This window comes from Streptomyces sp. NPDC001848 (assembly GCF_042891915.1).
In the GTDB taxonomy this organism is placed as follows: Bacteria; Actinomycetota; Actinomycetes; order Streptomycetales; family Streptomycetaceae; genus Streptomyces.
In genome coordinates, this window is record NZ_JBIATP010000002.1 from 341558 (window position 1) to 398132 (window position 56575).

The 56575-nt window shown below is 71.5% G+C and carries 54 protein-coding genes (2 of these 54 cut by a window edge); 33 read left to right on the forward strand and 21 right to left on the reverse strand.

Annotated elements, in window-relative coordinates:
• The 4 genes from ACFYZJ_RS04615 to ACFYZJ_RS04630 all read right to left on the reverse strand — a co-directional run.
• Positions 1-63: the start of an alkaline phosphatase D family protein gene (locus ACFYZJ_RS04615; protein WP_388562791.1), read on the reverse strand. It extends 1599 nt beyond the left edge of the window; 63 of the gene's 1662 nt are visible here — the first part of the coding sequence; its start codon is at positions 61-63; its stop codon lies off the left edge, out of view.
• A 103-nt stretch (positions 64-166) separates the two neighbouring features.
• A complete protein-coding gene (locus tag ACFYZJ_RS04620; protein WP_388562793.1) occupies positions 167-979 on the reverse strand; it encodes a DsbA family protein in 813 nt (270 codons plus the stop codon).
• Positions 980-1095: 116 nt separating this feature from the next.
• Entirely contained in the window at positions 1096-1782 is a 687-nt protein-coding gene (locus ACFYZJ_RS04625; RefSeq protein WP_388562795.1) for a hypothetical protein, read from the reverse strand.
• Between the two features lie 104 nt (positions 1783-1886).
• A complete protein-coding gene (locus ACFYZJ_RS04630; protein ID WP_388562797.1) occupies positions 1887-3212 on the reverse strand; it encodes a DUF2252 domain-containing protein in 1326 nt (441 codons plus the stop codon).
• A gap of 223 nt (positions 3213-3435) precedes the next feature.
• On the opposite strand from ACFYZJ_RS04630, the gene dnaE reads away from it, so the two are divergent.
• Positions 3436-6972 (forward strand): DNA polymerase III subunit alpha, encoded by a 3537-nt coding sequence (gene dnaE, locus ACFYZJ_RS04635; RefSeq protein WP_388562799.1) that lies wholly within the window; start codon positions 3436-3438, stop codon positions 6970-6972.
• Between the two features lie 145 nt (positions 6973-7117).
• Here the strand turns inward: dnaE and ACFYZJ_RS04640 are convergent, their stop codons facing one another.
• Positions 7118-7297 carry a hypothetical protein gene (locus ACFYZJ_RS04640; protein WP_388562801.1) on the reverse strand — a complete coding sequence of 60 codons (180 nt, stop codon included), beginning with the start codon at positions 7295-7297 and terminating at the stop codon, positions 7118-7120.
• A gap of 220 nt (positions 7298-7517) precedes the next feature.
• On the opposite strand from ACFYZJ_RS04640, the gene ACFYZJ_RS04645 reads away from it, so the two are divergent.
• The 4 genes from ACFYZJ_RS04645 (at position 7518) to ACFYZJ_RS04660 (ending at position 11445) form a co-directional block, all read left to right on the forward strand.
• Complete coding sequence (locus ACFYZJ_RS04645; protein ID WP_388562803.1) at positions 7518-8723, forward strand: NYN domain-containing protein; 1206 nt, start codon at positions 7518-7520, stop codon at positions 8721-8723.
• 122 nt (positions 8724-8845) lie between these two features.
• Positions 8846-9817 (forward strand): ABC transporter ATP-binding protein, encoded by a 972-nt coding sequence (locus ACFYZJ_RS04650; RefSeq protein ID WP_388563374.1) that lies wholly within the window; start codon positions 8846-8848, stop codon positions 9815-9817.
• An 82-nt stretch (positions 9818-9899) separates the two neighbouring features.
• Positions 9900-10721 (forward strand): ABC transporter permease, encoded by an 822-nt coding sequence (locus tag ACFYZJ_RS04655; protein WP_388562805.1) that lies wholly within the window; start codon positions 9900-9902, stop codon positions 10719-10721.
• Positions 10722-10755: 34 nt separating this feature from the next.
• Complete coding sequence (locus ACFYZJ_RS04660) at positions 10756-11445, forward strand: AAA family ATPase (protein WP_388562807.1); 690 nt, start codon at positions 10756-10758, stop codon at positions 11443-11445.
• A 626-nt stretch (positions 11446-12071) separates the two neighbouring features.
• Here the strand turns inward: ACFYZJ_RS04660 and ybaK are convergent.
• From ybaK to ACFYZJ_RS04680, 4 genes are all read right to left on the reverse strand, one after another.
• The gene (ybaK, locus tag ACFYZJ_RS04665) at positions 12072-12572 is read right to left on the reverse strand and encodes a Cys-tRNA(Pro) deacylase (RefSeq protein WP_388562809.1); all 501 of its coding nucleotides are present in this window, start codon (positions 12570-12572) and stop codon (positions 12072-12074) included.
• A gap of 49 nt (positions 12573-12621) precedes the next feature.
• Positions 12622-13362: an LON peptidase substrate-binding domain-containing protein gene (locus ACFYZJ_RS04670; protein ID WP_388562811.1), complete on the reverse strand. Its 741-nt coding sequence runs from the start codon at positions 13360-13362 to the stop codon at positions 12622-12624.
• Positions 13363-13373: 11 nt separating this feature from the next.
• Positions 13374-14480 (reverse strand): hypothetical protein, encoded by a 1107-nt coding sequence (locus ACFYZJ_RS04675; protein ID WP_388562813.1) that lies wholly within the window; start codon positions 14478-14480, stop codon positions 13374-13376.
• A 188-nt stretch (positions 14481-14668) separates the two neighbouring features.
• Entirely contained in the window at positions 14669-16249 is a 1581-nt protein-coding gene (locus ACFYZJ_RS04680) for an oxidoreductase (protein ID WP_388562815.1), read from the reverse strand.
• Positions 16250-16576: 327 nt separating this feature from the next.
• Between ACFYZJ_RS04680 and hisD the strand changes: the two genes are divergently transcribed.
• The 10 genes from hisD (at position 16577) to ACFYZJ_RS04730 (ending at position 24320) form a co-directional block, all read left to right on the forward strand.
• Complete coding sequence (hisD, locus tag ACFYZJ_RS04685) at positions 16577-17902, forward strand: histidinol dehydrogenase (protein ID WP_388562817.1); 1326 nt, start codon at positions 16577-16579, stop codon at positions 17900-17902.
• The gene (locus ACFYZJ_RS04690; protein ID WP_388562819.1) at positions 17899-19038 is read left to right on the forward strand and encodes a histidinol-phosphate transaminase; all 1140 of its coding nucleotides are present in this window, start codon (positions 17899-17901) and stop codon (positions 19036-19038) included. Before hisD ends, ACFYZJ_RS04690 begins: the two co-directional genes overlap by 4 nt.
• Entirely contained in the window at positions 19035-19628 is a 594-nt protein-coding gene (hisB, locus tag ACFYZJ_RS04695; protein ID WP_316740381.1) for an imidazoleglycerol-phosphate dehydratase HisB, read from the forward strand. The genes ACFYZJ_RS04690 and hisB overlap by 4 nt, the downstream gene beginning before the upstream one ends.
• Positions 19629-19631: 3 nt before the next feature.
• Positions 19632-19796, forward strand: a complete 165-nt coding sequence (locus ACFYZJ_RS04700; protein ID WP_388562821.1) for a hypothetical protein — start codon at positions 19632-19634, stop codon at positions 19794-19796.
• Positions 19787-20434 carry an imidazole glycerol phosphate synthase subunit HisH gene (hisH, locus tag ACFYZJ_RS04705; protein ID WP_388562823.1) on the forward strand — a complete coding sequence of 216 codons (648 nt, stop codon included), beginning with the start codon at positions 19787-19789 and terminating at the stop codon, positions 20432-20434. Before ACFYZJ_RS04700 ends, hisH begins: the two co-directional genes overlap by 10 nt.
• Before the next feature lie 3 nt (positions 20435-20437).
• Positions 20438-21160 carry a bifunctional 1-(5-phosphoribosyl)-5-((5-phosphoribosylamino)methylideneamino)imidazole-4-carboxamide isomerase/phosphoribosylanthranilate isomerase PriA gene (gene priA, locus ACFYZJ_RS04710; RefSeq protein ID WP_388562825.1) on the forward strand — a complete coding sequence of 241 codons (723 nt, stop codon included), beginning with the start codon at positions 20438-20440 and terminating at the stop codon, positions 21158-21160.
• A 16-nt stretch (positions 21161-21176) separates the two neighbouring features.
• Positions 21177-21566 carry a RidA family protein gene (locus ACFYZJ_RS04715; RefSeq protein ID WP_388562827.1) on the forward strand — a complete coding sequence of 130 codons (390 nt, stop codon included), beginning with the start codon at positions 21177-21179 and terminating at the stop codon, positions 21564-21566.
• 28 nt (positions 21567-21594) lie between these two features.
• Positions 21595-22350 carry an imidazole glycerol phosphate synthase subunit HisF gene (gene hisF / locus ACFYZJ_RS04720; RefSeq protein WP_388562829.1) on the forward strand — a complete coding sequence of 252 codons (756 nt, stop codon included), beginning with the start codon at positions 21595-21597 and terminating at the stop codon, positions 22348-22350.
• A gap of 111 nt (positions 22351-22461) precedes the next feature.
• Positions 22462-23052, forward strand: coding sequence for an ArsR/SmtB family transcription factor (locus ACFYZJ_RS04725; protein ID WP_388562831.1), 591 nt, complete (start codon positions 22462-22464; stop codon positions 23050-23052).
• 14 nt (positions 23053-23066) lie between these two features.
• Entirely contained in the window at positions 23067-24320 is a 1254-nt protein-coding gene (locus ACFYZJ_RS04730; RefSeq protein WP_388562833.1) for an MFS transporter, read from the forward strand.
• A gap of 9 nt (positions 24321-24329) precedes the next feature.
• Here the strand turns inward: ACFYZJ_RS04730 and ACFYZJ_RS04735 are convergent, their stop codons facing one another.
• Positions 24330-24965, reverse strand: coding sequence for a TIGR03085 family metal-binding protein (locus ACFYZJ_RS04735; RefSeq protein ID WP_388562835.1), 636 nt, complete (start codon positions 24963-24965; stop codon positions 24330-24332).
• An 82-nt stretch (positions 24966-25047) separates the two neighbouring features.
• On the opposite strand from ACFYZJ_RS04735, the gene hisI reads away from it, so the two are divergent.
• Together hisI and ACFYZJ_RS04745 are read left to right on the forward strand one after the other, a co-directional pair.
• On the forward strand, positions 25048-25467 hold the full coding sequence (hisI, locus tag ACFYZJ_RS04740; protein ID WP_388562837.1) for a phosphoribosyl-AMP cyclohydrolase: 420 nt from the start codon (positions 25048-25050) through the stop codon (positions 25465-25467).
• Positions 25468-25478: 11 nt separating this feature from the next.
• Positions 25479-26996, forward strand: coding sequence for an anthranilate synthase component I (locus tag ACFYZJ_RS04745; RefSeq protein ID WP_388562839.1), 1518 nt, complete (start codon positions 25479-25481; stop codon positions 26994-26996).
• Positions 26997-26999: 3 nt separating this feature from the next.
• Here ACFYZJ_RS04745 and ACFYZJ_RS04750 read toward each other — a convergent pair whose 3' ends face one another.
• Positions 27000-28250, reverse strand: a complete 1251-nt coding sequence (locus tag ACFYZJ_RS04750) for a peptidase S8 (RefSeq protein ID WP_388562840.1) — start codon at positions 28248-28250, stop codon at positions 27000-27002.
• A 224-nt stretch (positions 28251-28474) separates the two neighbouring features.
• On the opposite strand from ACFYZJ_RS04750, the gene ACFYZJ_RS04755 reads away from it, so the two are divergent.
• From ACFYZJ_RS04755 to lgt, 9 genes are all read left to right on the forward strand, one after another.
• Entirely contained in the window at positions 28475-29113 is a 639-nt protein-coding gene (locus ACFYZJ_RS04755; protein ID WP_388562842.1) for a TIGR02234 family membrane protein, read from the forward strand.
• A gap of 159 nt (positions 29114-29272) precedes the next feature.
• On the forward strand, positions 29273-29512 hold the full coding sequence (locus ACFYZJ_RS04760; protein ID WP_388562844.1) for an HGxxPAAW family protein: 240 nt from the start codon (positions 29273-29275) through the stop codon (positions 29510-29512).
• A 92-nt stretch (positions 29513-29604) separates the two neighbouring features.
• Positions 29605-30063 carry a DUF2752 domain-containing protein gene (locus ACFYZJ_RS04765; RefSeq protein ID WP_388562846.1) on the forward strand — a complete coding sequence of 153 codons (459 nt, stop codon included), beginning with the start codon at positions 29605-29607 and terminating at the stop codon, positions 30061-30063.
• 179 nt (positions 30064-30242) lie between these two features.
• Complete coding sequence (trpC, locus tag ACFYZJ_RS04770; protein WP_388562848.1) at positions 30243-31052, forward strand: indole-3-glycerol phosphate synthase TrpC; 810 nt, start codon at positions 30243-30245, stop codon at positions 31050-31052.
• A 22-nt stretch (positions 31053-31074) separates the two neighbouring features.
• Positions 31075-31323 (forward strand): tryptophan biosynthesis modulator TrpM, encoded by a 249-nt coding sequence (trpM, locus tag ACFYZJ_RS04775; protein ID WP_388562850.1) that lies wholly within the window; start codon positions 31075-31077, stop codon positions 31321-31323.
• Positions 31324-31378: 55 nt separating this feature from the next.
• Positions 31379-32665, forward strand: a complete 1287-nt coding sequence (trpB, locus tag ACFYZJ_RS04780; protein WP_388562852.1) for a tryptophan synthase subunit beta — start codon at positions 31379-31381, stop codon at positions 32663-32665.
• Positions 32662-33477: a tryptophan synthase subunit alpha gene (trpA, locus tag ACFYZJ_RS04785; protein ID WP_388562854.1), complete on the forward strand. Its 816-nt coding sequence runs from the start codon at positions 32662-32664 to the stop codon at positions 33475-33477. Before trpB ends, trpA begins: the two co-directional genes overlap by 4 nt.
• Before the next feature lie 95 nt (positions 33478-33572).
• Positions 33573-34349, forward strand: a complete 777-nt coding sequence (locus ACFYZJ_RS04790; RefSeq protein WP_388562856.1) for a DsbA family protein — start codon at positions 33573-33575, stop codon at positions 34347-34349.
• Between the two features lie 118 nt (positions 34350-34467).
• The gene (lgt, locus tag ACFYZJ_RS04795; protein ID WP_388562858.1) at positions 34468-35484 is read left to right on the forward strand and encodes a prolipoprotein diacylglyceryl transferase; all 1017 of its coding nucleotides are present in this window, start codon (positions 34468-34470) and stop codon (positions 35482-35484) included.
• A gap of 67 nt (positions 35485-35551) precedes the next feature.
• On the opposite strand, the gene ACFYZJ_RS04800 is transcribed toward lgt, so the two are convergent.
• Genes ACFYZJ_RS04800 through ACFYZJ_RS04825 form a run of 6 tightly spaced genes read right to left on the reverse strand, consistent with a single transcriptional unit; the run spans position 35552 to position 42283 of the window.
• Positions 35552-36379 (reverse strand): HpcH/HpaI aldolase/citrate lyase family protein, encoded by an 828-nt coding sequence (locus ACFYZJ_RS04800; RefSeq protein WP_388562860.1) that lies wholly within the window; start codon positions 36377-36379, stop codon positions 35552-35554.
• Entirely contained in the window at positions 36376-37566 is a 1191-nt protein-coding gene (locus tag ACFYZJ_RS04805) for a CaiB/BaiF CoA transferase family protein (RefSeq protein ID WP_388562862.1), read from the reverse strand. The genes ACFYZJ_RS04800 and ACFYZJ_RS04805 overlap by 4 nt, the downstream gene beginning before the upstream one ends.
• Positions 37563-38951 (reverse strand): ADP-ribosylglycohydrolase family protein, encoded by a 1389-nt coding sequence (locus ACFYZJ_RS04810; RefSeq protein ID WP_388562864.1) that lies wholly within the window; start codon positions 38949-38951, stop codon positions 37563-37565. Before ACFYZJ_RS04810 ends, ACFYZJ_RS04805 begins: the two co-directional genes overlap by 4 nt.
• The gene (locus ACFYZJ_RS04815) at positions 38939-40108 is read right to left on the reverse strand and encodes an ADP-ribosylglycohydrolase family protein (RefSeq protein ID WP_388562866.1); all 1170 of its coding nucleotides are present in this window, start codon (positions 40106-40108) and stop codon (positions 38939-38941) included. Before ACFYZJ_RS04815 ends, ACFYZJ_RS04810 begins: the two co-directional genes overlap by 13 nt.
• Positions 40109-40115: 7 nt before the next feature.
• Positions 40116-41234: an ADP-ribosylglycohydrolase family protein gene (locus tag ACFYZJ_RS04820; protein ID WP_388562868.1), complete on the reverse strand. Its 1119-nt coding sequence runs from the start codon at positions 41232-41234 to the stop codon at positions 40116-40118.
• Positions 41231-42283, reverse strand: a complete 1053-nt coding sequence (locus ACFYZJ_RS04825) for an ADP-ribosylglycohydrolase family protein (protein WP_388562870.1) — start codon at positions 42281-42283, stop codon at positions 41231-41233. Before ACFYZJ_RS04825 ends, ACFYZJ_RS04820 begins: the two co-directional genes overlap by 4 nt.
• Positions 42284-42540: 257 nt before the next feature.
• On the opposite strand from ACFYZJ_RS04825, the gene ACFYZJ_RS04830 reads away from it, so the two are divergent.
• From ACFYZJ_RS04830 to ACFYZJ_RS04840, 3 genes are all read left to right on the forward strand, one after another.
• On the forward strand, positions 42541-43272 hold the full coding sequence (locus ACFYZJ_RS04830; protein WP_388562872.1) for a VIT1/CCC1 transporter family protein: 732 nt from the start codon (positions 42541-42543) through the stop codon (positions 43270-43272).
• Between the two features lie 367 nt (positions 43273-43639).
• Complete coding sequence (gene gltB, locus ACFYZJ_RS04835; protein WP_388563376.1) at positions 43640-48235, forward strand: glutamate synthase large subunit; 4596 nt, start codon at positions 43640-43642, stop codon at positions 48233-48235.
• Positions 48228-49691, forward strand: a complete 1464-nt coding sequence (locus ACFYZJ_RS04840) for a glutamate synthase subunit beta (RefSeq protein ID WP_388562874.1) — start codon at positions 48228-48230, stop codon at positions 49689-49691. Before gltB ends, ACFYZJ_RS04840 begins: the two co-directional genes overlap by 8 nt.
• 145 nt (positions 49692-49836) lie before the next feature.
• Here the strand turns inward: ACFYZJ_RS04840 and ACFYZJ_RS04845 are convergent, their stop codons facing one another.
• Positions 49837-50748 carry a rhomboid family intramembrane serine protease gene (locus tag ACFYZJ_RS04845; RefSeq protein ID WP_388562876.1) on the reverse strand — a complete coding sequence of 304 codons (912 nt, stop codon included), beginning with the start codon at positions 50746-50748 and terminating at the stop codon, positions 49837-49839.
• Between the two features lie 141 nt (positions 50749-50889).
• Between ACFYZJ_RS04845 and ACFYZJ_RS04850 the strand changes: the two genes are divergently transcribed.
• Positions 50890-51609 (forward strand): vWA domain-containing protein, encoded by a 720-nt coding sequence (locus ACFYZJ_RS04850; RefSeq protein WP_388562878.1) that lies wholly within the window; start codon positions 50890-50892, stop codon positions 51607-51609.
• A 6-nt stretch (positions 51610-51615) separates the two neighbouring features.
• Here ACFYZJ_RS04850 and ACFYZJ_RS04855 read toward each other — a convergent pair whose 3' ends face one another.
• Both ACFYZJ_RS04855 and ACFYZJ_RS04860 read right to left on the reverse strand, forming a co-directional pair.
• Positions 51616-52569, reverse strand: coding sequence for an acyl-CoA dehydrogenase family protein (locus ACFYZJ_RS04855; protein ID WP_388562880.1), 954 nt, complete (start codon positions 52567-52569; stop codon positions 51616-51618).
• A 28-nt stretch (positions 52570-52597) separates the two neighbouring features.
• Complete coding sequence (locus ACFYZJ_RS04860) at positions 52598-53737, reverse strand: acyl-CoA dehydrogenase family protein (RefSeq protein ID WP_388562882.1); 1140 nt, start codon at positions 53735-53737, stop codon at positions 52598-52600.
• Between the two features lie 65 nt (positions 53738-53802).
• Here ACFYZJ_RS04860 and ACFYZJ_RS04865 point away from each other — a divergent pair, with 65 nt between their 5' ends.
• From ACFYZJ_RS04865 to ACFYZJ_RS04875, 3 genes are read left to right on the forward strand one after another with little or no spacing between them, the layout of a single operon-like run.
• Positions 53803-54585, forward strand: a complete 783-nt coding sequence (locus ACFYZJ_RS04865) for an SDR family oxidoreductase (RefSeq protein ID WP_388562884.1) — start codon at positions 53803-53805, stop codon at positions 54583-54585.
• A gap of 41 nt (positions 54586-54626) precedes the next feature.
• A complete protein-coding gene (locus ACFYZJ_RS04870) occupies positions 54627-55271 on the forward strand; it encodes a TetR/AcrR family transcriptional regulator (RefSeq protein ID WP_388562886.1) in 645 nt (214 codons plus the stop codon).
• A gap of 42 nt (positions 55272-55313) precedes the next feature.
• Complete coding sequence (locus ACFYZJ_RS04875; protein WP_388562888.1) at positions 55314-56471, forward strand: acetyl-CoA C-acetyltransferase; 1158 nt, start codon at positions 55314-55316, stop codon at positions 56469-56471.
• On the opposite strand, the gene ACFYZJ_RS04880 is transcribed toward ACFYZJ_RS04875, so the two are convergent.
• A protein-coding gene (locus tag ACFYZJ_RS04880) for an NAD(P)H-dependent flavin oxidoreductase (RefSeq protein WP_388562890.1) crosses the window boundary here: on the reverse strand, positions 56455-56575 show its final stretch. 938 nt of this gene lie beyond the right edge of the window; 121 of the gene's 1059 nt are visible here — the last part of the coding sequence; its start codon lies beyond the right edge, outside the window; it ends in the stop codon at positions 56455-56457. The two genes, ACFYZJ_RS04875 and ACFYZJ_RS04880, sit on opposite strands and share 17 nt — an antisense overlap.

The following is a 56575-nucleotide window of genomic DNA, read 5'->3' on the forward strand; positions in this document are numbered from 1 at the left end:
GACCGTACGGCGGCGCGGGGACACGGAGTTGACGCTCTGGGATGATCTGTGTCGACTGGTCACGGGCGAGCAGACTACTGACCGGTACGCACAAAGTGCGGGCGAACACGGAAAGTTCGCCCGCACGTTGTCCGCCTGATCGCTCAGGCCCGCCCGAATGAGCCGGTCAGGACTTCAGCGCGTTGTCGATCGCCGTGTTGAAATCGGCCACGGTCATCGGCGCGTTCTGCCCGTCCGGGCCGGTCAGCTTCTTGCCGTCCATCTTCAGGGTGGGCGTGCCCTGTACCCCGCTCTTGTTGAAGACGTCGGACATGTCCAGCGCCCACTTGTCGTAGGTGCCGTCCTTCACCGCCTTCTGGAACGCCGCGTTGTCCTTCAGGGCGGGGACGGTGTTCGCGACCTTGATCAGGTAGCTGTCGTCCTTGAACTTGTCCTGGGTCTCCTCCGGGTGCCACTTCGCCGAGTACAGCGCGGTCTTGTACTCGAGGAACGCCTCGGGGCTGACGTTCAGCGCGGCACCCATGGCGCTCAGGGCGTTCTTGGAGCCCTCGCCCTGGGTGTTGGTGTCGATGAACGTGGCACCGACGTACTGGATCTTGAACTTGCCCTCGTCGAGGTCCTTCTTGACGGTCGAGCCGACCGTCTGCTCGAACTGGGCGCAGATCGGGCAGCGCGGGTCCTCGTACATGACCAGGGTCTTCTTGGCGCTGCTGTTGCCGATGACGACGGTGGTGCCGTTCGGACCGGAGGTGTGGGCCGGCGCGACGAGCTGGTCGCTCTTCGCGGCCTCCCAGTGGCTGGGCTTGTTGTTCTGTACGACGGCGTAGCCGACGCCGCCGGCGACGGCGAGTACGGCGACGACCGACCCGGCGACGATCAGCTGCCGCTTGACCTTGTCGCGCTTGGCCTGCCGCTCGCGCTCGATGCGCAGCCGCTCACGGGCCGCCGTCTTCGCCGACTGGCTGTTCCGCTTGCTCATGGGTGATCTCCTGAAGGACGCGCATCGTCATTGCGCGGAACTCGAAAGTGGGGACTGGTCGTGCTCGGGGGCGTCGCCCGGATCAGGGCGAGTCGCTCAGATCCAGGGCGGTTCGCTCAGATGAGGGCGAGAGAGCACGGCGGTCCACGCCGTCCCAGGGAGTGCACGAAGAGGCGGGTGCGCAGGGCGGTGATCCGGGGCGCCGGGCGCGGCACCCGGCCGACCGGCGCGAGCCGTACGGTCACCGCGGCGACCGCGAGCAGCAGCGGCCGGAACGTGGTCGCGGCCACCGCGCCGAGCAGCTGGGCCAGCGCCCGCTCGCCGCGGCGCAGCCAGGCGGCGGCCAGCAGTCCCACGCTCACATGGGCGGCGAGCAGCAGCCATGCGGTCGCCGGGTCGGCGTGCGCCAGCAGCGCGGCGACCCGGTCGCCGCCGGTGCCGGTGACCCGGCTGAGCGGGGTGCCCACGTTGCCGCCGCTGCACAACACGTCCAGCCCCACCGAGCGCAGCGGGCCGGTGACCGGGCCGCCCGCCCTGCCGTAGCAGGCGTGCTGGCCCGTGGTGAACACCGTGTCCGCGGTCAGCTCCAGCGGGATCAGCAGGGCGGCGATCTTCCCGAAGCCGCGCTCACGGCCCGCCAGCGCGTACGCGACGACGAAGACGGCGGCGGCTATGGCGGCCACCGTCCCCATCGGCAGGGGGACCTCGGACAGCAGCACGTGCGACGCGGTGCTGAGGGTCACGACCAGTGTCGTGAACAGCGCCGCGCGCACGGCTCTGAGCTGGGTCCCGGATATGTCCATAGCAGAGGAGAGTGTGTCACGGGGTCCCGTAAGAGACCACTAAAGGATTGCTGTGCCGGTCGTGGTTGCCGTGCCGGACGGACTGCTGTGCCGGCCCCGTTCCGTCACAGACCCGGAATGCGGCCGTTGCGGAAGAGGTCCACGAAGATCTGGTGGTCGGTACGCGCGCGTGCCCCGTAGGTGTGCGCGAAATCCACCAGCAGGTCCCCGAAGCCGTCCTCGTCGGCGGCGATCGCCGCGTCGATCGCCCGCTCCGTGGAGAACGGCACCAGGGACTCGCCGGAGGTGTCGTCCGCCGCCGCGTGCATGGCGGCCGTGGCGCGGCCCAGGTCGGCGACGACCGAGGCGATCTCCTCCGGGTCGTCGATGTCGCCCCAGTCCAGGTCCACCGCGTACGGCGACACCTCGGCGACCAGCTGGCCCGCGCCGTCCAGCTCGGTCCAGCCCAGCCACGGGTCGGCGTGCGCCTGCAGGGCGCGCTGGGAGATCACCGTGCGGTGGCCCTCGTGCTGGAAGTACTCGCGGATCACGGGGTCCGTGATGTGCCGGGAGACGGCCGGGGTCTGGGCCTGCTTGATGTAGATCACGACGTCGTTCTCCAGGGCGTCGCTGTGGCCCTCGAGGAGGATGTTGTACGACGGCAGGCCGGCGGAGCCGATACCGATGCCGCGGCGGCCGACGACGTCCTTCACGCGGTAGGAGTCCGGGCGGGCCAGGGACGTCTCCGGAAGCGTCTCCAGGTAGCCGTCGAAGGCCGCGAGCACCTTGTAGCGGGTGGCCGCGTCCAGCTCGATGGAGCCGCCGCCCGGCGCGAAACGGCGCTCGAAGTCACGGATCTCGGTCATCGAGTCCAGCAGCCCGAAACGGGTGAGCGAGCGGGCGTCGCGCAGTGCGTCCAGCAGCGGGCCCTGGGCGGTGTCCAGGGTGAAGGGCGGCACCTCGTCGCTCTTGGCGCCGGTGGCCAGGGCGTGGATGCGCTCGCGGTAGGCGGCGGTGTAGATGCGCACCAGCTCGGTGATCTGGTCGTCGCTGAGCGCCTTCGCGTACCCGATCAGCGCCATGGAGGCGGCGAAGCGCTTCAGGTCCCAGGTGAAGGGGCCGACGTACGCCTCGTCGAAGTCGTTCACGTTGAAGATCAGGCGGCCGGTGGCGTCCATGTAGGTGCCGAAGTTCTCGGCGTGCAGGTCGCCGTGGATCCACACCCGCGAGGTGCGGTCGTCCAGGTACGGGCCGCCGCGCTTGTCCGCGTCCAGGTCGTGGTAGAAGAGGCACGCCGTGCCCCGGTAGAACGCGAACGCGGAGGCCGCCATCTTGCGGAACTTCACGCGGAACGCGGCCGGGTCGGCGGCGAGCAGCTCGCCGAAGGCGGTGTCGAAGACGGCGAGGATCTCCTCACCGCGTTGCTCGGCGCTGAGCTGCGGAACCGACATCGCTGGGTGCCTCCTGAGACAGGTGGTGCGTGACGTTTGGGATGATCTTCTCTCACACCAACGTCCGGCGGTGTGGGGGAGTGCCCACGTTTTCTCCGCATGAAGGTACGCGCCGCAGCCCGCGGAGTGTCAGTGCCGAGGCATAGACTTCGACGCTGTCCCCCAGACTGTCCGCAACCGGTGGGACACCCGTCGACGTATGTTTGGCCTGGAGGCTACAACCGTGTCAAAGCCGCCGTTCACGCACCTGCACGTCCACACCCAGTACTCGCTGCTGGACGGTGCCGCGCGGCTGAAGGACATGTTCAACGCCTGCAACGAGATGGGCATGACGCACATCGCCATGTCCGACCACGGCAACCTCCACGGGGCGTACGACTTCTTCCACTCCGCGAAGAAGGCCGGAATCACCCCCATCATCGGGATCGAGGCGTATATCGCCCCCGAGTCCCGGCGTAACAAGCGCAAGATCCTCTGGGGCCAGCCGCACCAGAAGAAGGACGACGTCTCCGGTTCCGGCGGTTACACCCACAAGACGATGTGGGCGGTGAACAAGACCGGCCTGCACAACCTCTTCCGCCTGTCCTCCGACGCGTACGCCGAGGGCTGGCTGCAGAAGTGGCCCCGCATGGACAAGGAGACCATCGCCCAGTGGTCCGAGGGCATCGTCGCCTCCACCGGCTGCCCCTCCGGCGAGGTGCAGACCCGGCTGCGCCTCGGCCACTTCGACGAGGCCCTGAAGGCCGCCGCCGACTACCAGGACATCTTCGGCAAGGACAAGTACTTCCTGGAGCTGATGGACCACGGCATCGAGATCGAGCGCAGGGTCCGCGACGGCCTGCTGGAGATCGGCCGGAAGCTCGGCATCCCGCCGCTGGTCACCAACGACTCGCACTACACGTACGCGCACGAGGCCTCCGCCCACGACGCGCTGCTGTGCATCCAGACCGGCAAGAACCTCTCCGACCCGGACCGCTTCAAGTTCGACGGCACCGGCTACTACCTGAAGTCCACGGAGGAGATGTACGCCATCGACTCCTCGGACGCCTGGCAGGAGGGCTGTGAGAACACCCGGCTGATCGCGGAGATGGTCGACACCGAGGGCATGTTCGTCAAGCGCGACCTCATGCCCAAGTTCGACATCCCCGAGGGGTACACCGAGGTCACCTGGTTCCAGGAGGAGGTCCGCCGCGGCATGGAGCGCCGCTACCCGGGCGGCATCCCCGAGGACCGTATGAAGCAGGCCGAGTACGAGATGGACGTCATCATCCAGATGGGGTTCCCGGGCTACTTCCTCGTGGTCGCCGACTTCATCATGTGGGCCAAGAACCAGGGCATCGCCGTCGGTCCCGGCCGAGGCTCCGCCGCCGGCTCGATCGTCGCCTACGCCCTCGGCATCACCGACCTCGACCCGATCCCGCACGGCCTGATCTTCGAGCGGTTCCTCAACCCCGAGCGCATCTCGATGCCCGATGTCGACATCGACTTCGACGAGCGCCGGCGCGTCGAGGTGATCCGGTACGTGACGGAGAAGTACGGCGCCGACAAGGTCGCCATGATCGGCACCTACGGCACCATCAAGGCCAAGAACGCGATCAAGGACTCCGCGCGCGTGCTCGGCTACCCGTACGCGATGGGCGACCGCATCACCAAGGCGATGCCCGCGGACGTCCTCGGCAAGGGCATCCCCCTGTCCGGCATCACCGACCCGAGCCACCCCCGCTACTCGGAGGCGGGCGAGGTCCGGTCGATGTACGAGAACGAGCCGGACGTGAAGAAGGTCATCGACACCGCACGCGGCGTGGAGGGCCTGGTCCGTCAGATGGGCGTGCACGCAGCCGGTGTGATCATGTCCAGCGAGACCATCACCGAGCACGTCCCGGTCTGGGTGAGGCACACCGACGGCGTGACCATCACCCAGTGGGACTACCCGAGCTGTGAGTCGCTCGGCCTGCTGAAGATGGACTTCCTGGGCCTGCGCAACCTCACGATCATGGACGACGCCGTCAAGATGGTGAAGGCGAACAAGGGGATCGACATCGATCTCCTGAGCCTCCCGCTCGACGACCCCAAGACCTTCGAGCTGCTCCAGCGCGGCGACACCCTCGGCGTCTTCCAGTTCGACGGCGGCCCCATGCGCTCGCTGCTGCGGTTGATGAAGCCCGACAACTTCGAAGACATCTCCGCCGTGTCGGCCCTGTACCGCCCGGGCCCGATGGGCATGAACTCCCACACGAACTACGCGCTGCGCAAGAACGGGCAGCAGGAGATCACGCCGATCCACCCCGAGCTGGAGGAGCCGCTCAAGGAGGTCCTGGACGTCACCTACGGCCTGATCGTCTACCAGGAGCAGGTGCAGAAGGCCGCCCAGATCATCGCCGGCTACTCGCTCGGCGAGGCCGACATCCTCCGCCGCGTGATGGGCAAGAAGAAGCCCGAGGAGCTGGAGAAGAACTTCGTCATCTTCCAGGCCGGTGCCCGCAAGAACGGCTACAGCGACGAGGCGATCCAGGCGCTGTGGGACGTGCTGGTCCCGTTCGCCGGCTACGCGTTCAACAAGGCGCACTCGGCCGCGTACGGCCTGGTCTCCTACTGGACCGCGTATCTGAAGGCGAACCACCCCGCCGAGTACATGGCCGCGCTCCTCACCTCCGTGAAGGACGACAAGGACAAGTCGGCCGTCTACCTGAACGAGTGCCGCCGCATGGGCATCCGGGTGCTCCCGCCGAACGTCAACGAGTCCGAGTCCAACTTCGCCGCGCAGGGCGACGACGTGATCCTCTTCGGCCTCTCCGCGGTGCGCAACGTCGGGTCGAACGTCGTCGAGTCGATCATCCGCTGCCGCAAGGCCAAGGGGAAGTACGCGTCCTTCCCGGACTACCTGGACAAGGTCGAGGCGGTCGTCTGCAACAAGCGGACGACGGAATCGCTCATCAAGGCCGGCGCCTTCGACTCCCTCGGCCACACCCGCAAGGGCCTGATGGCGCAGTACGAGCCGATGATCGACAACGTGGTCGCGGTCAAGCGCAAGGAGGCCGAGGGCCAGTTCGACCTCTTCGGCGGCATGGAGGAGGAGAGCAGCGAGCCCGGCTTCGGCCTCGACGTCACCTTCACCGACGAGGAGTGGGACAAGACCTATCTGCTCGCCCAGGAGCGGGAGATGCTCGGTCTGTACGTCTCCGACCACCCGCTCTTCGGTCTGGAGCACGTGCTGTCCGACAAGGCCGACGCGGGCATCGCCCAGCTCACCGGCGGCGAGCACGCGGACGGCGCGGTCGTCACCATCGGCGGCATCATCTCGGGCCTGCAGCGCAAGATGACCAAGCAGGGCAACGCGTGGGCGATCGCCACGGTCGAGGACCTCGCGGGCTCCATCGAGTGCATGTTCTTCCCGGCGACCTACCAGCTGGTGTCCACCCAACTCGTCGAGGACGCCGTGGTGTTCGTCAAGGGCCGCCTCGACAAGCGGGAGGACGTACCCCGGCTGGTCGCGATGGAACTAATGGTTCCGGACCTGTCCAACGCGGGCACCAACGCGCCCGTGGTGCTCACCATCCCGGCGGTGAAGGTCACCCCGCCCATGGTGAGCCGCCTCGGCGAGATCCTCAGTCAGCACAAGGGCGACAGCGAGGTGCGGATCAAGCTCCAGGGGCCGCGCAAGACGACGGTCCTGCGCCTGGACCGCCACCGGGTCAAGCCGGACCCCGCGCTCTACGGCGACCTGAAGGTCCTGCTCGGCCCATCCTGCCTGGCGGGCTGATCACCCGGAGTGCCACAACAGGCAGCGCCACAAAAGGCAGCGCCACAACAGACAAGGGGGCGCACCCGAGCACGGGTGCGCCCCCTTGTTCTTTTTCAGCGTCAGCCCTCGCGCGCGGGCCTCGGCATCAGCTCTCGTGCGGGCGTCAGTTGTGGCCGAAGCTCTTCTGCTTCTTGCGGGTAACATCCGCCGGGCTGCCCGGGGCCTGCGCCATCGGAGACGCGTGCGCCTCCGCCGCGGGCCGCTGGGTGTGCTCCTGCGCCTGCTCGGCCTTGGGGGAGCGGTTCTGCGGGCCGGCCTGCTTGCGGTTCTTGTTCTTGGCCATGGTGATGCCTCCTGTGGGGACTAGGGGCCAGGGCCGGGACCAGATTCACATAGGCTGACATCAATCGCATGTCGGACAATTACCCTGCGTGACGCAGTCCTTCGCGGACCGGGCGCCCGATACGCCACGCCGAAGATCCAGTTCGGGCCGTTAACCTCACCGCCGTCGGGCAGACTCGAAGCAAGCCCGAAGCAAACCTCCCGGAAAGAGGGTGGATCGCGTGGACCGCTGCATCGTCCTGGTGGACGCCGGGTATCTGCTCGGGGCTGCCGCCAGCCTCCTCGCCGGGGAACCCTCGAGGTCCCGGATCACCGTCGACCACGCCGCCCTCATCCAGGGACTTCGAGAACGCGCCGAGGACGACACCGGGCGGCCACTGCTGCGCATCTACTGGTTCGACGGCGCTCCCGACCGCGTGCCGCAGCCGGAGCACCGCCGGCTGCGTGTGATGCCCCGGGTGACCGTGCGCCTCGGCGCGCTGACCCGCAGCGACGGGCGCTGGGCGCAGAAGGGCGTCGACGCCGCGATGCACGCCGAGCTGACCGAGCTGGCCCGCAACCGCGCCTGCTCGGACGTCGTGCTCGTCACCGGCGACGGCGACCTGCTGCCGGGCATGATGGCCGCCAAGGAGCACGGGGTGGCCGTCCACCTGTGGGCCGTCCAGGCCGCCGACGGCGACTACAACCAGTCCGAGGACCTGGTCGCCGAGGCCGACGAGCGCCGCGTGCTCGACCGGGCGTGGATCACCCAGGCCGTGCGGCCCAAGGAGCCGGGCGGGGTGTGCGCGCCGCCGCCCGCGCCCCGGCCGGAGATCGCCGCGATCCTCTCCGCGCCGCTGCCCGAGTCGGCACTCACCGCTGCCGCGGAGCGGCCCACCGCCGAGCCGGCACACGTCCCGGCCGCCGCGTCGCAGAACGGCGCCCAGGAGCGGGTGCCGGTCACCAAGGGCGTACCGACCCCCAAGGACCTCGCCGCGCTGCGGGCGCCGCAGACCGCGCCGCAGCCGGCCGGGGCGACGCTGCGCTGGTCCTCCGACAAGGGCTGGGTGGACCGGCCCGTCGCGGCCGAGTCGCCGGAGGCCGCCTCGCTGCCGACGCTGGCGCAGCTGACCACCGCGGAGCAGCGGTGGGCCGACCGGGAGGAGGACATCACCACGGTCGGCGGCGACCCCTATGAGGTCGGGCAGGTCTTCGCCCGGCGGTGGATCTCCCGCCTGGCCGACCCCTCCCACCTGCAGAAGCTGTCGAGCATGTACCCGCGGGTGCCGCACCGCATCGACGGTGAGCTGCTGCGCTACGCGGCCCGCTTCGGCCTGCTCGCCCACAAGGACGACCAGATCGACGAACACGACCGGTACGCGATCCGGGCGGGCTTCTGGCGGGAGATCGACCAGCGCACGGCGGCGGAGGCACCCGCCGGCGAATGACACACCCCGCTCGCGACCGCGGTCTCGGCGGGCCCCGGGAACCGCTCGGCGGGCGGCACCCCTTACCCTCGTCCTTTGTGAGCAAGCGCAGCGCACCGGCACCACGGCACAGGGACGACGTCGTGTGCGCCGTGCGTGGGCTGAGCAAGACCTATCCGGCGGTGCGGGGGCGGCGCGGCGCGCCCGGCACGCCCGAGGTGCGGGCCACCGACGACGTACGGCTGGACATCCGGCGCGGCGAGATCTTCGGACTGCTCGGACCGAACGGCGCCGGCAAGTCCACCCTCGTACGCCAGTTGACCGGGCTGATGCGGCCCGACAGCGGAAGCGTCGAGATCCTCGGACACGACATCGTGCGCCACCCGGAGCGGGCCGCCCGCATCCTCGCCTACCTCGGCCAGGAGTCCACCGCCCTCGACGAGCTGACCGTCTCGCTCGCCGCCGAGACGACGGGACGGCTGCGCGGGCTGGACCTGCGGCAGGCCCGCGAGGAGCGGGACGCCGTGCTCGACGAGCTCGGGCTCACACCGATCGCCTCCAGGCCGCTGAAGAAGCTCTCCGGCGGCCAGCGGCGGCTCGCCTGCTTCGCCGCCGCCCTGATGGGGGAGCGACCGCTGCTGGTGCTCGACGAGCCGACCACCGGCATGGACCCGGTCGCCCGCCGCGCCGTGTGGGCCGCCGTGGACCGGCGGCGGGCCGAGCGCGGGACGACCGTCCTGCTGGTCACCCACAACGTCATCGAGGCGGAGACCGTCCTCGACCGGGTCGCCGTCCTCGACCGGGGCCGGATCATCGCCTGCGACACCCCGGCCGGGCTCAAGGAGCGCGTCGCCGGCGAGGTCCGCGTCGAACTCGTCTGGCGCGAGCGGGCGCCCCTGGACGTCCCGGAGGTCGCCGCGCTGCGCACCCGCGCCGTGGAGTCCGGGCGCCGCTGGTCGCTGCGGATGGCCCCCGAGGAGGCGCGCGCGGCCGTCGCCACCGTCACCGGGGGCGCCGCCTTCGCCGCCCTCGACGACTTCACCCTGGCCACGCCCAGCCTGGAGGACGTCTACCTGACGCTCGGCGGCAGCGCCCGGGGGCTGGTGAAGGCATGAGTACGGGGGTCGTCGTGTCCGTATGGAACTCCGGGAGGTGCTCCACGGGGGCCTCGGGGAAAACGAAGAGGAGCAGCGCGAGGTGAGTGTCGTACCCGCCGAGGTCCTGCCCGGCGCCCGGGCGACGGATGACGGTGCCGTGGACGGTGCCGCCCTCGGGTCGCGGGCCCGGCTGTGGCCCTCGCTCGCCGCCGTGTACCGGGCCCAGCTGTCCCGGGCGCGGGTCGCGCGGATACCGCTGCTGTTCGTCGCGACGTTCCAGTCGATCGGCATCATGATCATGATGCGCGGGGTGGTGAGCGGCGGCGGGAGCGACGCCTGGTCCGTGGTCGCCGGGTCGTCCGTGCTGGTGGTCGCGTACGTCGGGCTGAACCTGCTCGCCCAGTACTTCGGCCAGCTGCGCGGCAGCGGCGGACTCGACCACTACGCCACGCTGCCGGTGCCGGCCGCCGCGGTGGTGCTGGGGGCCGCGGCGGCATACGCCTCCTTCACCGTGCCCGGGACCCTGGTGACCGCCGTCTTCGGGTGCGTGCTGTTCGGACTGCCGCTCGCGCACCTGTGGATTCTCGCCGCAGTGATCCCGCTGGCCGGTGCCGCGCTGTCCGGGCTCGGCGCCGCGCTGGGGCTGCTCGCGCCCCGGCCCGAACTGGCCACGCTGCTCGGGCAGTTGGGCATGTCGGCGGCGCTGTTGCTGGGCGTGCTGCCACCGGACCGGATGCCGGAGGTCATTCAGGTCGTACGGGACCTGCTGCCGTCGACGTACGGGGTGGAGGCGTTTGCGCGGACCTTCGGCGGGCATCCGGACTGGGCGTTCGTCCTCGGCGACCTGGGCGTGTGCGCCGCCGTCGGGGTGGCCTCGCTGGCCATGGCGACCTGGGCGTACCGCCGGGCGGCCGTCCGGTGACGCGGCTGACAGACACGCCTGGCAGGATGTGAAGGTGACCGCTCCGTTGACTCCGCCTCCGCCGCCGCATGAACAGTCCCCGCACTCTTCGCACGAGGCCTGGCACGCCGTGTCCGAGCCCGTGGGGATCGGGCCCGTGGGGATCGGGCCCGGGCCGCACGGTGCCACGGCCGTGTACGGGGCCGACGGTCCCGGTATGAACACCGAGGTGCGCGAGGCGGCCGTGATCACGGTGGGCGTCGCGCTCGCCGGGGCGCTGCTCGGGGTGCTGTGGTGGTGGCTGGCGCCGCACGTGCCGCTGGTGGGGGACCAGGTCGACAACAGTTGGGTCGTCTACCTGAAGGACACCGAGGGGGAACAGGCGATCGGGGTGGACGGGACGTTCACGCTGCTCGCGGCCGGCTTCGGCGTGCTCAGTGCGCTGGTCGTCTTCCTGGTGCGCAAGCGGGGCGGGGTGCCGCTGGTGGTGGCCCTCTGCGTGGGCGGGCTGCTGGGCTCGCTGCTCGCGTGGCGCCTGGGGGTCTGGCTGGGGCCCACGTCCAACGTGATCGCGCATGCCAAGGCCGTGGGCAAGGGGGTGACGTTCTCCGCGCCGCTGAAGCTCGGGGCCAAGGGGGCGTTGCTGGCGTGGTCGGTGGCGGCGCTGGTGGTGCACCTGGGGCTGACGGCGCTGTTCGCTCCGCGGGATCCGGATCCGTACGGGGTGGCTGCGCCGCAGGCGTAGTCCGGCGGGTGCGCCGGAGGTGGTCTCGCCCCGCCGCCCCTACCCTTCCCGTCCCTGGGGGCTGCGCCCCCAGACCCCCGCTGTCGCCCTTGACGGCCTCGTCTCCGAACTCCCCCAAGCTCTTCGGGCATGCGGGAGCCCGGGATGGGCTGATTCCTGCTGGGTCGCGTCGGGAGGCGCGGGTCGGCGGGGGATCCGCCTGGGGTCTCGTCCTCAAGTTCCCCAAGCTCTTCGGGCATGCGGGAGCCCGGGATGGGCTGATTCCTGCTGGGTCGCGTCGGGAGGCGCGGGTCGGTGGGGGATCGGCCTGCGGTCTCGTCCTCAAGTTCCCCAAGCTCTTCGGGCATGAGGGAGCCCGGGACGGGCTGATTCCTGCTGGGTCGCGTCGGGAGGCGCGGGTCGGTGGGGGATCCGCCTGCGGTCTCGTCCTCAAGCTCCCCCAAGCTCTTCGAGCAGGGGGGCCTCCGGACGGGCTGGAAGCGCCCGTCCGGCCCCTTCGTGACGGACGGTGGTCACGCCGGCCGGTGGCCGTGGTTGGCGTGGCCCTTCTTCATGCGCCATTTGCGCTTGCGTGTCCTCTTCGACATGTTTCCGTACTAGCCGAGGACACGCCGCACGTCGAGTGGTCAGGCACGGGCGATCGGTGCCAGCGTCGCCTCCGTGAGCTTGGCCAGGTCCTCGGGGGACAGCTCCACCTCCAGCCCCCGGCGGCCGGCCGACACGCAGATCGTGGTGTGCGACGACGCCGACTCGTCCAGCACCGTGCGCAGCCTCTTGCGCTGGCCGAGAGGGGAGATGCCGCCGCGCACGTAGCCCGTCGTACGCTCGGCGAGCACCGGGTCCGCCATCGCCGCCCGCTTGCCGCCCACCGCCGTGGCCAGCGCCTTCAGGTCCAGGGAACCGGCCACCGGGACCACCCCGACCACGAGCGCCCCGTCCACGTCGGCCACCAGCGTCTTGAACACCCGGTCGGGGGAGACCCCCATCGCCTCGGCCGCCTCCTCGCCGTAGGACGGGTGGGACGGGTCGTGGTCGTAGGCGTGGACCGTGAACTCCACCCCGGCCGCCGTCAGGGCCACCGTCGCCGGTGTGCCACCCGGCTGCTGCTTCTTCGATTTCTTCGCCATCCGGCCGTTCCCGTTCCCGTTCCGTCCCGTTCCCCGGGGCGTTCGCGCGTCAGTTGAGACTCGTCGGCGTCCGCGTCAGCTCCGTCGCCGGCAACGACGGCAGGTTACGGATGATGGCCGTCTCCGCGCGAAGCAGTTTCAGCTCGTCGCGGAGGCGGGAGGCGGTGTCGGGCGCCTGCAGCAGCCGCTGCTTCGTCGGCGTGTCCAGCATCACCGCGGCCGCCACCAGGTACGACACCACGGCCGGTTCGTCCGGCAGGTCGGCGCCCGCCGACAGGGACCTCTCCCGCGCGCCCGCCAGCCGCTTCTGGTACTGCCTGAACGCCCGCAGCACCCCCTCGGCGAGCGCGCCCGCCTCGTCGCCCTGCTCCTCCGGCAGCTCCTCCAGCTCGGCCGTCAGATAGGGGCCGGAGGAGTCCACCGAGAGCACACGGACCCGGGTCGTGCCCGTCGCCAGGACCTCGAACGAGCCGTCGGCCCGCTCCCGGATCGTCGCAGCGTCCGCGATGCAGCCCACCGCGTGGAACGCCTTGGCCGGGTCGGCCCCGAAGCCGGCCGTGGGCCCGCGCTCGGGCACGGCCGTGGGGTCCGGCATGCCCGGCGCGCTCGGCGCCACCTCGTGGCCGTCGCGGATGGCGACGACGGCGAACCGGCGCGGTTCGTCCTCGGGGATCTTCAACAGGTCACGCATCAGGGCGCGATAGCGCTCCTCGAAGACGTTCAGCGGGAGCACGAGCCCCGGGAACAGCACCGAGTTCAGCGGGAAGAGCGGGAGCCGGACGGTGGTCACGACCCGAAAGCCTAATGGTCGCAGCAGGGCGTGTGGCCGGTGTGGTCGTTCAGGTGCCCGATCAGTTGCCTGCCGAGGGGAGGGGCGGGCGGCAGGAGCCGCTCGGGGGCGTGCGGCGGAACCGGCGACACCACCGCCCGTCGTACCACCTCCCGTACCTCCAGGAACCGGCCCAGCGGGTCGTCGCAGAACCGGTCCCAGGGGAACGACGTCGCGTACGGGCCGGTCATGCGCAGCTGCGTGAGCGCGTCCCGCCAGCGCTCCAGCCGGACCAGGACGAAGACGAGGAGATTGCGGATCTCCGCGGGCCAGGGGTCGGCGGCCGCGAACCGCGAGGACAGCGCGATCGCCCGGTCCGCCGCCGTGTCCAGCCGTCCCCGGGTGACGACCACCCCGTCGCCCTCCGTCAGGTACTTGAAGGCGGCGCGCACGGGCAGCGCCTGCACCAGGGAGTCCGGCGGGGCGTCCTGCGCGGCGGTCTCGGCGAAGTCGAAGCACTCCCAGTGCGAGTCACCGGGCCGGTGCGGAGTCCTTCCCCACTGGGCGCTGCACGCGGCCGACAGGTACTGCAGGGCCGCGACATGACAGCCGTAGTGGTGCGGGGAGCGGCGTACGGCCTCGGCCCACAGCCGCTCGTACTCGGTGTGGCGGGCCTGCGCGCCGCGCGCGTGGTCGAGCGCCACCCGCCACGGCACCGGGTCGTGGGGGTCGCTCTCGGTCGCCGCGGTGACCAACGGGCGGATCTGGCGCAGGAGTTCGACGCGGGCCGGCGATTCCCAGCTCCGGGCCACCGCCAGCTGGGCCCTGACCACAGTGGCGTCCGGATCGTGGGGGGCGGCCGCGTGCCAGTCCGTGAGCCACTCGTCGCGCGAGCGGGCGAAGGCGGCGAGCCGTGTCACATACCGGTCGCGGTCCTCCCACTCGGCGGCCTGCCGGGTGGCCGCGAGCAGTTCGGCCGCCGGGCCGTACTCACCGCGGCCCGCCGCGACCAGGGCGGGCGCCAGACGGTCATCGGGCGCGTCGAGAAGGACCTCGTCGTCGGCGGGCAGCCCGTCGGTGAGGTGGGAGGAAGGACGAGCCATCCGTGCCGTACGGATGAAGGGGCGGAGCAGTGCCATGGTGTCAACCATTGAAAAGCCGCAGGTCGGGGACGCGCCAGCACGAATGCGTAACCCGTGTTTGGTTGTACGGGCGAGGTTCAAGAAACGGTAAAAAGAGGATGTTTCGTCGGTGATGAACCTCTATGTGCAGGCGCTTTGGCCACTGTGGACGAAATCCGTCCCGACCGCCTCGCCAGTCACTGCGATCAATTGCGTCTCAGCAGCCTCGTTGCCCCCGCGGCGACCGTCGTCGCCAGTATCCAGCCGAGCAGGATCACCGCCGTCGACAGCCACTGCCAGGCCCCGCTCAGCCGCCACTGGCCCGCCTGGCCCAGATCGATGACCGGCAGCAGCAGGTCCAGGGCGAACAGGGAGGGGTTCCAGGCCGGGTGCCCGTCCTTGTTGACCGGTGGATGACTCGCGTGCGAGAAGGCGATCGACGCCGCCGCCCACAGCACCGCCATCCACACCGCGGCGCGGCCGGGGCGGTACCCGTAGGCGACCGTCCAGTCCTGTGCGTACCCCCACAGCTTCGCCGCCAGCGGCAGGGTCTCGCGGCGGCGGCGCTGCTTGGCGAGCAGGACCTCGCGCGCGTCCTCGTCCTCGCCGGAGTTGCGCAGCACGGCCGCGAGCCGTTCGTACGGCTCCGGGTTGTACTCGGCGGTCGCCGCCGCCACCCACTCCAGACGCCGGGCGAGCGGGAAGGCGTCCTGCGGCACGAGGTTCTCGTAGGCGAAACCGCCCATGTGCAGATCGCCGAGGCCGGGCCAACTCGTCCACCGGTCCACCAGGTTCACGATCCGGGCGCCCGAGAGGATCACCTTGCCCCGCTCGGGCCGATCGCCCAGGAAACGCAGCTCGGGCGTCTGGACCCGGCGCAGTGACAGCTCCTGGTCGTCGTCGAGGACGAACCTGGCCCGGTCCAGGTCGACCGCGTCCCCGAACCGCCCGTCGTCCAGCCGGATCCCGCCCCGGCACTCGAAGCACTGCACCCGGGTGCCCCGCGCGGGCGTGGTGCCACTGCTCTGCAGCGGATTGCCGACGCCCGCCGGAGTCAGGTACAGGGTGCGCTCGACGGTCAGCTGCGGGGCGTTCAGGGCGAGCCGGGTGTACGGGTTGGTCAGCCGGGCGCCCCGCAGGCTCAGCGACACGCCGACCTTGGCGCTGCGCATGCTGAATTCCCCGTACGACTCCAGCATCTCGGCCTGCAGGTCCTGGCCGACGGTCAGCCCGTCCGCGGAGATGGAACGGCCGCGCCGGTCCCGGTGGACGACGGCCTGGTTGAGCATCAGGTCGGTGCCGATGTGCGCGTCCGTGAGCCGCACGCCGCCCTGGAACCGGCAGCGCGCCAGATGCAGGTCGCCCTCCGTGTGCACACGCGCCGCCTCCAGACGCGGCACCGAGCAGTCCACGAGCCGTACGGTCGTGAAACGGGCCTCCGGCAGCAGGATCTCCTTCTCGAACCGGCAGCCCTTCAGCTCGACGTACGGCACCACCGTGCCCCCGGCGAGATCCAGCGTGTCCGTGATCCGGACGCCGGTCAGTTTCAGCGACGAGACCCGTCCCGCGAGCGCGGGCGGGCCGTCGAGGAGCAGCCAGGCCACGATCCGGGCCCGTACGCTGCGTTCGGGCCCCCAGGGGCGGCCGCCGTGCGGATCGTCCACGACGGGGTCCCCGTCGCGCAGGTCGTACTCGCTGCCGTTGCGGAAGGCCTGCCACATCCCCGCCTCCGTGGCGGTCAGTCCGTCCGGCACATCCTGGACACGGATGCCGGCGCCCTCGATCACGGCTCGTCCTTCCTCCTCGGCTGCTCGCGCTTCCTCGGCTACTCGCGGGTTTCGTACGACCGTTCATGCCCGCTGTGTGACCGCCCGAACGCAAAAGGTGAAGGGGATCTTCCGCCCCACTGCCCCCACCCATCGAATCCGGCCACGCCGCCCCGCAGCCCTCACGGAGCCCTCCGCCCCGCTGCGACACGCCGTGTCGGCCGGCGATCCGTGCCCGGCCGCCCGCGCCCGACCGGCCCGCCATCGAGCCCTCCGCCCGCCCACGCTCTGTATCAGCCATTGATACGGCCGTCCGACCCGTCGGTGCCGTCTGCGAGAATTGGGGCTGTGATCTCCCGAATCGATCTGCGCGGCGACGCCCTCCCGGAGGGCCCCGCCCTGCGCGACCTGCTGCCCCGAGCCGACTTCGACGTATCGGCCGCCCTGGAGAAGGTGCGCCCGATCTGCGAAGCCGTGCATCATCGTGGCGACGCGGCGCTGATCGACTTCGCCGAGAGGTTCGACGGAGTGCGCCTCACCTCGGTCCGGGTCCCGGCCCAGGCCCTGAAGGACGCGCTGGAGCAGCTCGACCCGGCCGTGCGCGCGGCCCTGGAGGAGTCCATCCGCCGCGCCCGTCTCGTCCACCGTGAGCAGCGCCGCAGCACGCACACCACCCAGGTCGTGCCCGGCGGGACGGTGACCGAGAAGTGGGTGCCGGTGGAGCGCGTGGGCCTGTACGCGCCCGGCGGCCGGTCCGTCTACCCGTCGTCCGTGATCATGAACGTCGTCCCGGCCCAGGAGGCAGGCGTCGGGTCGATCGCGCTCGCCTCCCCCGCCCAGGCCGAGTTCGGTGGCCTGCCGCACCCGACGATCCTCGCCGCCTGCGCCCTGCTCGGCGTCGACGAGGTCTACGCGGCCGGCGGCGCCACCGCTGTCGCGATGTTCGCGTACGGCACCGAGTCCTGCCCGCCCGCGAACATGGTCACCGGCCCCGGCAACATCTGGGTCGCCGCCGCCAAGCGCTACTTCACGGGCAGGATCGGCATCGACACCGAGGCCGGCCCCACCGAGATCGCGGTCCTCGCGGACTCCACCGCCGACCCGGTGCACGTGGCCTCCGACCTGATCAGCCAGGCCGAGCACGACCCGCTCGCGGCCGCCGTGCTCGTCACCGACTCCGTCGACCTCGCGGACGCCGTCGAGAAGGAGCTCGAACCACAGGTCGCCGCCACCAAGCACGTCGAGGACCGGATCCGCCCGGCGCTGGCCGGCAAGCAGTCCGCGATCGTGCTGGTCGACGGCATCGACGAGGGCCTGAGGGTGGTGGACGCGTACGGCGCCGAGCACCTGGAGATCCAGACCGCCGACGCCGCCGCGGTCGCGGAACGGGTCAAGAACGCGGGCGCGGTCTTCGTCGGCCCCTGGGCGCCGGTCTCCCTCGGCGACTACGCGGCCGGGTCCAACCACGTGCTCCCGACCGGCGGCTGCGCCTGCCACTCCTCCGGCCTGTCCGTCCAGTCCTTCCTGCGCGGCATCCACATCGTCGACTACACGAGGGACGCGTTGGCCGACGTCGCGCACCACGTGGTGACGCTGGCGGAGGCGGAGGACCTCCCGGCGCACGGCGCGGCGATCAAGGCAAGGTTCGGTTGGAAGGTGCCAGAGAGCAAGTGAGCTTCGGAATCGACGATCTTCCCGTCCGGGACGAGCTGCGCGGCAAGACCCCCTACGGCGCCCCCCAGCTCGACGTGCCCGTACGGCTGAACACCAACGAGAACCCGTACCCGCTGCCCGAGCCGCTGGTCGAACGGATCACCGAGCGGGTGCGCGAGGCCGCCCGCGGCCTGAACCGCTACCCGGACCGGGACGCGGTCGAACTGCGCACCAGGCTCGCCGAGTACCTGACGAAGACCGGCGGGTACCACGTCGGCCTCGGGAACGTCTGGGCGGCCAACGGTTCGAACGAGGTCATCCAGCAACTGCTGCAGACCTTCGGCGGCCCCGGCCGCACCGCGATCGGCTTCGAGCCCTCGTACTCGATGCACGCCCTCATCGCACGCGGCACGGGCACCGGCTGGATCTCCGGGCCGCGGAACGAGGACTTCACCATCGACCTCGCCGCCGCCGAGAAGGCGATCGCGGAGCACCGGCCGGACGTCGTCTTCATCACCACCCCCAACAACCCCACCGGCAACGCGGTCCCGCCCGAGACGGTCCTCGCGCTCTACGAGGCCGCGCAGGCGGCCAAACCGTCCATGGTGATCGTGGACGAGGCGTACATCGAGTTCAGCCACGGCTCCTCGCTGCTGCCGCTGCTCGAAGGTCGGCCGAATCTCGTCGTCTCGCGGACCATGTCCAAGGCGTTCGGCGCCGCCGGCCTGCGCCTCGGCTACCTCGCCGCGCACCCGGCCGTCGTGGACGCCGTCCAGCTCGTCCGGCTGCCGTACCACCTGTCGGCGATCACGCAGGCGACCGCCCTGGCCGCCCTGGAACACACCGACACGCTGCTGAAGTACGTCGAGCAGCTGAAGTCGGAGCGGGACCGGCTGGTCGCCGAGCTGCGTGCGATCGGCTACGACGTCACCGAGTCCGACGCCAACTTCGTGCAGTTCGGGCGGTTCCCCGACGCGCACGAGGCGTGGCGGAGGATCCTGGAGCGGGGCGTCCTGGTCCGGGACAACGGCGTACCGGGGTGGCTGCGGGTCACCGCCGGGACGCCGGAGGAGAACGACGCGTTCCTCGACGCGGTCCGTGACGTGCAGTGTCTTGTGGGGGACACCCCCACACCCCCGAAGGAGTACAGCGCATGAGCCGCGTCGGGCGCGTGGAGCGCACCACCAAGGAGACCTCGGTCCTGGTCGAGATCGACCTCGACGGCACCGGAAAGACCGACATCGCCACCGGCGTCGGCTTCTACGACCACATGCTCGACCAGCTCGGCCGGCACGGTCTGTTCGACCTGACCGTGAAGACCGACGGCGACCTGCACATCGACTCGCACCACACCATCGAGGACACCGCCCTCGCCCTCGGCGCCGCCTTCAGGCAGGCGCTCGGCGACAAGGTGGGGATCTACCGCTTCGGCAACTGCACGGTCCCGCTCGACGAGTCCCTCGCCCAGGTCACCGTCGACCTCTCCGGCCGCCCCTACCTCGTGCACACCGAGCCCGAGAACATGGCGCCGATGATCGGCGAGTACGACACCACGATGACCCGGCACATCCTGGAGTCCTTCGTCGCCCAGGCCCAGATAGCGCTGCACGTGCACGTGCCCTACGGGCGCAACGCGCACCACATCGTGGAGTGCCAGTTCAAGGCCCTGGCCCGGGCCCTGCGCTACGCCAGCGAGCGCGACCCGCGCGCGGCCGGCATCCTCCCGTCCACGAAGGGCGCGCTGTAAGCCATGAACGGCACCTCGACCATACTGATCGTCGTCGGCCTGTTCCTCGTCGGCGGGATCATCTCCTTCGTCAAGCAGAAGATGCCCACCAGCCTGATCGTGCTGCTGTCGATCGGTGCGGCGCTGTGTCTCGTCGCGGGTGTCATGCGTCTGGAGGTGTGGAATTGAGCACCGCCAAAACCGTCGTGGTCTTCGACTACGGCTTCGGCAACGTCCGCTCCGCCGAGCGTGCCCTCGCCCGCGCGGGCGCCGACGTGGAGATCACCCGGGACTTCGACCGCGCCATGAACGCCGACGGCCTCCTGGTGCCCGGCGTCGGCGCCTTCGCCGCCTGTATGCAGGGCCTGAAGGAGGCGCGCGGCGACTGGATCATCGACCGTCGGCTGGCCGGCGGGCGCCCGGTGATGGGCATCTGCGTCGGCATGCAGATCCTTTTCGGCCTCGGCATCGAGCACGGCGTCGAGACCGAGGGCCTCGCCGAGTGGCCCGGCCGCGTCGAGCTGCTCCAGGCGGACGTCGTGCCCCACATGGGCTGGAACACCGTCGAGGCGCCGGCCGACTCCGAGCTGTTCGCCGGCCTGGACGCGGACGCGCGCTTCTACTTCGTGCACTCCTACGCCGTCCAGGACTGGCAGCTCCAGACGCACAACCCGGCGATGAGCGCCCCCAAGGTGACCTGGTCGACGCACGGCAAGCCGTTCGTGGCGGCCGTCGAGAACGGCGCCCTGTGGGCCACGCAGTTCCACCCCGAGAAGTCCGGCGACGCCGGCGCGCAGCTGCTCACCAACTGGATCGGAACCCTGTAGACCATGGCCAAGCTCGAACTCCTCCCCGCCGTCGACGTCCGCGACGGCCAGGCCGTCCGCCTCGTGCACGGCGAGTCCGGCACGGAGACCTCCTACGGCTCCCCGCTGGAGGCCGCCCTCGCCTGGCAGCGGGCGGGCGCCGAGTGGCTGCACCTGGTCGACCTGGACGCCGCGTTCGGCACCGGCGACAACCGCGCGCTGATCGCCGAGGTCACCAAGGCGATGGACATCAAGGTGGAGCTGTCCGGCGGCATCCGGGACGACGACACCCTGGCCGCCGCCCTGGCCACCGGCTGCACGCGGGTGAACCTCGGCACGGCCGCCCTGGAGACCCCCGAGTGGGTCGCCAAGGTCATCGCCGAGCACGGCGACAAGATCGCGGTGGGCCTGGACGTCCGCGGCACCACGCTGCGCGGTCGCGGCTGGACCCGCGACGGCGGCGACCTCTACGAGACGCTGGAGCGCCTCAACAAGGAGGGCTGCGCGCGGTACGTCGTTACCGACATCGCCAAGGACGGCACGCTGCAGGGCCCGAACCTTCAGCTGCTGCGCAACGTCTGTGCGGCGACCGACCGCCCGGTGGTCGCCTCCGGCGGGGTGTCGTCCCTGAACGACCTGAGGGCGATCGCCGAGCTCGTCCCGCTGGGGGTTGAGGGCGCGATCGTCGGGAAGGCCCTGTACGCGAAGGCGTTCACCCTGGAAGAGGCCTTGGAGGCTACGTCTTGAAAAAGGACACAGCGTCATGACCGATGCCGTGCGGCGCGTGCAGAGCGGAAGTCCTTGGGAGGAGAGCTTCGGTTCCGCGCGTGCCATCGCGGCCGGGGACCGCGTCCTGGTGGGTGGCACGACGTCCTTCAAGGGCAGCGTGCTGTACGGGGAGGGCGACCCGTACGAGCAGGCGAAGGTGGCGTTCACCAGCGCGCTGGAGGCGATCGCCGAGTTCGGTCTCGGGCCCGAGTCGGTGATCCGGACCCGGATGTTCCTGACGCATCAGCGGGACGTCGACGAGGTGGGCCGCGCCCACAAGGAGCTGTTCGACTCGGTGCGCCCGGTGACGACCCTGCTGGTGGTGGAGGGCTTCGTCGACCCGCGCATCCTGGTCGAAGTGGAACTGGAAGCCTTCAGAGGCTAGAAGCAGCAGCAAGAGGAGCCGTGGATTCATGACCCTGGCGGTCCGAGTCATCCCCTGCCTGGACGTGGACAACGGCCGGGTCGTCAAGGGTGTCAACTTCCAGAACCTGCGCGACGCGGGCGACCCCGTCGAGATGGCGAAGGTGTACGACGCCGAGGGCGCCGACGAGCTGACGTTCCTGGACATCACCGCCTCCTCGGGCAACCGGGAGACCACGTACGACGTGGTGCGCCGCACCGCCGAGCAGGTGTTCATCCCGCTGACGGTCGGCGGCGGGGTCCGTACCGCCGAGGACGTGGACAAGCTGCTGCGGGCGGGCGCCGACAAGGTCGGCGTCAACACGGCCGCGATCGCCCGACCGGACCTGATCCGGGAGATCGCGGAACGCTTCGGCCGACAGGTCCTGGTCCTCTCGGTGGACGCACGCCGCACGTCCTCCGGCAGCTTCGAGGTGACGACCCACGGCGGCCGTCGCGGCACCGGCATCGACGCGATCGAGTGGGCGCACCGGGCGGCGGAGCTGGGCGCGGGCGAGATCCTGCTGAACTCGATGGACGCGGACGGCACGAAGGACGGCTACGACCTGGAGATGATCGCGGCCGTTCGCAAGCACGTCACGGTCCCGGTGATCGCCTCGGGCGGCGCGGGCGCACTGACCCACTTCGCCCCGGCCATCGCGGCGGGCGCGGACGCGGTGCTTGCGGCGTCGGTGTTCCACTTCGGGGATCTGCGGATCGGAGAGGTGAAGCAGACGTTGCGGGAGGCGGGGCATCCCGTCAGGTAGTCGTCACAGCAAGCCCCGGTCGGATGACCGGGGCTTCGTCTTCAAGAAACGCAAAAGGAAAGTTGCGCAATATTCATTGCGCAACTTTCCTTTCGTATTTACCGTGGTGGCATGGCAGAACGCGAGAGAGACCGTCGGATCACGGACCTGGGCACGCTCAAGGCGCTCGCGCACCCGCTGCGGGCACGGCTGTACCGGCTCCTGGTCATCGCGCGGGCGGCGACCGCGTCCCAACTCGCCGAGCAGGTCGACGAGGCGGTCTCGCTGGTCAGCTACCACTTGCGCAAACTGGCCGAGCACGGGCTGATCGAGGAGGCCGAACCGCACAGCGCGGACGGCCGAGAGCGCTGGTGGCAACCCTCCTCCGAGGGGGTGACCATCCGCGACGAGGACTTCCGCGATGCCCCCGAGAAGGCCGCCGCGCACACCGCCGCCAGCCGCCTCTTCTTCGAGCAGCGCGCCGACATGTACCGGCGCTACCTCGACGAGCGTGCTCACTGGAGTGACGCGTGGACGACGGCGTCCGACTCCTCCGAGTGGCTGCTGCGGCTCACACCGGACGAACTGGCCGAGCTGTCCCGGCAGATGTACGACCTCGTCCGCAGATACGAGGAGCGCGGCCGGGCTGCCGACGCCGCCGGCGAGACCGAGGGCCGCGAGAACGTCGCGGTGCACACGTACGGCTTCCCCTTCCGCGTCTGAGAGGACGGCCCATCGTGACCTCCACGCTCGCGTCCCCGGCCGGTCTGCGCGACAGACCGGCCCACCGCGACGGCAACGTCCTGCGCTGGCTCGCCGCCTACACCTCGTCGATGGTCGGCGACAACGTCTACTACCTGGCGCTGTCCTGGGCGGCGGTCCGGGCCGGGTCGCCCGCGCAGGCCGGACTCGTGACGGCGGCGAGCGCCCTGCCCAGGGCTCTGCTGATGCTGGGCGGGGGAGTGGTCGCCGACCGGCTCGGGCCGCGTGGGGTCGTCATCGCCGGCGACACCGTGCGCTGCGTGGCCGTCCTGGGGGTGTCGGGACTGCTGTTCGTGGCCGGCCCGGGGCTGTGGCCACTGGCCCTGCTGGCCGTGGTCTTCGGCACCGTGGACGCCGTGTTCATGCCCGCCGTGGGTGCCCTGCCGGCGCGGATGACGAGCCGGGGCCAGCTCGCACGGGTGCAGGGCATGCGCAGCCTTGCGATCCGGTTCGCGAGCGTCGTGGGCGCTCCCCTCGGCGGCCTCGGCGTGGCGCTCGGCGGCGCGGCGACCGCATTCGGGCTGGCCGGGCTGCTGATCGCCCTGTCGGTGCCGCTGCTGGTCTCCGTACGGATAAGCGAGCTGCCGCCGGACGACGCCACCGGCGGCGCCGGTACCACGACCGCCTGGCGCGACCTCGTGGCGGGCCTGCGGTACATCCGCCGCCACCGCGTCCTCGCCCCGCTGGTGCTGACCATCGCCCTGGGCGACCTGGGCTTCGTCGGCCCGCTCAACCTGGGCCTGACTCTGCTGGCCGACGAGCGGGGCTGGGGTGCCGCGGGGATGGGCTGGGTGCTGGCGGGCTTCGGGACCGGAGCGGGGGCCGCCTCCCTGCTGCTCGCGGTGTGCGGGCGGCTGCCGCACGCCGGGCTGATGATCGCGTACACGATCTTCGCGGGTTCCGTGGCGATCGGCGCCCTCGCCTACGTCCCCGGTGTGGCCGCCGCCGCCGGTGTGGCTGTGCTCATCGGCCTCCTCACCGGCCTGAGCGGCGTGATGTGCGGCGCGCTGCTGCAGACCCAGGCCGATCGCGCCTGCCTGGGCCGCGTCACGGCCGTCTCCAGCCTGGTCAGCCTCGGCTTCGCCCCGCTCAGCATGCCGCTGTCCGCCGCCGCGATCGGCGCCTGGGGCACCGGCCCTGTGTTCGTCGTCAGCGCGGCGGTCTGTGGGCTGAGCGGGGTCGTCGCCCTGGGCGCCCGCGACCTGCGCCGAGCCGAACTCCCCCGCTGAGCCGCCCCCTCAGATCCCCAACTGCTTCGTCTCCCGCACCTCGCTGATCGCCTCCTTCTCGCCCTCCAGCTCCACGTCCGCCACCCGCTGCCGCCCCAGCGCGAACATCAGCAGTTCCGAGGGGGCGCCGGTGACCGTCACCACCGGGGTGCCGCGGTGGGCGACCGCCGTCTGGCCGTTCGGGCGGCGCAGGACCAGGCCGGTCGGGGCGCCGCGGCCGGTCAGGCGGGCCGTGCGCTCCAGGCGGGACCACAGCGCGTCCTGGAAGACCGGGTCCAGCTCGCGCGGCGTCCAGTCCGGCTGCGCCCGGCGCACGTCCTCCGTGTGGACGTAGAACTCCACCGTGTTGGCCGCCTCGTCGATCTGCTTCAGGGAGAAGGGCGAGAAGCGCGGCGGGCCGGTACGGATCAGCTGGATCAGCTCCTCGTACGGCTTCGCGGCGTACTCCTCCATCACCTTCTCCAGCCGCGGCGCGAGCTGCTTGATCAGCGCGCCCCCGGCGGCGTCCGGGCGGCGCTCGCGCACCACCACGTGCGCGGCGAGATCGCGGGTCTTCCAGCCCTCGCACAACGTGGGGGCGTCCGGGCCCGTGGCCTCCAACAGGTCGGCGAGGAGGAGTCGTTCACGCTTGGCATGGGTCGACATGCAGTCAGCGTACGACCGGGGAACCGGTCCGCCCAGCGGACGGTGACCGGGCATGTCGGTGTGGCGCGGCACAATGGTCCGCATGACCAGCACGCCTTCGCCCAGCAGGCCCAGCGGCCTGGACCCCGAGATCGCCGCGCGTCTCAAGCGCAGCGCCGACGGGCTGCTCCCCGCCATCGCCCAGCAGTACGACACCGGTGAGGTGCTGATGCTCGGCTGGATGGACGACGAGGCGCTGCACCGCACCCTCACCACCGGGCGCTGCACCTACTGGTCGCGCAGCCGCCAGGAGTACTGGGTCAAGGGCGACACCTCCGGCCACGTGCAGCACGTGAAGTCGGTCGCGCTCGACTGCGACGCCGACACCGTGCTGGTCAAGGTCGACCAGGTCGGCGCCGCCTGCCACACGGGCGACCGCACCTGCTTCGACGCCGACGTGCTCCTGAAGGCCGACGTGCTTCTGAAGGACGCCGCCTCCGGCCCGGCGTCCGCGGATCAGTAAGGTCGGCCGCCATGGACCTCGAGACGTTCCGCAAGCTGGCCACCGACCGCCGCGTCATCCCGGTCACGCGCAAGCTCCTCGCCGACGGCGACACCCCGGTCGCGCTCTACCGCAAACTCGCCGCCGAGCGCCCCGGCACCTTCCTTTTGGAGTCCGCGGAGAACGGCCGAACCGCATATCAGTGGTCCCGCTACTCCTTCGTGGGCGTCCGCTCGGCCGGAACCCTGACCGAGCGCGGTGGCCGGGCCCACTGGCTCGGCACCCCGCCCGTCGGCGTCCCCACGGACGGCGACCCCCTGGCCGCCCTGAAGGCCACCGTCGAGGCCCTGCACACCCCCCGCGACCTCGCGCACGACCTGGGCCTGCCGCCCTTCACCGGCGGCATGGTCGGCTATCTGGGCTACGACATCGTGCGGCGCCTGGAGAAGATCGGCCCCGGCGAGCGGGACGACCTGAGGCTGCCCGAGCTGACCATGCTCCTCACCAGCGACCTCGCGGTCATGGACCACTGGGAGGGCTCGGTCCTGTTGATCGCCAACGCGATCAACCACAACGACCTCGACACCGGCGTGGACGAGGCGTACGCGGACGCCGTGGCGCGCCTCGACGCCATGGAGGCCGACCTGTCACGCGCGGTCGCCCAGCCGCCGGCCGTCCTGCCGCCCTCCGAACTGCCCGAGTACACCGCCCGGTGGGGCGGCGAGGACTTCCAGGAGGCGGTCGAGGACATCAAGGAGCGCATCCGCGCGGGCGAGGCCTTCCAGGTCGTCCCCTCGCAGCGTTTCGAGACACCGTGCACGGCGAGCGCACTCGACGTCTACCGGGTGCTCAGGGCCACCAACCCCTCGCCGTACATGTACCTGTTCCGGTTCCCCTCCGGGGACGGAGAGGCGTTCGACGTCGTCGGGTCGTCCCCAGAGGCGCTGGTGAAGGTCGAGGACGGCCGGGCCATGGTCCACCCCATCGCCGGCACCCGGCACCGCGGCACCACCCCGCAGGAGGACCAGGCCCTCGCCGAGGAACTGCTCGCCGACCCCAAGGAGCGTGCCGAGCACCTGATGCTCGTCGACCTGGGACGCAACGACCTCGGACGGGTGTGCGAGCCAGGCTCGGTGGAGGTCGTCGACTTCATGTCGATCGAGCGGTACTCCCACGTCATGCACATCGTCTCGACGGTCACCGGCCGGGTCGCGGCCGGGCGCACGGCCTTCGACGTCCTCACCGCCTGCTTCCCGGCCGGCACCCTCTCGGGAGCGCCCAAGCCCCGCGCGATGCAGATCATCGACGAGCTCGAGCCGTCCCGGCGCGGGCTGTACGGCGGCTGTGTCGGCTACCTCGACTTCGCGGGGGACTCCGACACCGCCATCGCCATCCGCACCGCCCTGCTGCGCGACGGCACGGCCTACGTGCAGGCCGGAGCCGGCATCGTCGCCGACTCCGACCCGGTCGCGGAGGACAACGAGTGCCGCAACAAGGCGGCCGCCGTCCTCCGCGCGGTGCACACGGCCAACAGGCTCACATCACCGTGAGGGTCAGCCGGTGAAGGCCGCCGTGCCGTTGGGGACGCCGAGCCCCGAGGGGCCGTCGTACCCGGTCGTGCCGGTGCACAGGTAGGAACCGGAGCAGCTGCCGTTGGAGCCGCTGGTCACGTCGTACAGCGCCGAGGTGTGGGCGTACGGGAAGGACGCCGGGGAGGAGCCGGAGGACGGGGCGCCCGCCAGCGCGTAGGTGGCCGCGATGAGCGGGGACGAGGCGCTGGTGCCGCCGAAGACCATCCAGCCGGTGGCCGAGCGGTAGCTGTCGTAGACCGCCACGCCGGTGTTCGGGTCGGCGACCGCGGAGACGTCGGCGACCGTGCGCCTGGCGCAGCCGCTGTCCGTCTGCCAACTCGGCTTGGCATCGTACGCGGAGCAGCCCGAGCCCGCTCCGCTCCACACGGTGTCGGTCCAGCCGCGGGAGTTCGACGCCGTGTTCAACGACGTGCCGCCCACCGCCGTCACGTACTTGGACGCGGCCGGGTACTCCACGCCGTAGCCGTTGTCACCGGAGGAGACGGTGATGGCGACGCCCGGGTGGTTGAAGTACGAGGAGTCGTACGTCGCGTCGCTGGAGGACTCGCTGCCGCCGTAGCTGTTGCTGACGAACTTCGCGCCCAGCCTGACCGCGGTGTTCACGGCCGTGCCGAGGTTGGTCATGGACGCGGAACCGGCCTCCACCAGGAGGATCTTGCAGTTCGGGCAGGCGGCGCTGACCATGTCGAGGTCGAGGGAGATCTCCTCCGCCCAGCCGGAGTCACCGCGCGGGTAGCCGGTGCCGCCGTTCTGGTCGACCTTCTTGAAGCAGCCGTTCGCCGTGGTGCAGGCGGACAGGCCGTACTGGGAGCGGTAGACGGCGAGGTCGGCCTCGGCGTTGGGGTCGTCGTAGGCGTCGACGATCGCGACCGTCTGGCCCGAGCCGCCGGTCGCCGAGGGCAGGTTGTAGGCCGCCTGCAGCGAGGCGGGGCCGTAGCCGGAGGGTGCGGCGGCGGCCGTCAGATCGCTCTCCGCGTGGGCGGACTTCGGGGTGCCCGACGTGACCTTGAGGGCGTTGCAGGCCATGACGTTCTGCTGCGTCGGGGCCGCACAGGAGTGCGCGACGGTGACGCCGTGTGCCGTGGACGCCGCCGCCGCTTGGACGGCCGGCGCGGCCAGGACCAGGGCGGCCGTGGCCAGTGAGGCCAGGGCGACGGAGGGAAGGGTTCTGCGCAACTTGCGTCCTCCACGAGTGGGTGTGACGGGGGACATGTGGGGGGTGCGCGGGTGCAGCCGGGTCGCGCGGGGTACGCGCGGCGGCCGGGCAGAACCTATGGATGTCCTGGGCACGTCAACAAGAGAGTGGTTGAAGCTGTGACATCTCTTGGCTGTTGATGGGCGACGCATGGGGTGCTGCCGGGAGAACCCTGGGGAAACCGTGGCGGTCTCTTGGGTTGACGGACCCGGGTGACGGTTCGCAGGGGGCTCGGGTGATAGTGGAGTACGTGACTGCCGTACCTCACCCCCGTTCCGAGGCCGCCGCACCCCTCCGGCCCGCCCGCCGCAGCCTCGCCCTCGCCCTGCTGTGCGGGGCGGCCGGCGCGGCCGTGGCACTGCTCTCCACCCGGCAGAGCTGGTCGGCGGGGACCGTGACGGTGGCCGGCGGCGACTACGCGCTGACCGCCAAGGGCAGCGACGTCACAGGCCTGCCCGCGGCCCTGGCCATAGTCGGCCTCGCCGCACTCGTCGCCGTCTTCGCCGTCCGCAGGACCGGGCGGCTCCTCGTCTCCCTGCTGCTCGCGCTCTCCGGCGCCGGCACCATCGCCGCCGCGCTGCTGGGGGCCTCCGACAGCTCGGCGCTCGACGAGAAGGCGGCACAGGCGGCCGGTGACACCTCCGCGACCGCGACCGCGCTCACGCACTCCGCCTGGCCGTACATCGCGGCCCTCGGCGGCGCGCTGCTCCTCCTCGCCGGACTGCTCGCCCTGCGTTACGGTCGGCTGTGGCCGGCGATGTCCGGCCGCTACGAACGCGACGGCACCCCCCGTCCGCGCCGGACGAAGCCCGTCGACCCCGACCGCCCCGAGGACCTGTGGAAGGCCCTCGACCGGGGCGAGGACCCCACCGGCTCCTGAACCTCACGACAGCCGGCGAGTGGGCCGAGGCGCCCCCACAGGCGCGTCGGCCTCGAACCGGAGAGCCCGACCCCGCGCTCACCGGGGACGCACGGGTACGGGACAATGGGCTGCGGGTTTCGACTCACTCACGCACACAGAGCCAACAAGGAGCAAGTCATGGCGGGCAGCAGCCACGGTCACACCCCGGCCGCCTGGACCGGTGTCATCATCGCCTTCATCGGTTTCTGCGTCTCGGGCGCCTTCACCGTGATGGCCCAGCCGGTCGGCTTCTGGGCGGGCATCGCGATCTGCCTCATCGGTGGCGTCGTCGGCGGCATCATGCGCCAGATGGGTCTCGGCCAGCCGAAGACTCAGGCGCACTCGGCGCACCAGCCCGCGGAGGCGACGGAGCGCTGAGGCCTCCCCCGGCTGACGACAGGCGGCCCCGGACAGTGCGTACGGGAGCCGCCTGTCGTGTACCCGCGCACCCGCGGCGGCGAGCGGGCAGAATGCGTGGGGTGAACGCCCGATCCGCCGGCGTGACCCCGCACCGCGGCGGCACCGGCAGCCGAGCCGTGCTCCGCCGCGTCGCAGTGCCCGCCGGGGTGCTCGCGGCCGTCGCCGGGGCCTTCGCCTATGTCGGGGCGGTGGACCCCAACCGACCCGGCCACTACCCGGTCTGTCCGCTGCTGCGCTACACCGGTCTGTACTGCCCGGGCTGCGGCGGACTGCGCAGCGCGCACGCCCTCGTGCACGGGGACGTCCTGGCGGCGCTGCAGGACAACGCTCTCGCCGTCACCGGCTGGCTCGTCCTCGCCGTGGTGTGGACCGTCTGGACGGTGCGCGCGGTACGGGGACGGGCGCTGCGGATCGACCTCACGCCGGTGCACCTGTGGAGCCTTGGCGCGCTGGTGCTGGCCTTCACCGTTGTCCGGAACCTGCCGTTCGGCGGCTGGCTACACCCTTGATCAACCGGTGAATGTCCAGGTAGTGGGACCGGCCTCCACCGAATGTGAGCCTTGGGCCAGGCTCCGGATACCATCGCAGTGACCATCGGTTTCGCCCGCCGAGGCGGCCCCGGTGGACCGAGGCCCGACCCCGTCGGACCTCACCCCCATCGTCAACCGTCAGGAAGGGGGCCGCTCGCGTGAGTGTGCTCGACGAGATCATCGACGGAGTCCGTGCCGACCTCGCGGAGCGGCAGGCACGCGTCAGCCTCGACGAGCTCAAGGAGCGCGCGGCGAAGGCTCCCGCGGCCAAGGACGGTGTCGCCGCCCTGCGCGGCGACGGAGTCAAGGTGATCTGCGAGGTCAAGCGGTCCAGCCCGTCCAAGGGTGCGCTCGCCGCGATCGCCGACCCGGCGGGGCTCGCCGCGGACTACGAGGCGGGCGGCGCGGCCGTCATCTCCGTCCTGACCGAGCAGCGCCGCTTCGGCGGGTCGCTGGCCGACCTGGAGGCCGTCCGGGCCCGGGTCGACATCCCGGTGCTGCGCAAGGACTTCATCGTCACCTCCTACCAGCTGTGGGAGGCCCGTGCGTACGGCGCCGACCTCGCGCTGCTGATCGTCGCCGCCCTCGACCAGCCGGCCCTGGAGTCGCTGATCGAGCGCGCGGTCTCCATCGGGCTCACCCCGCTCGTCGAGGTGCACGACGAGGACGAGGTGGAGCGGGCGGTGGACGCCGGAGCGAAGGTCATCGGCGTCAACGCGCGCAACCTCAAGACGCTCGAGGTGGACCGCAGCACCTTCGAGCGGGTCGCCCCCGAGATCCCCGACGGGATCGTCAAGGTCGCCGAGTCCGGCGTCCGCGGACCGCACGACCTGATCGCGTACGCCAACGAGGGCGCCGACGCCGTACTCGTCGGCGAGTCCCTGGTGACCGGGCGTGACCCGAAGGCCGCGGTCGCCGACCTGGTCGCGGCGGGCGCGCATCCGGCACTGCGGCACGGGCGCGGCTGATCTCTCGCTAGGCTTGGCTCCGATGACTCTCCCGATGACCATGGCGACCCGGGACCCGTACGCCCGCCTCGCGCGCGGCTGCCGGCCCCGAGGCTGCCGCGCGCCCGCACGCCGGGTCCACGGCCGCAGGGTGCGGTACGTCATCGGTGACGAGCCGGGCCAGGTCAACGGCATGCGATGGCAGCGCCCCGTCAGGGGCGCGGGGCAGTGCCCGAACGTGCGGCTCCGCCGCGTGGGCGCCATCAGCCACACGCGGCCTGAGGCCGACTGACACACCCCGCCCCCACGGCGATTGGTCTCCACACAACTCACCGTGAGGTTCCCGCATGCCCAGCCAGTTCTTCATCCCTGACCCGGAGGGTCAGGTCCCGAGCGCCGAAGGCTACTTCGGCGCGTTCGGCGGCAAGTTCATCCCGGAGGCCCTCGTCGCCGCCGTGGACGAGGTCGCCGTCGAGTACGAGAAGGCCAAGGCCGACCCCGAGTTCGCCCGCGAACTCGACGACCTGCTCGTGAACTACACCGGCCGTCCCAGTGCCCTGACCGAGGTGCCGCGCTTCGCCGAACACGCCGGGGGCGCCCGGGTGTTCCTCAAGCGCGAGGACCTCAACCACACCGGGTCCCACAAGATCAACAACGTGCTCGGGCAGGCCCTCCTCACCAAGAGGATGGGCAAGACCCGGGTCATCGCCGAGACCGGCGCCGGCCAGCACGGCGTGGCCACGGCGACGGCCTGTGCCCTGTTCGGTCTCGAGTGCACCATCTACATGGGCGAGATCGACACCAAGCGGCAGGCCCTGAACGTCGCCCGCATGCGCATGCTCGGCGCCGAGGTCATCGCAGTGAAGTCCGGCTCGCGCACCCTCAAGGACGCCATCAACGAGGCGTTCCGCGACTGGGTCGCCAACGTCGACCACACCCACTACCTCTTCGGCACCGTCGCCGGACCCCACCCGTTCCCGGCCATGGTGCGCGACTTCCACCGTGTGATCGGCGTGGAGGCACGGCGGCAGCTCCTGGAGCGCGCCGGACGCCTGCCGGACGCCGCCGTCGCCTGCGTGGGCGGCGGCTCCAACGCCATCGGCCTCTTCCACGCCTTCATCCCGGACGAGGGCGTGCGTCTCATCGGCTGCGAGCCCGCCGGCCACGGCATCGAGACCGGCGAGCACGCCGCCACCCTCACCGCCGGTGAGCCCGGCATCCTGCACGGCTCCCGCTCCTACGTCCTGCAGGACGAGGAGGGCCAGATCACCGAGCCGTACTCGATCTCCGCGGGCCTCGACTACCCGGGCATCGGCCCCGAGCACTCCTACCTCAAGGACAGCGGCCGCGGCGAGTACCGCGCCATCACCGACGACGCGGCCATGCAGGCACTGCGCCTGCTCTCCCGCACCGAGGGCATCATCCCGGCCATCGAGAGCGCCCACGCCCTCGCCGGAGCCCTGGAGGTCGGCAGGGAGCTGGGTGGCGACGGGCTGATCGTCGTCAACCTGTCCGGGCGCGGCGACAAGGACATGGACACCGCCGCCCGCTACTTCGGTCTGTACGACACCGACGCGTCCGTCGCCGCGGACGCCGACACCGACGCCGCGGAGATCGAGGGGGACGCCCAGTGAGCGGGAACATCCAGTTGCTGTCCGACACCCTCGCCGTCGCCAGGGCGGAGGGCCGCTCCGCGCTCATCGCCTACCTGCCCGCCGGTTTCCCGACCGTCGACGGCGGCATCGCGGCCGTCAAGGCGGCCCTGGACGGCGGCGCCGACGTCGTCGAGGTGGGCCTGCCGCACAGCGACCCCGTCCTCGACGGCCCCGTCATCCAGACCGCCGACGACATCGCGCTGCGCGGCGGCGTGAAGATCGCCGACGTGATGCGCACGGTCCGCGAGGCCTACGAGGCCACCGGCAAGCCGATCCTTGTGATGACGTACTGGAACCCGATCGACCGCTACGGCGTCGAACGCTTCACCGCCGAGCTGGCCGAGGCGGGTGGCGCGGGCTGCATCCTGCCCGACCTGCCCGTGCAGGAATCGGCCCTGTGGCGGGAGCACGCCGACAAGCACGGGCTCGCCACCGTCTTCGTGGTGGCGCCCAGCAGCAAGGACGCACGGCTCGCCGAGATCACCGCGGCGGGCTCCGGCTTCGTCTACGCGGCCTCGCTCATGGGCGTCACCGGCACCCGCGAGACGGTCGGTGCGCAGGCCCAGGACCTGGTCCGGCGCACCCGCGCGACCACCGACCTGCCGGTCTGCGTCGGCCTCGGCGTCTCGAACGCCGCGCAGGCCGCCGAGGTGGCCGGCTTCGCGGACGGTGTGATCGTCGGCTCGGCGTTCGTCAAGCGGATGCTGGACGCCCCCGACGAGGCGGCCGCCCTGGAGGCGGTCCGGACCCTCGCGGGCGAGCTGGCCGGGGGCGTACGCGGCAACGCGTGAGCCGACGGGGACGGACGGCTCACCGAAGCTCACTCGTACGAGTGGACCTGGGATCGGGGAGGCGCGCTGCGCCTCCCCGGTTCGTTCTGCCGGACGTGAGCGAGAAGAACCGTGAAGGAAAGCGCACCGCCCGCGAGCGACTGGCGGTCGAGCGACAGAAGCAGAAGGCCGCGGACAAGCGCCGCCGTGCGTTGATCGTGGGCGCCTCGGTCGTCTGTGTCCTGGCGCTGGCGACGGTGGTCGGCATCCTGGCGGCGAACGCCGGAAAGAGCGGCAAGAGCGGCGCCTCCGGCCCCGCCATCGCCCCTTCCGGGGCGACGGGCAAGGACGCCCTCGCGATCCCGGTCGGCAAGGACTCCGCCAAGTCGACCCTCACGGTGTGGGAGGACTTCCGCTGCCCCGCCTGCCGGGGCTTCGAGACCCTTTACCGCCCGACGATCCACCAGCTGGTCGACGCCGGAAAGCTCAGAGTCGAGTACCACCTGGTCACGCTCATCGACGGAAACCTGGGCGGCAGCGGCTCCCGATCCGCGGCGGGCGCGGCGGCGTGCGCGCAGGACGCCGGAAAGTTCTCGGGCTACCACGACGTGCTGTACGAGAACCAGCCCGAGGAGACCCAGGACACGTACGCGGACAAGGCCAAGCTGATCGAACTGTCCGGCAAGGTCAGCGGCCTCGACAGCCCGGCCTTCCAGAAGTGCGTCAAGGACGGCACGCACGACAGCTGGGTGGTGAAGTCGAACGCCGCGTTCCTGAAAGCCCGCTTCACCGGCACGCCGACGGTGCTCCTCGGCGGCAAGAACCTCCTTGAGGACCGCACGATGACACCCGCCAAGCTGAAGCAGATCGTGGAAGCGGCCAACAAGTCCTGAGGCCCCCGGGGCCCGCGATGCCCCCGGCGTCCGATAGGCCGGGGGAGTCGTACGTTATGGACCCGTTGCCGGGTGGGTTGCCACGCTATGTGTCCGGCAGGGTAGCGTCGTTCCTGCCATGGAACTTGCCTACATTCCCAGCCCCTCGCGCGGAGTGCTGCACCTCGGCCCCATTCCGCTGCGCGGCTACGCCTTCTGCATCATCATCGGTGTCTTCGTAGCCGTATGGCTCGGCAACAAACGCTGGATCGCCCGGGGCGGCCGGGCGGGCACGGTGGCCGACATCGCGGTCTGGGCCGTACCGTTCGGCCTGGTCGGCGGGCGGCTCTACCACGTGATCACGGACTACGAGCTGTACTTCAGCGAGGGCCGTGACTGGGTGGACGCCTTCAAGGTCTGGCAGGGCGGCCTCGGCATCTGGGGGGCGATCGCGCTCGGAGCGGTCGGTGCGTGGATCGGCTGCCGCCGCCGGGGCATCACGCTTCCCTCCTACGCCGACGCCGTCGCACCCGGCATCGCCTTCGCGCAGGCGATCGGACGCTGGGGCAACTGGTTCAACCAGGAGCTGTACGGGCGGCCGACCGATCTGCCGTGGGCGCTGCACATCACGTCCTCCACGGACGGGCGGGTGCCGGGGTACTACCACCCGACGTTCCTGTACGAGTCCCTGTGGTGCATCGGGGTCGGGTTCCTGGTGATCTGGGCGGACCGCCGCTTCAAGCTGGGGCACGGCCGGGCGTTCGCGCTCTACGTGGCCGCGTACTGCGTGGGCCGCGGCTGGATCGAGTACATGCGGGTCGACGACGCGCACCACATCCTGGGCATCAGGCTGAACGACTGGACCGCCATGCTGGTGTTCCTGCTGGCGGTGACCTACATGGTGGTGTCGTCGAAGGTCAGGCCGGGCCGGGAGGCAGTCGTCGAGCCGGGCGCTTCCCTCGGCGAGGCCGAGGCGGACGCCGCCTCCGGGGAGCCGGAGGACAAGGGCGAGGCCCAGCCGGAGGACGAGAAGGCGACGGCTTCCAAGGCCACCGGAACCGCGGAGGCCAAGGGGACCGCAGCGCCTGCGCAGAAGGCTGCGGAGAACACCGCGGAGACTTCGCACGACGAGGCCGAGTCGGCTCAGAAGGGCTGAGCGACCTTCATACGTTGCCGGGGGCGCCGTATCACTGGATACGGCGCCCCCGGCGTGTGTCCGGCGCTCAGCGCCTTCGACGGGCCAACGCCAGGGTTCGGTGTGCCTCTCGCACCACCGCCGTGTCGATGAAGCGGCCGTCGGGGAGGGCCTGGGCCCCCTGGTCCAGCGCGGCGGCCTTGAGGGTTTCCTCCGCCCGGGTGATCTCCTCCGGAGTAGGTGCGTAAGCGCGTTCGATGATCGGAAGCTGGCGGGGATGGATCGCCGCCCGGCCCAGGAAGCCCAGGCGACGGCCGTGCGCGCAGGAAGCCGCGAGCCCCTCCAGGTCCCGTGTGTCCGGGTAGATGGACTGTGCCGGCGGCGGCAGCGCGGCGGCCCGGGCCGCCACCACCACCCGCGCCCGCGACCAGTCGAGGCCCGCGTCCTCCCGTACGCCCAGGTCCGCCCGGAGATCCGACTCGCCGAGCGCGATGCTCCGCACGGCCGGATGCGCCGAGGCGATCGCGAACGCGCGCTCCACCCCCAGGGCCGTCTCCAGTAGGGCGTGGAGGGGGACGACCGTGCCGTCCGCCCGGACGGCACGTCGCGCGACGCGGACGACGTCCGAGGACGACGTCACCTTCGGCAGGCGCAGACCCGCAAGGCCGGGAAGTGCCGTGAGCGCCGTGAGGTCCGCCTCCCCCCAGGGGCCGTCCAGCGCGTTCACCCGGACATGGACCGGCACCGGCGGGCGCTGCTCGAGCCGTTCCGCCGTCGCCGCCCGCGCGTACGCCTTGCGGTCCGGGGCGACCGCGTCCTCCAGGTCGACCAGCACCACGTCCGCCCCGGAGGTGAGCGCCTTGCCCACCACCTCCGGCCGGTCCCCGGGCGCGTACAGCAGGGTGAGCGCAGTCACAGCGCACCCTCCGCCTGGAGCGCGGCGATCTCTTCGGCCGTCAGGCCCAGTTCGGTCAGGACCGCCCGCGTGTCCGCGCCGTGCGGACGACCGGCCCAGCGGATCGCGCCGGGCGTGGCGGAGAGGCGGAACAGGACGTTCTGCATCCGTAGTCGGCCCAGTTCCGGGTCGTCCGGGATCGTGGTGATCGTGCCCAGCGCCGCGTACTGCGGGTCGGTCATCACCTCCCGCACGTCCTGCACCGGCGCCACCGCCGCCTCCGCGTCCTCGAACGCCTTCACCACCTCCGCGCGGGTGCGACGGGCGATCCACCCGCCGACGGCATCGTCGAGCACCTCCGCGTGCCGGGCCCGCTCCTCGCCCGTCGCGAACCACGGCTCCTCGATCAGCTCCGGGCGGCCGACCAGGCGCATCACCCGCTCGGCGACGGACGTGGCGGAGGCCGAGACGGCGACCCAGCCGCCGTCCGCGGTGCGGTAGGTGTTGCGCGGGGCGTTGTTCTGGGAGCGGTTGCCGGTGCGCCCCTGGACATGGCCCAGCTGGTCGTACCAGATCGGCTGCGGGCCGAGGACCGTGAGGATCGGTTCGATGATCGCCATGTCCACCACCTGGCCCGCCCCGGTGCGCTCCCGGGCCGCCAGGGCCGTCATCACCGCGTACGCCGTCGCCAGGGCCGCGATCGAGTCGGCCAGCCCGAACGGCGGGAGCGTCGGCGGCCCGTCCGGCTCCCCGGTGATCGCCGCGAACCCGCTCATCGCCTCCGCGAGCGTGCCGAAGCCGGGGCGGTGCGCATACGGGCCGAACTGGCCGAACGCGGTCACCCGGGCGAGCACGAGACGCGGGTTCACGGCCGACAGCGCCTCCCAGCCCAGGTCCCACCTCTCCAGGGTGCCCGGGCGGAAGTTCTCGACGATCACATCGGCGGTCCCGGCGAGCCGCAGCAGCGTCGTACGGCCACCCGGCTTGGACAGGTCGAGCGTCATCGTGCGCTTGTTGCGGCCGAGCAGTTTCCACCACAGCCCCACGCCGTGCTTCGTCGGGCCGTGGCCGCGGGACGGGTCGGGACGGGCCGGGTGCTCCACCTTGACGACCTCCGCGCCGAAGTCACCGAGCAGGGTCGCGGCGAGGGGACCGGCGAAGAGGGTCGCGAGGTCGAGGACGCGGAGGCCGGCGAGGGGTGGGGTCATGAGCGGTGGGCCTCCTGGTGGGTGAGGCGGTGCGTGAGGTGGGCCAGGGCGTCGAAGCCGACGCCGTGGAAGTCGCCGACGGAGGTGGCGAGCCGGTTCTTGAGGGGGGTGGTCCAGCGGTCGGGGAGCGCGGTGGGGTGTCCGGCCAGCAGTCCGGCGATGCTCCCGGCCGTCGCGCCGTTCGAATCGGTGTCCCACCCGCCGGACACCGCACGGCAGATGGAGCCGGTGAAGTCGCCGTCGGCGTGGGTGAGCGCGGCGGCGATCAGAGCGGTGTTGGGGATGGCGTGGACCCAGTGGTAGGCGCGGTGGGCGACGTGCAACTCGTCGACCACCGCGTCGAAGTCGGGCGTGGACTCGGCCAGCCGGATCGCGTGGCGGACCGCGCGGGCGAGGCGGGAGGCGGGCGGGACGACGGTGAGGCCGGTGCGCAGGCAGTGGTGGACGTCGTGGGCGCCGGTGGCCGCCTCGGCGATGGCTGCCGCGGTGAACATCGCCGCGTAGACGCCGTTCGCGGTGTGGGTGAGGGACGCGTCGCGGTGGGCCTGTTCGGCGGCGGCGGCCGGGTCGCCGGGGTTGGTCCAGCCATGGGCGTCGGCGCGGATGAGGGCGCCGATCCACTCGCGGAAGGGGTTGCGGTGGCGGGCGGTGCGCGGGGGTTCGATGCCGGAGAGGAGGTTGCGGTAGGCGACGCGTTCGGCGGTGAAGGTACGGGCGGCGGGGAGTTCGTCGAGCCAGAGCCGGGCGACGTCGGTGGTGGTGAAGTGCCTGCCGTGGCGGTCGAGCAACAGCAGGTTCAGCAGGGGGTAGTTGAGGTCGTCGTCCTCGGGCATGCCGTCGATGTTCTCGGCGAGGGAGGTTGTCGCGGAGCGGCGGTTCCAGGGGTACGTCGTCGCCAGTTCCGCGGGGACTCCTCGGGCTGTGAACCAGGTGTTCAGGGGCCAGTTGCCGGTGACTTCGGCGAGTCGGCGGATGCCGTCGAGGGGGAGTTTCTCCACCGGTTTGCCGAGGAGGCAGCCGGCGGCTCTGCCGAGCCAGGCGGCTTCGAGGCGCGCCTCGGTGGGGGTTGCTCGGGGGGCACGATGGCTTCCGGTCGGGGGAGAGGGCCAGCCCCGGCACAGTTGCTTGATCCGGTTCAGATCCGTCGGCTCGTGCTCGCTCAAGCTGCTCGGCAGATCCGCCAGTTCGTCCAGCAAGTCCTTCGCCAGCAGGCGCAGGTACGGGGATGCCGGTACCGGTGACGCCCCGGCGGTCAGGGGCGCCGGTGGGCCGCCCGCCGCCCTCCATCGCGCCGCGATCGCCGACGGCTCCCGGCCGTCCTGTGCCGCCTGGCGGAGTTCATGGCCGAGGAGGTCCTCCGGCTGGACCCAGGTCAGTCGGAGCACCTGAGGCCTCCCAGCGCGGCGAAGGCCGCCTCGTGGGACCGGCGGCGGCGTACGTCCCGGGCGAAGATCTCCCGGGTGACCTCCGTGAGCGTCCGGGCCGGGGCGTGCAGGTCGAGGCGGCTCGCCTCGGCCACCGCCTTCGCCCAGTCGGACGGGACCGGCGAGCCCAGCGCGCCCGTGATCGCGCCCGCCATCGTGGCGATGGAGTCGCAGTCCCGGCCGTAGTTCACGGAGCCGAGCACCGCGTGACGGTAGTCCCCGCGTGCCACCACCATCATGCCGAGCGCCACCGGGAGTTCCTCGATCGCGTGCAGCCGGGACGGGCGGCGGGCGCCCAGGGACGGGGCGCGGTAGTCGGGGCCGACGGTGTCGTACGGCGCCACCGCCTCCCGCAGCGGCCGTAGCGCCGACTCGAAGTCGGAGTAGTGGGAGGCCGTGTCGCAGACCGTCTCGATCGCGGCCCGGGTACCGTCCTTCGCCGGCGACAGGCACGCGGCCACCACCGAGTCCGGTGTCGCGCCCGGCGCGCAGGCCGCCGCCACCGCCGCCGCGAGCACCCCGGCCGCCTCCCTGCCGTACGACGACTGGTGCGCGCCCGCGACGTCCAGGGCCTCGGCGTACGCGCACTCGGGGTTGGCCGCGTTGACCAGGCCGACCGGTGCCATGTACATCGCGGCACCGCAGTTGACGATGTTGCCGACGCCCGCCTCGCGCGGGTCCGCATGGCCGTAGTGAAGCCGTGTCACCAGCCATTTCTCGGCCAGGAAGACGCGGTGCAGCGGGAGCGCCTCCGCCTCCAGCTCCGGGATCCAGCGCGGGTTCGTCATCAGGTCGGGGACCAGGTGCTCGGCGACCGCGTACGCGTCGAGATGGTCGCGGACGGCCGCGTACACCCGTACCAGCGCGTGCGTCATCAACGTGTCGTCGGTGACATGGCCGTCGCCCTTGTGGTACGGGGCGACGGGACGGGCCGTGCGCCAGGCGTCACCGTGCCAGGGGCCGACGATCCCGTGCACCCGGCCGCCGTGCCGTTCGACGATCTGCTCGGGAGAGTGGCCCTCGACGGGACCGCCGAGGGCGTCGCCGACGGCTGCGCCGACCAGGGCGCCGGTGATGCGTTCGTCCAGAGTGACCGTCTCGTCAGGAGTGGGCGTCATGTCCGAATCATCCACCGGGAGTGGCCAGTTCCGTCGTCTCCAGGAGTTCGGCGAGGTGTACGAGGTCCGTGCCGGTCAGATGGGGCAGTGCGCAGCCCGCGAGGGTGCGGCAGGCCTCGCGCCAGGAGGGCGGGATCGCCGCGCCGCCGCCGAGGGCTCCGGTGAGCGCGCCCACGAGGGCCGGGGCGGAGTCGGCCACCCGCGACAGGCAGGCGGCGGCGGGAACCGCCTCCGCGATGCGCCCGCGGGCCGCCGTCGCCAGAGCGAGGGCGACCGGGACGGTCTCCGCGGCCGCGACGCCGTAGCTGTAGACGTGGTCGACGATCTGATGCTCCAGCAGGGGCACGAGGCGGAAGGCGCCCTCGCCTTCGTGAGCCAGCTTCAGGGCGTGCCGGGCGTTGCGGCCGATCTCGGTGGCCTCGGGGAGCTCGGCCAGCGCGGCTCGCACGCAGACGTCCAGCGTCTTCCCGGACAGGGCGAGCGCGAGGGCCGCGGCCATGGCGCGGGCGCCGTGCACCCCGTCGCCGTCCTGGGTGTAACGGGCGTCGAACTCGGCCAGCTCGGCGGCGAGTTCGGGTTCGCCGGGGTGGGCCACGGCGAGCACGCAGGCCCGTACGCAGGCCGCGTCGTCGAAGTAGTGCGGGTTGTCGTGGCCCGTGGCGGGCGGGCGCAGCCCGGTGGCGAGGTTGCCGAGGCCCGCGCGGACGGAGATACGAGCGCGCAACGGCATGACGGCCGACTCCGCTTCGGTGGTGCGGGCTGCCGCGGCGACGTCGGCGGCGAGGGCGTTCCAGGACCGGTCGAGGGCGGCGCGCAGTCCGCGCCGCCGGTCGAGACCACCGGAGGCGGCGGTGTCCTGGGCGCGCAGCACGGCGTCGGCCGCGAACGCCGCCCACTCGGCGTCGTCCGAGGGCCCGAGCCGCAGCGGCTGCGGCGACTGGTTGAGGGCGATCGGCACGGGCAGGGTGGTGGTCGCGTTCTGCTCGGCGAAGGCGTCCAGCTCCCGGGTCAGCCGCCGGGTCCACTCGGGCATCCGTGCGGCCCGGTGCCGGGCGGCGGGCCACCCGGCGGCATCACCGACGGCGAGCCCGAGCAGCAGACCCTCGATCCGCCGCGGCCCGCTCACGGCTGTCCCTCCGTCCGGTCGTACGGCACCGCACCGACTTTCGCCCCCGACGTCCACCCATGCCCCGGCGTCAGCAGCTCCGCCACCTCCAGGACGTGGTGCCCCGCCACGGACGGCAGGCAGCGGCCCCGAGCCGGGCCGATCGCCGCCGCCCACTCGCGGGGGATCGCCGAGATCCCGCGGGTCGCGCCCGCCAGGGCGCCCGCGACCGCCGCCGTGGTGTCGGCGTCGCGGCCCATGTTGACCGCGGTGAGCACCGACCGCCGGAAGTCGGCGTCCGCCGCCACGTACGCGCCGAACGCCAGGGCGACCGCCTCGGGCGCGAGGTCCGTCCAGGGGTAGCCGTCGATCACCACCGCGGAGCGGACCGCGTGGGCGCCCCGGTGGGCCACGGCGACCGCGCGGCGCAGCGAGCGGGCGGTCCACGAGTCCTCGGGGACGACCGCGAGGGCGGAGGCCACCACCGCGCCCGGCGACGCTCCGGTCATCGCCGCCGCGACACCGGCCGCGACCGCCCGGCCGCCGTGGATGCCCTCCCCCTCATGGCTCACCGAGCCGTCGATCGCCACCAGCCGTGCCGCCTCCGCCGGGCTGCCCGCGGCGAAGACCCCGAAGGGCGCCGCACGCATGGCGAGCCCGTCGCTCCAGGCGTGCCGGTGCTGCGCCGACACGGGGGCGGCAAGGCCTCGGCGCAGGTTTTCCAGCGTCCCGCGCTCGCTGAAGCCCGCCCCCCGCAGCGGCCTCTCGTCCCGGTCCGCGATCCACTCGTGCCAGGCCGCCTCCACATGCGCCACGGTGAGCGCCGAGCCGTGCCGGGCCAGCAGCAGCCCCGAGAAGATGGCGTACTCGGTGTCGTCCGTGCCGCACGGCTCCTCGGTGACGAATCCCGTGATGCGGCCCCAGCGGGCCCGGATCTCGGACGGCTTCAGGTTCTCGGCGGGCGCCCCCAGCGCGTCCCCCACGGCGAGGCCGAGCAACGCGCCGCGCGCCCTTTCCCGGGGGCCGGTGTCATCGGGCGCCGGTGCCGGGGGACTGCAGGCGATGGCCATACGGTGCCTCTCCTCTCCGGGCGCCCCCCGTGCGGATCTGTGCCCCCGGAACCGTGCCGCAGAGCCTCGCGGGCCTCAGCATCACCCGTCCGGCATCTGAGCAGCGAACGTCACGGATGAGCGCGTAGCGGCAAAGGGGCAGGTTAGCCCAGCCTTTCCTTGCTGGCGGGAGGGAAATTCGAGGCGTAGGTTCTGTGTTGTCGAAAGATAGAACTTGTCCAAACTTAGCTTTGCCTAAGCTTCCTGGGGGACCCCTGATGGCCATCATCGAGACCGAGGCGACGCTGCACGAGGCGCACCGGGACAACCACACCCACCGCGACGTCAACGGTGGCTGGCTGCGCCCGGCCGTCTTCGGCGCGATGGACGGGCTGGTGTCCAACCTGGCCCTGATGACGGGCGTCGCGGGTGGATCCGTCAGCCAGCAGACCATCATCATCACCGGTCTCGCGGGTCTGGCCGCGGGGGCCTTCTCGATGGCCGCCGGCGAGTACACCTCCGTCGCCTCGCAGCGTGAGCTGGTCGAGGCCGAGCTCGCCGTCGAGCGGCGGGAGCTGAGGAAGCACCCGGAGGACGAGGAGGAGGAGCTGGCGAAGCTGTACGAGACGCGCGGTGTCGAGCCCGCCCTCGCCCGTGAGGTCGCCAAGCAGCTCTCCCGCGATCCCGAGCAGGCCCTGGAGATACACGCCCGTGAGGAACTCGGGGTCGACCCGGGCGACCTGCCCTCCCCGCTGGTGGCCGCCGTCTCCAGCTTCGGGTCCTTCGCGCTCGGCGCCCTGCTGCCCGTCCTGCCCTACCTGCTCGGCGCCCACGCGCTGTGGCCGGCCGTGCTGCTCGCCCTCCTCGGGCTCTTCGCCTGCGGCGCCGTCGTGGCCAAGGTGACCGCGCGCACCTGGTGGTTCAGCGGCCTCAGGCAGCTCGCCCTCGGTGGTGCCGCGGCCGGTGTGACGTACGTCCTGGGCAGCCTGTTCGGTACGGCCGTAGGATGACGACTGCGCTACTTATGCCAGGGACTGCATAAGTAGTCGTTACTCGACGGTTTCGGATGCTTAACCACCGGGCATGAGCCGTAAGCGCCGCGGGCAATGACGCCCGCTCCGCATCCTCACGGTGGGCGACCTCGCCTGCCGTACCCTTGGGTCGACGGACACCGATCTGTCCGCTTCCGCCCCCCCACTCCATCGCCGTGCGTGGAACCCGCGCCACGCCCCGGCGATGTCCGCATGTTGGAACGGCCTATCCCGGTTCCCGAGATCCGCTCCATCATGTAACCTGCACGAAATTTTGACTCTTCGCAGAGGGCCAACGTCGTCCCTCGGCACCTGCACATGCCACATGACGACGACGGGAGAGCCGATGCGTACGCCGCGCCAGCCGTCCCAGCACTCCGCGAATGGCCAGAACTGGTCCTTCATGGATGCTCGCCCTGCTGCGCAGGGTATGTACGACCCCCGCAACGAGCACGACGCCTGTGGCGTCGGCTTCGTGGCCACCCTCACCGGCGAGGCGAGCCATGCGCTGGTCGAGCAGGCGCTCACGGTTCTGCGCAACCTGGAACACCGCGGTGCCACCGGCTCCGAGCCCGACTCGGGTGACGGCGCCGGCATCCTCTCCCAGGTGCCCGACGCCTTCTTCCGCGAGGTGGCCGGATTCGAGCTGCCCGAGGCGGGCGCCTACGCCGTCGGTATCGCCTTCCTGCCCGAGGACGGCACCGCCGAGGCCGCCTCGCAGATCGAGTCGATCGCCGCTCAGGAGGGCCTGACCGTCCTCGGCTGGCGCGAGGTCCCCGTCGCCCCCGAGCTGCTCGGCGCCACCGCCCGCTCCACGATGCCGGTCTTCCGCCAGCTGTTCGTCACGGACGGCGTGAGCAAGGGCATCGACCTCGACCGCAAGGCGTTCGTGCTGCGCAAGCGCGCGGAGCGCGAGGTCGACGTGTACTTCCCGTCGCTGTCCGCGCGCACCATCGTCTACAAGGGCATGCTCACCACGGGCCAGCTCGAGCCCTTCTTCCCGGACCTGTCCGACCGCCGGTTCGCCACGGCCATCGCGCTCGTCCACTCACGGTTCTCCACGAACACCTTCCCGAGCTGGCCGCTCGCCCACCCGTACCGCTTCGTCGCGCACAACGGCGAGATCAACACGGTCAAGGGCAACCGCAACTGGATGCGCGCCCGTGAGTCGCAGCTCGTCTCCGACCTGTTCGGCCCGCAGGAGAAGCTGGAGCGGATCTTCCCGATCTGCACGCCGGACGCGTCCGACTCCGCCTCCTTCGACGAGGTGCTCGAACTGCTCCACCTCGGCGGCCGCTCCCTGCCGCACTCCGTGCTGATGATGATCCCCGAGGCGTGGGAGAACCACGACTCCATGGACCCGGCCCGGCGCGCCTTCTACCAGTACCACTCCACGATGATGGAGCCCTGGGACGGCCCGGCCACCGTCACCTTCACCGACGGCGTCCAGGTCGGCGCCGTGCTCGACCGCAACGGCCTGCGTCCCGGCCGCTACTGGGTGACCGACGAGGGCCTGGTCGTCCTCGCCTCCGAGGTCGGCGTCCTCGACATCGACCCGGCCAAGGTCGTCCGCAAGGGCCGCCTGCAGCCCGGCCGCATGTTCCTCGTGGACACCGCCGAGCACCGCATCATCGAGGACGACGAGATCAAGGCGACCCTCGCCGCCGAGCAGCCCTACGCCGAGTGGCTGGAGGCCGGCGAGATCGAGCTGGGCGACCTGCCCGAGCGCGAGCACATCGTGCACACCCACGCCTCGGTCACCCGCCGCCAGCAGACCTTCGGCTACACCGAGGAGGAGCTGCGCGTCATCCTCGCGCCGATGGCCAAGACCGGCGCCGAGCCGATCGGCTCCATGGGCACCGACTCGCCGATCGCCGCGCTCTCCGAGCGTCCGCGCCTGCTCTTCGACTACTTCACCCAGCTCTTCGCGCAGGTCACCAACCCGCCGCTGGACGCGATCCGCGAGGAACTGGTCACCTCCCTGCGCTCCTCGCTGGGCCCCCAGGGCAACCTGCTGGAGCCGACCGCGGCCTCCTGTCGCTCCGTCGTGCTCCCCTTCCCGGTGATCGACAACGACGAGCTGGCCAAGCTCATCCACATCAACGCCGACGGCGACATGCCCGGCTTCAAGGCCGCCACGCTGGCCGGCCTGTACCGGGTGCACGGCGGCGGGGACGCCCTCGCCGCGCGCCTGGAGGAGATCTGCGCGGAGGCCGACGCCGCCATCGAGAACGGCGCCCGCCTGATCGTGCTGTCCGACCGGCACTCGGACGCCGAGCACGCGCCGATCCCGTCGCTGCTGCTCACCGCGGCCGTCCACCACCACCTCATCCGCACCAAGCAGCGCACCCAGGTGGGCCTGCTGGTGGAGGCCGGTGACGTCCGCGAGGTCCACCATGTCGCGCTGCTCATCGGCTACGGCGCCGCCGCCGTCAACCCGTACCTGGCGATGGAGTCCGTCGAGGACCTGGTCCGCGCGGGGACGTTCCTGCCGGGTGTCGAGCCCGAGAAGGCCATCCGCAACCTGATCTACGCCCTCGGCAAGGGCGTGCTGAAGGTCATGTCCAAGATGGGCATCTCCACCGTCGCCTCCTACCGCGGCGCCCAGGTCTTCGAGGCCGTCGGCCTGGACGAGGCCTTCGTCGAGAAGTACTTCAACGGCACCGCCACCAAGATCGGTGGCGTCGGCATCGACGTCATCGCCCAGGAGGTCGCCGCCCGCCACGCCAAGGCCTACCCGGCCTCCGGCATCGCCCCCGCGCACCGCGCGCTGGAGATCGGCGGCGAGTACCAGTGGCGCCGCGAGGGCGAGCCGCACCTGTTCGACCCGGAGACGGTCTTCCGCCTCCAGCACTCCACGCGCACCGGCCGCTACGACGTCTTCAAGAAGTACACGGCCCGCGTCAACGAGCAGTCCGAGCGCCTGATGACGCTGCGCGGTCTGTTCGGCTTCAAGTCCGACCGGGGGCCGATCCCGATCGAGGAGGTCGAGCCGGTCTCCGAGATCGTCAAGCGGTTCTCCACGGGCGCGATGTCGTACGGCTCCATCTCCCAGGAGGCGCACGAGACGCTCGCCATCGCCATGAACCGGCTGGGCGCCAAGTCCAACACCGGTGAGGGCGGCGAGGACCCGGAGCGCCTGTACGACCCGGCGCGCCGCTCGGCGATCAAGCAGGTGGCCTCCGGCCGCTTCGGCGTGACCTCCGAGTACCTGGTCAACGCGGACGACATCCAGATCAAGATGGCCCAGGGCGCCAAGCCCGGCGAGGGCGGCCAGCTGCCCGGCCACAAGGTGTACCCGTGGGTGGCCAAGACCCGGCACTCGACGCCGGGCGTGGGGCTCATCTCCCCGCCGCCGCACCACGACATCTACTCCATCGAGGACCTGGCACAGCTGATCCACGACCTGAAGAACGCCAACCCGCAGGCCCGCATCCACGTGAAGCTGGTCTCCGAGGTCGGCGTCGGCACGGTCGCCGCGGGCGTCTCCAAGGCCCACGCGGACGTGGTGCTCATCTCCGGCCACGACGGCGGCACCGGCGCCTCGCCGCTGACCTCGCTGAAGCACGCCGGCGGTCCCTGGGAGCTCGGCCTCGCCGAGACCCAGCAGACCCTGCTGCTCAACGGCCTGCGCGACCGTATCGTCGTGCAGACCGACGGCCAGCTGAAGACCGGCCGTGACGTGGTCATCGCCGCGCTGCTCGGCGCTGAGGAGTTCGGTTTCGCGACCGCTCCGCTCGTCGTCTCCGGCTGCGTCATGATGCGCGTCTGCCACCTGGACACCTGCCCGGTCGGTATCGCCACGCAGAACCCGGTGCTGCGCGAGCGCTTCTCCGGCAAGGCCGAGTTCGTGGTGAACTTCTTCGAGTTCATCGCCCAGGAGGTCCGCGAGCTGCTCGCCGAGCTCGGCTTCCGCTCCATCGAGGAGGCCGTCGGCCACGCCGAGGTCCTGGACGTCACCCGCGCGGTGAACCACTGGAAGGCGCAGGGCCTGGACCTGGAGCCGCTGTTCCACGTGCCCGAGCTGCCCGAGGGCGCGGCGCGCCACCGGGTCATCGCGCAGGACCACGGCCTGGAGAAGGCGCTCGACAACGAGCTGATCAAGCTCGCCGCCGACGCCCTGAACGCGGACTCGCAGGCCGACGCCCAGCCCGTGCGCGCCCAGGTCGCGATCCGCAACATCAACCGCACGGTCGGCACCATGCTCGGCCACGAGGTGACGAAGAAGTTCGGCGGCGCCGGCCTGCCCGACGACACCATCGACATCACCTTCACCGGCTCCGCGGGCCAGTCCTTCGGCGCCTTCGTCCCGCGCGGCGTGACCCTGCGGCTGGAGGGCGACGCCAACGACTACGTCGGCAAGGGCCTGTCTGGTGGCCGGATCATCGTCCGCCCGGACCGCGCGGCCGACCACCTCGCCGAGTACAGCGTCATCGCGGGCAACACCCTCGCCTACGGCGCGACCAGCGGTGAGATGTTCCTGCGCGGCAAGGTCGGCGAGCGGTTCTGCGTCCGCAACTCCGGTGCGCTGGTCGTCTCGGAGGGCGTGGGCGACCACGGCTGCGAGTACATGACCGGTGGCCACGCGGTCGTGCTCGGTGAGACGGGCCGCAACTTCGCGGCCGGTATGTCGGGCGGCATCGCGTACGTCATCGACCTGAACCGCGACAACGTCAACGCCGGCCACGTGGGCGCCATCGAGGCCCTGGACGACGCCGACAAGCAGTGGCTGCACGACGTGGTGCGCCGCCACCAGGAGGAGACCGGCTCCACCGTGGCCGAGAAGCTCCTCGCCGAGTGGGACACGGCCGTGACCCGCTTCAGCAAGATCATTCCCAGCACGTACAAGGCAGTGCTCGCCGCCAAGGACGCCGCCGAGCGAGCCGGTCTCTCCGAGACCGAGACCCACGAGAAGATGATGGAGGCGGCGACCAATGGCTGATCCCAAGGGCTTCCTGAACCACGGCCGCGAGGTCGCCAAGTCCCGCCCCGTCGAGGAGCGCGTCAAGGACTGGAACGAGGTCTACGTCCCCGGCTCCCTGCTGCCGATCATCAGCAAGCAGGCCAGCCGGTGCATGGACTGCGGCATCCCGTTCTGTCACAACGGCTGTCCGCTCGGGAACCTGATCCCCGAGTGGAACGACTACGCCTACCGCGAGGACTGGACGGCCGCCTCCGAGCGGCTGCACGCCACGAACAACTTCCCGGAGTTCACCGGCCGCCTGTGCCCCGCTCCGTGCGAGTCGGCGTGCGTGCTCGGCATCAACCAGCCTCCGGTCACCATCAAGAACGTCGAGGTCTCGATCATCGACAAGGCGTGGGACAGCGGTGACGTCAAGCCGCAGGCCCCCGAGCGCCTGTCGGGCAAGACGGTCGCGGTCATCGGCTCGGGCCCGGCGGGCCTGGCCGCCGCCCAGCAGCTGACGCGGGCCGGCCACACCGTCGCCGTCTACGAGCGCGCCGACCGCATCGGCGGTCTGCTCCGCTACGGCATCCCCGAGTTCAAGATGGAGAAGCGGCACATCAACCGCCGTATCGAGCAGATGCGCGCGGAGGGCACCCGCTTCCGCACCGGCATCGAGATCGGCCGCGACCTGAAGGCGTCCGACCTGCGCAAGCGGTACGACGCGATCGTGATCGCCGCGGGCGCCACCACCGCCCGCGACCTGCCGGTCCCCGGCCGTGAGCTCAAGGGCGTCTACCAGGCGATGGAGTACCTGCCCCTGGCCAACAAGGTTCAGGAGGGCGACTACGTCACCTCCCCGATCTCGGCCGAGGGCAAGCACGTGGTCGTGATCGGCGGCGGTGACACGGGCGCGGACTGCGTGGGCACGGCCCACCGCCAGGGCGCGGCCTCCGTCACGCAGCTGGAGATCATGCCCCGCCCGAACGACGAGCGGCACCCGGTCAACCAGCCCTGGCCGACCTTCCCGATGCTGTACAAGGTCACCTCCGCGCACGAGGAGGGCGGCGAGCGGGTCTACTCCGTCTCGACCACCCACTTCGAGGGCGACGAGGACGGCAACGTGCAGTGGCTGCACCTGACCGAGGTCGAGTTCGTCGACGGCAAGCTGACGCCGAAGCCCGGCACCGAGCGGAAGATCCCCGCCCAGCTGGTCACCCTCGCCATGGGCTTCACCGGCACCGACCGGCAGAACGGCCTGGTCGAGCAGCTCGGCCTGGAGCTGGACGAGCGTGGCAACATCGCCCGCGACGCCGACTTCCAGACGAACGTGCCGGGCGTGTTCGTGGCCGGTGACGCCGGCCGCGGCCAGTCGCTGATCGTGTGGGCGATCGCCGAGGGCCGCTCGGCCGCCCGCGGGGTCGACCGCTACCTCACCGGCGCCAGCGAGCTGCCGGCCCCGATCCGCCCGACGGACCGCGCGCTGACGGTCTGACCCAGGGATCGACCCCAAAGACGTCCCGTACAAAGGCGTACGGGCGGGTCGTCCGGGGGGCTTGCCCCCCGGACCCCCGCAGACGGCGCCTGCCGCCTTGTCCCCGACCGGACGAACTGGCAGGCGCCGCCGCTGTTTTCGGCGCTCAGCCGGTCAACTGCGTGACCTTGCCGACCGTCAGCAGCACCAGCAGCGCCAGGACGCCCGCACACACCAGCGCCTGGATCAGGCCCCGGCGCGGCCCCCGAGGCACGTACGCGTACGCCGCTGTGACCAGCCCGCCCGCCAGCAGGCCGCCCAGGTGCCCCTGCCAGGACGTGAGGCCGGCGGAGATCAGCAGCCACAGCAGCAGGCCCGCCATGTAGCGGTTGACGGTGCTCATGTCCGCGCCGAGGCGGCGGGCCATGACGTAGTACGCCGCGCCCAGACCGAAGAGCGCGCCGGAAGCGCCGACCGTCGGGGTGTCCGGGGCGATCAGCAGGACGAGCACCGAGCCGCCGAGGGCCGACAGAAGGTACAGCGTGACGTAGCGGATGCGGCCCAGCTGGGCCTCCACGACCCGGCCGACGTTCCACAGCGACACCATGTTCATCACGATGTGCAGGATCCCGAAGGTCCCCTGGGTGGGCGGCATGTGCAGGAACGCGCCCGTCAGGAGGCGGTCCCACTGACCGCTCACGACGCCCTCGGCGTGCAGTTCCGGCGGATACGGGTGTTCCCACAGGTAGTGCCCGCCGTCCGGCCCCGCGAGCCCGGCACCCAGCATGGCGAACCGGTCGACGATCGCCGGGCGCACCAACTCGCCCAGGTAGGCGAGCACGTTGAGGCCGATCAGGACGTACGTCACCACGGGTGCCGCGGTGATCCGGCCGCCGAACGCCGTACGCGCCTGGCGGATGGACCGCGCGCCTTCCTTCACGCACTCCACGCACTGGTGGCCGACGGCGGCCTCGCGCATGCAGTCCGGGCAGATGTACCGGTCGCAGCGGGTGCACCGGACATGGGACTCCACTCTGGGGTGGCGATAGCAGGTGGTGATGGCGGACTCGGACTGCACGACCGGCTCCTGGGGCGGGGGACGGGGATCAAGCCGGTGGGGACGGCGGCGAACAAAATATCGAAGAGATGTTGCCAGGGGAAATGAGGGAACTCCATGGCGTAACCTCGGCGTTCCCGCACCGCACCGAGGGGGAGCAGCATGGCCGCGATCACTCTGACCAAGGTGGAGCAGACCGCGCCCGCACTGGTCAGCCTGTACAAGACCGCCGGGGTCTCGCTGCGCAAGCACGGCCTCGACGGGCAACGGGCCGCCGTCCACCTCGTGCTCGACCACTCCGGGTCCATGCGGCCGTACTACAGGGACGGCAGTGTGCAGGCGCTCGCCGAACGCGTGCTGGGGCTCTCCGCGCACCTCGACGACGACGGAAGCGTCCCGGTCGTCTTCTTCTCCACCGACGTGGACGCCGTCTCGGACATCTCCCTGGCCGACCACCGGGGCCGTATCGACCGGATCGTCTCCGGGCTCGGGCACATGGGCAGAACCGGCTACCACGTGGCGATGGACGCGGTCATCGACCACTACCTCGACAGTGGCTCCCGGGACCCGGCCCTCGTCGTCTTCCAGACCGACGGCGGGCCCACCGACAAGCTCGCCGCGGAACGCCACCTGTGCAAGGCCGCCAAGCTGCCGATGTTCTGGCAGTTCATCGGATTCGGAGACCCGGACAGCAAGCAGTTCGACTTCCTGCGCAGGCTCGACGAGCTGACCGTGCCCGGGAAGCGGGTCGTCGACAACGCCGGGTTCTTCCCCGCCGGTACCGACCCACGGACCGTGCCCGACGCCGAACTGTACGACCGTCTGGTGGGCGAGTTCCCGCAGTGGCTCGCGGCGGCGCGGGCGCGCGGCATCGTGGCGTGAGCGCTGCTACGTGCCAGGACCGGCACCGCCGAGGACGGTCGCCCGGCACTCCGCGGGACCACCCCACGCGGTGCGCAGCGCACCCGCCTTGGTGAGCCACAGGGACAGGTCGTACTCGGCGGTGTAACCGATCGCCCCGTGCAGCTGGAGCGCCGTCCGGGCGGTCGCGTACGCCGCCTCGCAGGCTGCGACCTTGGCGGCGGCCACGTCCGTCGGCGTCATGGACAGGGCGGCTCCGAAGAGCAGCGGACGCGCGAACTCCAGGGCGATCTTCGCGTCGGCCAGCCGGTGTTTGACGGCCTGGAAGGAGCCTGTGGGCACACCGAACTGGACGCGCCGCTTGACGTGTGCGACGGTCCTGTCGAGGAGGGCCAGCCCCACGCCGAGCGCCTGGGCGGCGGTGGCGAGGCGGGCCCAGAGGACGGCGTCCGGGGGGACGACCGGTGAGAGCAGTTCCCCGCCGGGGAGCGGGACGGCAAGCCGCCGGGCCGGGTCCAGGGACCGGCGTATGTCGCGTGCGCCCGGCGCCCGCCACACCTGGCCGTCCCTGAGAGTGAGGACGAGGTCCGCGGTGTCCCCGTCCAGGGCGTACGGTGCGCCCACCGTGGCCAGTGCCTGGCCCGACGCCAGCTGGGGCAGCAGCCGCTCGGCCGGCTCGGGCCGGGCGGAGAGCAGGGCCGCCGCGAGCACCGTCTCCACCACCGGGCCCGGCACCGCGTGCCGCCCCAACTCCACGAAGGCGACGGCCAGGTCCACGGGAAGCGGCCCCACCCCGTGGTACGCCTCCGGTACCGCCAGCGCGAAGACACCGGCCTCGGCGATCCGGGACCACAGCACCCGGCCTCCCGCGGGGTCACCGGCACTCCACGACCGTACGACCGCGGGGGTGTCGGCGGCGGTCAGCAGCGCGTCCAACGAGCGGGCGAACGCCCGCTGTTCCTCGGTGAGCAGGAAGCGCATCAGCCATGGCCTTTCGGGAGGGGGAGCATCAGCGGCGGCCCTTCGGCAGGCCGAGCAGGCGTTCGGCGATGATGTCGCGCTGGATCTCGTTGGTGCCGGCGTAGATGGGCCCAGCGAGGGAGAAGACATAGCCCTCCGCCCAGGTGGTGTCCGTCAGCTCGCCCTCCTCGTCCAGCAGATCGAGGGCCGTCTCGTGCAGCGCGATGTCGTACTCCGACCAGAACACCTTGTTCATGCTGGACTCGGGCCCCATCCGCTCGCCCTGGAGGAAGCGGGACGCGCCCGCGTACGCGAACAGCTGGTAGGCGCGGGCGCCGATCACCGCGTCGGCCACCCGGTCCCGTGCCCGGGCCGGGCATCCCCGGGCGTGCCACAGCCCGGCCAGCCGGTCGGCGGCGGCCAGGAAGCGGCCGGGTGAGCGGAGCGTGAGCCCGCGCTCGTTGCCGGTGGTCGACATCGCGATCCGCCAGCCCTCGCCCGGCTCGCCGATCACGTCCTCGTCGGGCACGAACACCTCGTCCAGGAAGATCTCCGCGAACGCCGGCCTGCCGTCGAGCCGGCCGATCGGACGGACCGTCACACCGGGCGCGCGCAGGTCGAACATCAGGTAGGTGAGGCCCTGGTGACGTCTCGCCGCCTGCGGATCGCTGCGGAACAACCCGAACGCCCGGTCCGCGAAGGCCGCCCGCGACGACCACGTCTTCTGCCCGCTCAGGCGCCAGCCGCCGTCCGTGCGCACCGCCCTCGACCGCAGGGAGGCCAGGTCGGAACCGGCCTCCGGTTCCGACCACGCCTGCGCCCAGACCACCTCCCCGCGCGCCATCGGCGGCAGCACCCGGGCCCGCTGCTCCTCGGTGCCGTGGTCGAAGAGGGTGGGCGCCAGCAGATGGATCCCGTTCTGACTCACCCGGCCAGGCGCGCCCGCCGCGTAGTACTCCTCCTCGAAGATCAGCCACCGCACCAGCCCCGCGTCCCGTCCGCCGTACGCCGTCGGCCAGGACACCACCGACCAGCGGTCCGCGGCCAGTTCCGCCTCCCAGGCCCGGTGCGCCGCGAAGCCCTCCTCGGTCTCCAGGGAGGGCAGCGGGGACACGGGCACATGCGCGGTGAGCCAGGCCCGCGCCTGCGCGCGGAAGGCCTCGTCGGCCAGGGAGTGGGTGAGGTCCACGGTCGCCGTCCCTCCGTTCTTCCGCCTGCTTCCCTAACAAGTGTTTGGTAGGTTAGCGTGGGTCCATGACAGGCGTCGAGAGTCCGGCCTACGTACCCGGCCACGGGTTGCTGCGGGGACGCACCGCCGTGATCACCGCGGCGGCCGGTGCGGGGATCGGCGGGGCGACCGCGCGCCGGTTCCTGGAGGAGGGTGCGCGTGTCGTGATCAGCGACGCGCATGTGCGCCGCCTCAAGCAGTGCGAGGCGGAGCTCGCCGGGGAGTTCGAAGGGGCCGTGACCGCACTGCCGTGCGACGTCACCGACGAGACCCAGGTCCGGGACCTCTTCGACACCGCCGTCCGAACGCACGGCCGGCTCGACATCGTCGTCAACAACGCCGGCCTGGGCGGCACCGCCGCACTCGTCGACATGACCGACACAGAGTGGTCGCGTGTGCTGGACGTGACGCTGAACGGCACCTTCCGGTGCCTGCGCGCGGCCCTGCGCGCCATGAAGGAGACCGGCGGCGTGATCGTCAACAACGCCTCCGTGCTCGGCTGGCGCGCCCAGGCCGGACAGGCGCACTACGCCGCCGCGAAGGCGGGCGTGATGGCCCTGACCCGGTGCGCGGCCATCGAGGCGGCCCCCTACGGGGTGCGGGTCAACGCCGTCGCGCCGAGCCTCGCCCTGCATCCGCACCTGGCGAAGGTCACCTCCCCCGAACTGCTTCAGGAGCTGACCGCGAGGGAGGCGTTCGGGCGGCACGCCGAGCCGTGGGAGGTGGCCAACGTGATCGTCTTCCTGGCGTCCGGCTACTCCTCGTACATGACCGGCGAGGTCGTCGCGGTCAGCAGCCGGCATCCCTGAGCCCGGTCATGCACGCGCGCCCCCGGGACCACAATGGATCTGTGCCGACCAAGCCGACCAACAAGAAGCCACAGGTGACCGCCGCCCCCGCCCGCCGCCGTGAACTCCTCGACACCGCCGCCGAGGTCTTCGCCGAGCAGGGCTACAACGCGACCACCGTCCGCACGATCGCCGACCACGCCGGAATGCTCGCGGGCAGCCTCTACTACCACTTCGACTCCAAGGAGTCGATGCTGGAGGAGATCCTGCGCACCTTCCTGGACGAGCTGTGGGACGGCTACGACACCGTCCTGGACGCCGGCCTCGGCCCCCGGGAGACGTTGGAGGCGCTGGTCACCGAGTCCTTCCGGGAGATCGACCGGCACCGCGCGGCCGTCGCGATCTACCAGAAGGAGTCCAGGCAGCTGGCGGCGCAGGAACGGTTCGCGTTCCTCGCCGAGTCGCAGCGCAAGTTCGAGAAGGCGTGGCTGTCCGCCCTGGAGCGCGGGGTCGCCGACCGGGTCTTCCGTGCCGACCTGGACGTCCGGCTCACCTACCGGTTCGTGCGCGACACCGTGTGGGTCGCCGCCTCCTGGTACCGGCCCGGTGGACAGCACAGCCCGGAGGAGATCGCCCGCCAGTACCTGTCGATGGTGCTCGACGGGATCGCCGTACGCGAGGAACAGCAGGAGCACAGCAGCACATGAGCAGCCGTATGTGAACCGTCGACCTGTGCGAGGGAGTCCACCATGGCCGAGGCCTACATCGTCGAAGCGGTCCGTACGCCCGTCGGGCGGCGCCGGGGCGGGCTCAGCCGGGTCCATCCGGCCGACCTGGGAGCCCACGTACTGAAGGCCCTCATGGAGCGCTCGGGTGTGGACCCGGCCGCCGTGGAGGACGTCGTCCTCGGCTGCCTGGACACCGTCGGGCCGCAGGCCGGGGACATCGCCCGTACCTGCTGGCTGGCCGCCGGGCTCCCGCAGGAGGTGCCCGGCGTGACCGTCGACCGGCAGTGCGGCTCCTCCCAGCAGGCCGTGCACTTCGCCGCGCAGGCCGTCATGTCCGGCACGCAGGACCTGGTGGTCGCGGGCGGTGTGCAGAACATGTCGCAGATCCCGATCGCCTACGCCTCCCGCCAGGCCGCCGAACCGCTCGGCCTGACCGAGGGGCCGTTCGCGGGCAGCGAGGGCTGGCGGGTCCGCTACGGCGACCAGCCCGTCAACCAGTTCGTCGGCGCCGAGATGATCGCCGCCAAGTGGGGCATCACCCGGCGCGACCAGGAGGAGTACGCCCTCCGCTCCCACCAGCGGGCGGTGCGCGCCATCGACGAGGGCCGCTTCGAGAAGGAGACCGTCGCCTACGGGGACGTCACGGTCGACGAGGGCCCGCGCCGGGACACCTCCCTGGAGAAGATGGCCGAGCTGAAGCCGGTCCTGGAGGGCGGCACCATCACCGCCGCCTGCTCCTCGCAGGTCTCCGACGGCGCGGCGGCCCTGCTGCTGGCCTCGGAACGGGCCGTACGGGAACACGGGCTGACCCCGCGCGCCCGCATCCACCACCTCTCGGTGCGCGGCGAGGACCCGATCCGCATGCTGACGGCCCCGATCCCGGCGACCGCCCACGCCCTGAAGAAGACGGGGCTCACGATCGACGACATCGACCTCGTCGAGATCAACGAGGCGTTCGCCCCGGTCGTCCTGGCCTGGCTGGAGGAGACCGGCGCCGACTCGGACAAGGTCAACGTCAACGGTGGCGCCATCGCCCTCGGCCACCCCCTGGGCGCCACCGGAGCCAAGCTGATGACCACCCTCCTGAACGAACTGGAACGCACCGGCGGCCGCCTGGGCCTGCAGGCGATGTGCGAGGGCGGCGGCCAGGCCAACGTGACGATCATCGAACGGCTCTGAACGCTTCCAGGGACCTGAGCACCTCCTCCGCCTCCGTCATGATCCGCTCCACCAGCTCCGCGCACGACGGCAGGTCGTCGATCACCCCGGCGACCTGCCCGGAC

What these genes read in the sequence shown, in the direction of transcription:
- ACFYZJ_RS04620 (WP_388562793.1), bottom strand. Translation starts at nt 979, where the DNA reads ATGAGCAAGCGGAACAGCCAGTCGGCGAAGACGGCGGCCCGTGAGCGG.
- ACFYZJ_RS04625 (WP_388562795.1), bottom strand. Translation starts at nt 1,782, where the DNA reads ATGGACATATCCGGGACCCAGCTCAGAGCCGTGCGCGCGGCGCTGTTC.
- ACFYZJ_RS04630 (WP_388562797.1), bottom strand. Translation starts at nt 3,212, where the DNA reads ATGTCGGTTCCGCAGCTCAGCGCCGAGCAACGCGGTGAGGAGATCCTC.
- ACFYZJ_RS04640 (WP_388562801.1), bottom strand. Translation starts at nt 7,297, where the DNA reads ATGGCCAAGAACAAGAACCGCAAGCAGGCCGGCCCGCAGAACCGCTCC.
- ybaK (WP_388562809.1), bottom strand. Translation starts at nt 12,572, where the DNA reads ATGGCGAAGAAATCGAAGAAGCAGCAGCCGGGTGGCACACCGGCGACG.
- ACFYZJ_RS04675 (WP_388562813.1), bottom strand. Translation starts at nt 14,480, where the DNA reads ATGGCACTGCTCCGCCCCTTCATCCGTACGGCACGGATGGCTCGTCCT.
- hisB (WP_316740381.1), top strand. Translation starts at nt 19,035, where the DNA reads ATGAGCCGCGTCGGGCGCGTGGAGCGCACCACCAAGGAGACCTCGGTC.
- ACFYZJ_RS04700 (WP_388562821.1), top strand. Translation starts at nt 19,632, where the DNA reads ATGAACGGCACCTCGACCATACTGATCGTCGTCGGCCTGTTCCTCGTC.
- priA (WP_388562825.1), top strand. Translation starts at nt 20,438, where the DNA reads ATGGCCAAGCTCGAACTCCTCCCCGCCGTCGACGTCCGCGACGGCCAG.
- ACFYZJ_RS04715 (WP_388562827.1), top strand. Translation starts at nt 21,177, where the DNA reads ATGACCGATGCCGTGCGGCGCGTGCAGAGCGGAAGTCCTTGGGAGGAG.
- hisF (WP_388562829.1), top strand. Translation starts at nt 21,595, where the DNA reads ATGACCCTGGCGGTCCGAGTCATCCCCTGCCTGGACGTGGACAACGGC.
- ACFYZJ_RS04725 (WP_388562831.1), top strand. Translation starts at nt 22,462, where the DNA reads ATGGCAGAACGCGAGAGAGACCGTCGGATCACGGACCTGGGCACGCTC.
- ACFYZJ_RS04735 (WP_388562835.1), bottom strand. Translation starts at nt 24,965, where the DNA reads ATGTCGACCCATGCCAAGCGTGAACGACTCCTCCTCGCCGACCTGTTG.
- hisI (WP_388562837.1), top strand. Translation starts at nt 25,048, where the DNA reads ATGACCAGCACGCCTTCGCCCAGCAGGCCCAGCGGCCTGGACCCCGAG.
- ACFYZJ_RS04745 (WP_388562839.1), top strand. Translation starts at nt 25,479, where the DNA reads ATGGACCTCGAGACGTTCCGCAAGCTGGCCACCGACCGCCGCGTCATC.
- ACFYZJ_RS04750 (WP_388562840.1), bottom strand. Translation starts at nt 28,250, where the DNA reads ATGTCCCCCGTCACACCCACTCGTGGAGGACGCAAGTTGCGCAGAACC.
- ACFYZJ_RS04760 (WP_388562844.1), top strand. Translation starts at nt 29,273, where the DNA reads ATGGCGGGCAGCAGCCACGGTCACACCCCGGCCGCCTGGACCGGTGTC.
- ACFYZJ_RS04765 (WP_388562846.1), top strand. Translation starts at nt 29,605, where the DNA reads ATGCGTGGGGTGAACGCCCGATCCGCCGGCGTGACCCCGCACCGCGGC.
- trpM (WP_388562850.1), top strand. Translation starts at nt 31,075, where the DNA reads ATGACTCTCCCGATGACCATGGCGACCCGGGACCCGTACGCCCGCCTC.
- trpB (WP_388562852.1), top strand. Translation starts at nt 31,379, where the DNA reads ATGCCCAGCCAGTTCTTCATCCCTGACCCGGAGGGTCAGGTCCCGAGC.
- lgt (WP_388562858.1), top strand. Translation starts at nt 34,468, where the DNA reads ATGGAACTTGCCTACATTCCCAGCCCCTCGCGCGGAGTGCTGCACCTC.
- ACFYZJ_RS04805 (WP_388562862.1), bottom strand. Translation starts at nt 37,566, where the DNA reads ATGACCCCACCCCTCGCCGGCCTCCGCGTCCTCGACCTCGCGACCCTC.
- ACFYZJ_RS04815 (WP_388562866.1), bottom strand. Translation starts at nt 40,108, where the DNA reads ATGACGCCCACTCCTGACGAGACGGTCACTCTGGACGAACGCATCACC.
- ACFYZJ_RS04825 (WP_388562870.1), bottom strand. Translation starts at nt 42,283, where the DNA reads ATGGCCATCGCCTGCAGTCCCCCGGCACCGGCGCCCGATGACACCGGC.
- ACFYZJ_RS04830 (WP_388562872.1), top strand. Translation starts at nt 42,541, where the DNA reads ATGGCCATCATCGAGACCGAGGCGACGCTGCACGAGGCGCACCGGGAC.
- gltB (WP_388563376.1), top strand. Translation starts at nt 43,640, where the DNA reads ATGCGTACGCCGCGCCAGCCGTCCCAGCACTCCGCGAATGGCCAGAAC.
- ACFYZJ_RS04840 (WP_388562874.1), top strand. Translation starts at nt 48,228, where the DNA reads ATGGCTGATCCCAAGGGCTTCCTGAACCACGGCCGCGAGGTCGCCAAG.
- ACFYZJ_RS04850 (WP_388562878.1), top strand. Translation starts at nt 50,890, where the DNA reads ATGGCCGCGATCACTCTGACCAAGGTGGAGCAGACCGCGCCCGCACTG.
- ACFYZJ_RS04855 (WP_388562880.1), bottom strand. Translation starts at nt 52,569, where the DNA reads ATGCGCTTCCTGCTCACCGAGGAACAGCGGGCGTTCGCCCGCTCGTTG.
- ACFYZJ_RS04865 (WP_388562884.1), top strand. Translation starts at nt 53,803, where the DNA reads ATGACAGGCGTCGAGAGTCCGGCCTACGTACCCGGCCACGGGTTGCTG.
- ACFYZJ_RS04875 (WP_388562888.1), top strand. Translation starts at nt 55,314, where the DNA reads ATGGCCGAGGCCTACATCGTCGAAGCGGTCCGTACGCCCGTCGGGCGG.